The sequence below is a fragment of the Vibrio sp. HENC-03 genome (genome assembly GCF_000305755.2).
Lineage (GTDB): Bacteria > Pseudomonadota > Gammaproteobacteria > Enterobacterales > Vibrionaceae > Vibrio > Vibrio owensii.
The window spans coordinates 1-57671 of the sequence record NZ_JH976047.1; the positions used below are offsets into that span (position 1 = coordinate 1).

Sequence of the window (57671 nt, forward strand, 5' to 3'; positions counted from 1 at the left end):
GCCGTACTCTGGGTGACCAGGAGTCTTAGAGTGAAGCTGACGGAAGTTCTTAAGATCGTCGATAGATAGCTCGTAGCCTGCAAGGTGCAGTAGAGAGTAGATAAGCATAGAGCCGTGGCCGTTAGACAGAACGAAACGGTCGCGGTCAGCCCACTCTGGGTTTGATGGGTTGTGGTTTAGGTGAGAGCGCCAAAGAACTTCAGCGATATCAGCCATACCCATAGGTGCACCTGGGTGACCAGAGTTAGCTTGTTGAACACCGTCCATGCTTAGTGCACGGATTGCATTTGCAAGGTATTTACGATCCATAGTAGTTACTTCTCGATATTTGATTTAAATAGAGGGAACTTGTCGGAACAAGTTCAAATAGAATTTTTTGAATAAAGCGCTGATGCTAAAAGCGAGTAGGCTGGCTACTCGCTTTTGGTAAGCAATTAAAGCTTAGCTGCGATCATGTCTTCTAGTTTGCCTTGGTCAACCGCGAAGTTACGGATACCTTCAGCTACTTTCTCAACAGCCATTGCGTCTAGGTTGTGCTCCCATAGGAACTCAGCGTGAGACATTGGAGCTGGACGCTCTTTAGAACCTTTAGAATCAACCAGTTTCTCTACAACTTCGCCTTCAGCAGCTTCTAGCTCAGCAAGAAGAGTAGGAGCGATAGTTAGGCGGTCACAGCCAGCAAGCTCTAGGATCTCGCCGATGTTACGGAAGCTTGCGCCCATAACAACTGTGTTGTAACCGTAGTCTTTGTAGTAATTGTAGATGTCTGTTACTGAGATTACACCTGGATCTTCTGAAGCTTCAAAGTCACGACCTTCTTTCGCTTTGTACCAGTCCATGATGCGGCCAACGAATGGCGAGATTAGGAATACGCCAGCTTCAGCACATGCACGAGCTTGTGCGAAAGAGAATAGAAGCGTTAGGTTACAGTTGATGCCTTCTTTCTCTAGGATCTCTGCAGCGCGGATACCTTCCCAAGTAGAAGCCAGTTTGATTAGGATACGGTCGTTAGTGATGCCTGCGTCGTTGTACATTTTTACAAGTTGACGCGCTTTAGCAACGCTGCCTTCTGTATCGTAAGAAAGACGAGCATCTACTTCTGTAGAGATACGGCCAGGGATAGTTTTTAGGATCTCTTTACCGATGTTTACTGCAAGCATGTCACAAGTGTCTTGTACTTGTTGTGCTTTGTCGTTGCTTTGTGCTTTTGCGTATTCGATAGAAGCGTCGATTAGAGGTGCGTACTCTTCGATTTGAGCCGCTTTTAGGATAAGAGATGGGTTCGTTGTTGCATCTTCAGGTTGGTACTTTTTGATTGCGTCAATTTCACCAGTGTCCGCTACTACAGTTGTTAGTTTACGAAGTTGCTCTAACTTGTTGCTCATAATCGATCATCCTATATAAATGGGCTTAAGTGTGGTTTTCAATACCACAGCTTGTGCATTTGCAAGCGTGTCGGCTAATCGTCTCATCATATTTAACGAGACATCTGCTCAGCCAACTACGGAAAATTTCGGTACCGAACATTTGCTATGAACATTTGATCGGTAGCTGAGTAAATGATGAATCCATATTTATCCTATCCATGCTGAAAGTCAATCGCCGAAACCGACTTTAAGTGAAGTTCATCAACGTTTTTTTGCTGTGTGTTCAGAGCATGGCCGAAATAAACGTTTGCCCTTATTGTTCAAGGCTTGAGCAGTGCTGATATTAATAAAATTACGCAGTGAGAAAATGTCATTGCAGTGAGCAAATGTCGCAGTAAAATTGGAGGGTAACATATGCTAAGTCAATGAGCGGATGCTCACTAATGCATACAATGTCGATCCTCTAAAAGGGCGAGGAAAACCATGAGCAGTTCTAACCAAGATATTTCTATTGAAAGCACAGACTTACTAACGGAGATTTCCGTTGCTTATTATCAAGATGGTGCAACACAGGAAGAGATATCCAGAAAATTTTCCATTTCTCGTGCCAAAGTAGGGCGAATGCTCAAACAGGCACGTGATGAAGGGATTGTTGAAATCACCGTAAAGTACCATCCAGTGTTCAGCGCCAAGATCGAGCAGCGCTTGATTGATCGCTTTGGTGTGAAACGCGCGCTGGTGGCATTGGATCAGCCCAATGAAGAAGCGCAGCGCCTTCAAGTGTCAGGTTTGGTCTCTAACTATCTCACTAGCACGCTCAAGAACGGCATGGTAGTGACGGTAGGGCAAGGGCGTAACGTATCTTCCGTGGCTCATCACATTGGTGTTATTACGCCGCGTGATTGTAAGTTTGTGTGTGGTATCGGCGGGATCCACCCTCGTGGCGGTATGTTTAACGCCGACCACATTTGCCGACAGTTTGCTAAGAAATATGGCGGAACCTCCGAAACCCTTTATGCACCGGCTTACGCTGAAAACCGAGAGCAGAAAATTGCCTTCATGCAAAATGCTACGGTCAAACAAACGCTCGATCTTGCACGTAAAGCGGATGTAGCCCTTGTCGGTATCGGTGATATGAGTGAAAACAGCTACATGGTTGACCTTGGATGGTTCACTCCAGATGAAGTGGTGCAATCTCGTTTGATGCAAGGTGTCGTCGGGGATTTTGCTGGCTATGACTTCTTTGATATCCACGGCAACGTCGCAAACACAGTGATGAGTGACCGAGTAATCGGCTTGGGTATCGAAGAGTTTAGACCTATTGCAGAAGTGATTGCGATTGCGGCGGAAAACAGTAAGCCACTCGCACTGTTAGGCGCTTTAAGAACTGGCGCGATAGATGTTATTGCAACCAGCGTTAGTAACGCACTGACGGTTCTTAACTTGGATGAGCAGATGCACGGCAACAGTACATCAGAGGTTTAGCACAAATAATATGCAAACTATGTAATCAGGCTGCGAGGATTTATAAATGACTCGCAGCCTGATTTCGTTTCCAAGTTAAAAATAATCCTCAGGAGTAATTTGTAGTTGATTACTCTGGAGGAAATTATGAAAAAGACACTTCTCGCAGCTGCTTTATTTACGGGGTTAACAAGCATGGCGAACGCCGAGCAAAAAGTCGTGGCAGGCTATTTTGCTGACTGGCAATACGCTAACGCAGACAACCCATACACAGTAAAAGAGATCCCAGCTGATAACCTGACCCATATCATCTATGCGTTTTTGAGCATGTGTGGTCCTCATACTGGCGCATCTCAGACAGTGCAAAAGTTAGTCGCTAAGCAATGTGAAGGCAAAGAGCCATATACCGCTATTCTGGTTGATACCGAGGCGGCACTTGAAAAAGATTTTGGTCCGGTCTCTGTCGATGTTCCATATAAAGGGCACTTCGCTCAATTAGCCGAACTTAAGAAGCAACACCCTGATCTGAAAATTCTCCCTTCTTTTGGCGGTTGGACCATGTCTGAACCTTTCCATGCAATGGCTAAAAACCAGCAAGCGATGGATCAATTCTCTAAAACGGCTGTTGAGTTGATTGCTCAATACGATTTCTTCGATGGCATTGACTTGGATTGGGAATACCCAGGTGGCGGCGGTTTAACCACTTCTCCTTGGAACCCAGATACTAAGCTGACGGATGAGCAGAAAGCGCTTGAACGTGACGCCTTCACATATCTAGTTAAAACCATGCGTGGTGATTTAGATACACTAGCGAAAAAGACCAAGCGTGAGTACGAGCTTTCAACCGCGGTGGGTGTTGGTCCAAAAGCGGCGGGCATCGATTGGAAAGCGGCGCAGCCTTACCTAACCAACATGTTTGCGATGACTTACGACTTCCTTGGTGGTTGGGGGCAACAGACAGGGCATACGACGAACCTACATGCGACTGACCGTAGTTGGTGGGGAATGGGCGCAGACGTGTTCATTAATCAAATGATTGAGCTGGGCATTCCGAGTGAAAAGCTAGTGATTGGTGCGGCGTTCTACGGTCGTGGCTGGCAAGGTACCAAAGATTTTTCTGGAGGCTTACCAACTCAAGACCTAGTTTCTGAGCAAGGCGCACAGTTCGGTACTGGTGAGAATGGCTACTTCATGTTCTGGGATCTGATGAAGAACTACAGCACGAAACAGGGATATGAGTACAAATATGATGAGCAAGCTCAAGCGCCTTACCTTTGGAACCCAGATAAGAAGGTGTTCATCTCATTCGAAGATCAGCGTTCGATAAAAGCCAAAGCAGATTGGGCGAAACAATCAAACCTTGGTGGGATCTTTACATGGGAACTATCAGGAGATCCGAAAGGGGAGTTAGTCGAAGTGATGTATAAGGAAATGCAGAACTAGTCTCTGTCTCTTACGCAATAATCATGTAAATTAAGCCGTCGCTATTGTTCGACGGCTTTTTCGTTGTGGTTCTCTGCGGCAAAGCTAATCAATTGCTCAAAAGGCAAGGGTTTGGAATAGAAGTAGCCTTGAATCAAATCACAGCCACAAGCGGCAAGTTGGTCGCGTTGCTGACGTGTTTCAACCCCTTCAGCAAGCACTTTCATCCCAAAGTTTTTACCGATAGCAATGATGTTTTGCACCATGTTCAGTGCTTTTTCATCGTTCTCGATATTGTCGACGAAGCTCTTATCGATTTTGACTTCATCAATCGGTAACGCTTTGAGCATCGAAAGTGAAGAGTAGCCTGTCCCAAAATCATCCAAAGAAATCTTGAAGCCTAGAGTGTGTAAGCGTTCGCAAATCGGGGCAAACTTGTTGAGGTCTTCAATAAATAGGTTCTCGGTGATTTCGAGTGTGATGCGATGTTGGTCGACTCCATGTTTATCAATCAACGCCACTAAGTCGTCGATAAAGTTGACTTGAATGAACTGTTTGACCGAGATATTTATCGACATTTGAATTGGCTGACTGGCTAGTTTGGTTAGGCGAGCCATATCAATCAAACTTTTCTCGATGATCAACTCACCCAGTCTCACCATCAAGCCTGAGCTCTCCGCTACGGGGATAAATTCATTTGGTGGAACAAAGCCTAACTCTTCATCTTGCCAACGAATCAGGGCTTCAACACCATAGATTTCACCGTTCACGTTTAACTGCGGTTGATAAACTAGGAATAGATTTTGTCGTTCGATTGCTAACCTCAAACGTTGTTCAACCTTCATTTTATGCAGGTGTTTGGCTTGCATTTGTTGGTCGAACACACTGTATGCATTGCGCTCTTTTTTCGCCTGATACATCGCGATATCTGCCGAGCGAAGCAATGCGTCTAAATTTTTGCCGTGTGAAGGGTAGAGGGCAACACCGATGCTGCAACTCAATAGAAACTGGTTTTCGTTCACAAGGTAAGGCTCAGACAAGTACTGAATCAGATCACTTGCCAGCGTTCGCACGGCATTTTCATCGGTACGGTTGACGAGCAGTATGAACTCATCACTGGCTTCTCTGACAATCAATCGACCATCACTGTCGAAGCTTTTCAAGCGCTGTGCGATTTGCTTCAACACTTCGTCGCCGAACTCGTGCCCATGAGTGTCGTTGACCGATTTAAAGTTATCGATGTCGATGAACATCAGAGTAAATGGGGTTGAAGACCCGCTCAACCAACCTTTGATATGTGTTCTGAGATATTCGCGATTTGGCAGCAGCGTTAGGTGATCATGATGTGCTTGGTAAAGAAGCTTTTGGCGCGTCGCCAGTTCGTTATTGGCAATAGAGCGAACGAGTGCATAAAAACCCGCTTGGATAAAAAGAAAGACAATGGAATACAGTGCAAATTGGTCGAAAAATCCACTTTGGATGTAGCGTAGATCAGTGGAAGACGAGGCCCATAGTTTGTAATCAGGCAGGTACTTCAGCGTGACGAGTTGATTAATTCTCGGATCATCAGCAACAATGTTGACCGCACCAGATAACGCCTTGACGGTTTCTCGACTCCACCCGTACTTTTTCTCAACCTGTTCAAAAACAATGGATTTTTTGTGCCCATCAGCAGGCAGGGTATAACTGAATAGACTTGCTTGTTCTGCTGAGGTAAAGGTTAGGTAGCCGTCTTCTCGGACCAAAGAGACGCGATTGTGTTTGTTGGCGTGCACATCATTTCTGAACACCAAAGACGAGTTCATGTTGAACCCTGCTGTCATCACCGCCAGCACCTTACCACTTTTATCTCGAATCGCTTTTCGAATTGGAATCACTAACGAATCGAGTGCAGGCATGAAATAGGTTCGGCCCACGACCATATGGTCTGATTGTAGTGCGGCTTCGAAAGTCTGTTTAGTCTGAGGATCTTGTTTGAGGTTGTGGAGCTTTTGTAAATCCAGATTGGAACTAATGGCAAGATAATCCCCTTCAGGATTCGTCAGGCCAAAAGCGGCGATGGCGGGATGGATATCCATCAAGTCATCAAGCAATGGGCGCATTTGCAATGACGCGGTGCGAGTGAAATCGTTTTGGTCAATCAGTTGATGCCCAACGACCTCTAGCAGCGTTTCTTGCCCTTTGAATAGAGAATCGACAGAAGAAGCAAACAACTCCAATTGAAGGAGCTGCTTGTCCTTATATTTATCGAGAGTGGATTCGTAATGATAGTGACCAAACAGAGAGAACAATCCGACACTAATGGCAAACAGTGTCATATAGAGCGTCCAAATGTTCTTCTTTAAGCCGATCATATCGTTTTACTGCTCCTGATCTTAACGCTCGATAGGTAGAGAGTGGTCAGCGCCCCATTCGGTCCAAGAACCATCGTACACCGACAGATTGTCCAGACCGATTTGATACGCCGCGAGTAATAAAATGCATGCGGTCACACCGGAGCCGCAACTAAAAATGATTGAATTATCACTATCTATTGTTAGTGCGCTAAATATCTGTTGCAACTCTGAATTCGGTTTAATGTGACCGTTGGTTAAGAGTTCTTGAAACGGTAAGCAAACCGAATTTGGAATGTGCCCACTACGTAGACCTTCTCGTGGCTCAGGCACTTCACCAAGGAAGCGAGCTTTGGCTCTGGCATCGATGATATTGGCACTATTATTGGTTGAATGAGCAAGAACATCTTGTGCACTCAAAAAGGCATTTTGGCTGAGCTTGCCCGCAAAGTTACCTTTTTCGCTTGGTTCCGATAGGGCACCTTCGGCAGGGAATCCAGCTTCAATCCACGCTGGAAGCCCACCGTTTAAGACTCGAACATTATTATGTCCCATGGCCTTGAACATCCACCAAGCTCTTGGTGCCGCTAAAGTGCCTGAGTTGTCATAAACCACAATCAAGTCTTCGTTGTTCAAACCGAGTTGTTGCGCACTTTGGTTGAAGCCGTCTTCTGTTGGCATCATATGCGGTAGTGAGGAACCGGGTAAGCAAAAGTCATTGTCGTAATCAAAGCGTAAAGTATTTGGAATCCACTTATCTTGGATCTTTTTGCCTTCAGAAGGAATTTGAAACGCAATACTAGCGTCGAGGAGCTTGACGTTAGTTTGGCCGAGAAGGCTATTGAGTTCATCAGTACTGATCAGTGCTTGCATTGTTTTTCATTTCCTCAAAGTAGTATGACGTTTGACATGAATTCGAAGAGTAGGCTCATTCGCAGTTTAAAAACGTGAGCGGTTGCTCGAAGAGTGAATCCGTAGCTTGGTTGAATGTCACTAAGGCACCTTCAGGACAATGTACAGAGGTTGGAACCGCAACACGCTTTGTTCCGAGTGCCTCTGATTCGACGGTGAGATAGCGTCTTTGCCCATCGAGGGATTGTGTCAGGGTATTTGAAATCACTTTTGCGGTGATGGTTTGTGTTTCATCAGAAGATGTTAGCCACAGAGCCAAACATAATGCGACGATGGCAGCAACAAAGACCAAAATGAAGGTTTTCGGGTTGTCCAACGTGTTTTCCCGCTCGATGATTAATCCTACTGTTTTACAACAAAAAAATCGCATGTTCAAAAGAACGATGCGATTTTTAAGTTAAAGATTGAAGATTTGTTCTGAAAGGCTGCTTTCGCTATGCCTTCAATTTACCCAGTTACATGGCCCAAGTGTTGTCTCCAGAAGTAATCACTTTCTGAATTGGGTCACTACCGTCATAGAACCAAATCTCAACAAGCAGGCTACCTTGGCTATCAGAGACATTAAAGTCGACATTTGCTGTACCGTTGTTGAGTGGAACCGATGCGACTTTACTTGGGTATCTTGCATCGTAGTTACCTGAACTGTTCTCGACAAACTCTTTGTACACGCTTAGGTGTGCTCGTTGTGAAGAGAAACCACTGATGTCTACATTGAGCGTACCTTCCGTCACTGGGTTGTAGCTAAAGTCATCTGGTACTACTAGATCCTGCATGGTTACATCTTCTACTGTTACCGTTGTCTCTTCTTCGGTTGTTTCTTCCTGTTGGGTAGTATCTTCCTCTGGTACGGTGGTTTGGGTTGGTGGAGGTGGTGTACTGTTACCACCTCCGCCGCCACCGCCTCCGCCACAAGCTGTTAGTGCTAATCCCATGATGATTGTGATAAGTGCTTTCATAATGTTATCTCCCTATGGAATGTAGCATTTGTTAGGTGTTGGAGCGGTGTGCCAATCTGTGCTTAGTTCGCCACCAGACTCAGCCCAAGTTTGGAATTGAGGGTATGCATCGACCATGTCTACACGCTCTAGCGGCCAATCCCAATCTTCTACTATCAACAGTGCCCAAGGTAAGTTGTTGGCTGTTTTAAAGTACACACCTTGTGCTGGGTCACTTGCATCGACGCCGACACCGAAGAGGTTTTGGTCATCAAACTGTTCTGTTGGTGCTTGGTCTGCTAAGTGAACTTCCCACTTACGACCTGGTTGGAAGGTAATACCATCGCCATGGTAAGTGCCCGGTGTTGCAAAGATGAACGGGTCGTATGGCATGGCTTGAATGGCTGAACGGTCAGAGCCTTCAGTGAAGTAAACATTCAAGGTGAAGGTGAGTGAGACATCATCATCACAGCCAGACTCGGTACGGAAGTAGCTACAGCTGCTCGCCGCGTGTGTGCTTAAGTCTTCACTGATGATGAAAATGGCTTCATCAGAAATACTTTCCAAACCATTAGATGCTTGTTCTACACCATTGAAGGATAGCGTCGTTAATCCATTTTCAATCGAGCTTCTCAATACACCCGGTAGTCGGATTGCGAAGCCATTTTTGTAACTTGCGCCGTAAGCCGCTAGGTCACCTGTAATCTGGATATTCTCAACATGACCAGCAAGACTGGTTTCAGTGATGCGGAATTTCACGACCACATCGTTCATGTCGTAGTCTGCGGTGTATGGCCAATTATCTTCATAAGCCACGGTGGCGTAATCTTCTGCACTCGGGAAATATTCCACTGAGTAACCATTACCAGTGATGGTGATTGGGTAATCTTCCACCTCACCAGATGTCGAACCACCATCGTAGTTTAATCCGGTTTGTTGGCTAAAGCGGAATCGACTCCAGCTTGAACCTTCCGTTGCAGCGGTTGAAACGACAAACGGTAGGGGATTATTACCCGCAGACAGTAATTGGTCAGTAAAGACTTGTTCGCCTTCATCATCAAAGTCACCATCGCGGTTCCAGTCAAACCATGCTGATAAGTAGCCAGAAGTAGAAGCTGTCACATTCACAATTGAACTTAAACCTGGGTCAAGTGCGGATACAAAACCAACACCATCTTCATCAGCGGTGCCCACAGAGTTGTCGTTTGCCTGACCGTCGGCATCACCATCTGGAGCGACTGAACCAAGCCAAGTGACACCGTCCACCTCGTGGCGAGGACCGTTTGACGCAAGCGTGGTGTGGTAGCTGTCTGGAGCATCACCAAAATCAATTGGCTCGTCTTCGTTAATCACGGGAGCATTCGCACAACGTGCGCCATCATTTTGGCTTGAACTTGGACCGTTGGATACAAACTCGACCGCTGGAACGATACCTGCTGCGATATTGACTGCGTTATCTTCCGAAAGGTCAACGCGATAAATTTTGCCATCTTGGTTACGTGACACGTAATAGTTGCCGTTTACATCGAAGTAGCCAGCACCAAATGTGCCTAACTCGCCAGTGTCACCAATCGCATTTGCGCTACCATTTGATGGGTTGAACTGATACAGCACTCCAGAGTTATTGTCGATGCCGTAAAGGGAACCGTCGCCGGGATGGAATGCAAAGTCGGTTAGGTTCACAGTCGCTGTAGAGCTGATTTTCACGATGCTCAATGTTGCATTTGGATCAGAATCGAGCGGAGAAAGGTCAATGGAGAAAAGTCCTTTGCCTTTGCGATACAAGTAGTAGACGTGGTTGTAAACGTCACCTACGTAAAACGTGTGGTCGGTAGGAAGACCTGAAACATCAAGCGTCTCTGCTTGGAAGTCTTGACCAAGACGAACAATCTTTTTGTTTGTGGTGTCGTAGCCGTAAATATAACGGTCAGTGAAGTTAAAACCTACCCCGTTAATGCCCGAAGCCAAACCTGTGTCGTCCTCTAAAAGAGTCGTAGAACCTGTAACCAAATTGACGCCATAGATTTGAACCGGGGTTGATTGGAATAGGTACGCTTTGCTTGGGCATGTGTCAAATGGCGCCGCTTGTGCATAAGCGCTCGCTATTAGAGACCCAAGTAGTAGTGATGTCCTTTTCATAATTCGCCCTCTCATTGGTTCGTGATATATGCAATGAAAGGAATGTGCCAAATTTTAAGTTATTGAATTTTAAGAAATTAAAATTTGTAAGAAGAAGGGTTTTAAATCTGATTGTCAAAATGAGAAAAAAGCCCAACATCGAGTTGGGCTTTTTGGGAATGATTAGAGGTATAGAATTAACTACAAACCGGACAGGAGGGCATTTTCATCAGATTCATTTCTCGCCAAGACATGCTGAGCGCGTCCAAAATCAGAATTTTGCCTTTCTTTGGCTGGCCGTAATCAGCAATCACTTTAATCGCTTCCATCGCTTGTACTGCGCCAACAATACCCACAACAGGCGCCATGACTCCAGCTTCGACACAACTTAACGCACCGCTGCCGAAGAGGGCACTTAAGCACTGGTAACATGGTTGCGTTGGGTCATCGTAAGTAAACACACTCACTTGGCCTTCCATACGAATGGCCGCGCCTGAAATTAGCGGTGTTTTGGTCGCAAAACATAGGCGGTTAAGTTGATTGCGCGTATCGACGTTATCTGATGCATCGACAACAATAGTGTGCTGCGTAATCAGGCTCTCTAACGCGGTATCATCAAGACGTTTTGCGATGGTATCTACGATAATGTGCGGGTTAAGCTCGCGTAGCGCATCGGCCGCCGACTCTACCTTCTTACGACCAATATCCGCATCGTGGTGCAGCACTTGGCGCTGAAGGTTAGACAGCTCGACGATATCATCATCAATCAGCGTGATTTTACCGACACCAGCAGTCGCCAAATATTGGCTTGATGCACAGCCTAAACCGCCAGCACCAAGCATCAATACCGATGCTTTTTTGAGTGCTTCTTGTCCTTCAAAGTCAAACTGACGAAGAATGATTTGGCGGTTGTAACGCAACATTTCCTGATCGGAAAGAATATCCACAACGACTTCCTAGTAAAGGGTTGAGTTGAATAGTTGAATCTGAACCGTTTCGCCCACTTCAACTCGGCCGCGTTCACGTTCTAATACAACAAAACAGTTCGCTAGGCTCATTGAGCGGAATGCGCCAGAGCTCTGGTTACCGGTTGTTTCAACCACAAACTTACCATCTTCCAATTTGTAGATACCACGTTGGTAATCGGTACGACCTGGCGCTTTCTTAAAGGCGGTTTTGGTTGTTGCAGGAATAGACTCGGGTGCTTTCCATTCGGTGTGGCCTGCAAGTTTTGCCAGCATTGGTTGAACAAGCACGTACATAGTAAGAACTGCAGAAACAGGGTTACCCGGCAGACCACAGAACCAAGCTGTACTTAGCTTACCAAATGCGAAAGGTTTACCCGGCTTGATTGCTAGCTTCCAGAAACCGATTTCACCAAGCTCTTCAAGAATGTCTTTGGTGTAATCCGCTTCGCCTACACTGACACCGCCTGAGGTCACGACCACATCTGCCAAAGTTTGCGCTTGTTCAAAGGTTGCTTTTAGAGTCTCTGGGCAATCTGGAATGATGCCAAGATCAATGGCTTCACAACCGAAGTTCTCGATAAGCGGTTTAATACCGTAACGGTTGCTATCGTAAATCTGACCTTCGTCTAGCGGTTCGCCCAGTGGTTTAAGCTCATCACCTGTAGAGAAGAAAGCAACTTTGGGTTTACGCACTACTGTCACATGGCTTACACCAAGAGACGCAATCATCGGAATATCACGAGGTGTCAAACGTGCACCTTTTGCCAGTACGATATCGCCTTGCTTGATGTCGTCACCTGTTGGGCGGATGTTGTTTTGCGGCTTCACGTCAGTTTGGTTGAACTGAATGCCAGCATCCGTCACTTCTGTGTTTTCTTGCATAATAACGGTATCACAACCCTGTGGGATTTTTGCGCCAGTCATGATGCGAACACAGGTACCTTGAGGCCATTCACCTTCAAAAGGTTGTCCTGCAAATGATTTACCTACCAGAGGCAAAACAGAAGACGACTCAAGATCTTGAATGCGAATAGCGTAGCCATCCATTGCTGAGTTATCGAATGGCGGTACGTGAATAGGAGACAGGATGTCTTCTGCCAGTACAAAACCGAGTGCTTCAGCAAGTGGAAGAGAAAGCGTTGTTTGGATAGGTTTGATTCGCGATAGCATTTTGTCCATCGCTTCTTCAATTGGCATTAAGCCAGGTGCGTCGCAGCAGCCCATTGAGAAAATCCTGTGTTCTTTTGTTTTGTGGCAACTTTACCATAAAAAGGGGACCGAGTAAGAATGTCCACCTATAAAATATGGGTGTAATTATTCAAAAATCCGAGTATCCTTGTCAGCCATCCGAAAGGGGTAAAAAAGCCCGCGGAGCTCAATAAAATCAGCTCAGTACCTATATTTGATGTGACTTGGTGTAAAGACACGAAACTGAGCAACTCAAAGCGAAAAATATGAATGCAATTTTGATTGGGTTTGTATTAAAGCGGAAGTAACAAAAGAGGAAGTGGAATGTCAGGTCTTAGCGAGTCAGCGAAGTTAGTAAAAGAAGCGCTAGAGCAACGCGGTTTGGAAACGCCAATGCGTCCAAACAACGTAAGTCGTGAAGAGAAGAAAGAGAAGATCGAGCACCACATGCGTGAGATCTTAGGTCTGCTTCAACTTGACCTTACCGACGATAGCCTAGAAGAAACCCCTCACCGCATTGCTAAGATGTACGTTGACGAAATCTTCTCTGGTTTGGATTATTCCAATTTCCCGAAAATCACGGTGATTGAGAACAAGATGAACGTGAGCGAGATGGTTCGCGTGAAGGACATCACAGTGACCAGTACTTGTGAACACCACCTTGTGACCATCGATGGCAAGGCTGCTGTGGCTTACATCCCACGTGGCAAGATCATTGGCTTATCAAAGATCAACCGTATCGTTCGCTTCTTTGCCCAGCGTCCGCAAGTACAAGAGCGTATGACTCAGCAGATTCTTGTTGCTCTTCAAACGTTGCTTGAGTCTGATGATGTGGCAGTGACGATTGACGCAACACACTACTGTGTGAAATCTCGCGGTGTGATGGATGCAACCAGCGAAACGACGACAACAGCATTGGGTGGCATCTTCAAAAGCAACCCAGCAACGCGTGCCGAGTTTCTGCACGGTTTACGCTAAGTAACCAAGCACTATTCTAAGAGGATGGCAAACGCCATCCTTTTTTGTATCTGTCTGAAATGAATAATGATTTGAGAATGAACACGACAAAAATCATTTATCGATTTCTGTGTTGACAGTCACATGCGATAGACTTAATATCCGCGCCCAGCAAACGGTTGCGAAGGTTCACTTCTCTATTCGTTCTGCCCAATTTGATTCTTCAAGCTCAGCTGATCTCGGTCAGTTGTCTTTCTGTTTTCTAATAGTAGAAAGGCAACAAAATTGAGATTTGGCATGACCACACAAACCACCATCAACTCGACTGCTCCCGCTTCTGTTCAAGCATCGGAAAACAGTTGGCAAAAGAAAGCAATTCTTAGTGTCGCGTTCTTAATGGCGACCACGTCTGTTGGACCTGGCTTTTTAACCCAAACAGCGGTCTTCACCAATATCTACAAAATCGACATGGCATTCCCTGTGTTTGCATCCATGTTTATCACCTTTGGTATTGTGATGAACTTATGGCGCATCGTAGGTGTGTCTGGTATGCGCATTCAAGATATTGCCAACAAAGTCGCGCCGGGTATGGGCTATATTGTGGGCATTCTGTTGGCTCTTGGCGCTGTCGCTTTTAACTTTGGTAACGTAAGTGGTTCTGCACTCGGTATTAATGTATTAACAGGTGTGGATACGACTTGGGGGGCTCTTTTCACAGGCGTGGTAGGTTGTTTGCTGTTTGTGGTGCACAACGCTTCTAAACGTATGGACCAAATGGCGCGCTATCTTGGCTTGTTTATGATCATCTTAATTGCGTACGTTGCGATGACCAGTTTACCGCCAATGGGGGAGACCTTGAGCGCAGCAGTAATGCCTACTGATGTTGGCAGCCTGCTATTACCGACGCTGACTATCGTTGGTGGCGCAGTCGGTGGCTATTACACGGGCGCACAGCGTTTGGTTGATATTGGCTTACAAGGTAAAGAGAACGTACCCGCTATCAAGACGGCAGCTTGGGCTGGTATTTCAATTGCCGTGGTGATTCGCATCCTGTTGTTTATGGCAGTGTTCGGTGTGATTGCCACAGGCGCGACTTTGGACTCTGCAAACCCAGCCGCAGACGCGTTCCGTCAAGGTGCGGGTGAGGTAGGCTACTTTATCTTTGGTTTGGTGTTGTTTGTTGCTTCGATTACCTCGGTTGTGGGTAACTCGTACATGGCGATCTCCCTTATCAAAACACTTTTCCCAGTTGTGGCTCGCAACGAGAAAGCATGGTGTGTTGGTTTTATTATTATCACATCGCTTGGCACTGTGACGATGAACATGCCTATTCTGCTGCTAATGCTGGCTGGCCTTGTTAACAGTATTATCCTGCCAATCGTTTTAGGTATGGTGCTGGTGGCGACACGCAGAAAAGACATCGTAGGTGACTACAAACACCCTGTCTATTTAACGCTGACGGGCGTAACAATTGTCGTAGTGATGGCGGCATCAAGCATGACCAATATCAGCAACTTTATGGCCAAGTTTATCGGCTAACTCAATGCATCGGCTAATGTGTATCGAGTAATGTTTGTCGGGATATGAGCTCGCTAAGAACAAAAGAAAACGACCTCGTAATGAGGTCGTTTTTTTATGTCTGTTTTGAAGGCGTTCTTACCAGTTCTGGCCAGTACATTTTCACATAACCAGCAGAAACCCAAACGACAAGTACCGTGGCAATGCTTAACTCTAGGAATCCAAAATCGTGCAACCAATGCCAGTGGGGATGAGACTCAGCAAAAAAAGTGGTGAGGCGATGCATCGCAATAGCACTAATAACGGAAGGGAAGGTCACGGCCGCAATAGATGGCTGGAACTTCAAACGCATTAAGCGGAAGTAACACAGATAAATCAGCAACGTCATGGTGATTGCGATGCCTGCCAATGCGCCTGTCAGAATCGGGTCTGGCTCGCCAAAATTGACCAAATATGCCGCTAAAGACAAGTTCACCGGAGCTGCCATGATCGCCAAGGTTGGGCGTGCACGGCGTGGCAGGGAACCAAAGAACACCAATCGATATAGCACTAATGGCAACATAAAGAAGTAAATGCCAATACACATCATCGCCAAGGTTTCAGAAAACACATTATGGCCGAATTGAGAACCTGCAAGGGAAGAACTGATCAAGCCAACAGGATATAAGAACCAACTTGGCACGATGTTCGACATCTTGAAGTTCATGATCTGGAAGCCAAAGAACAACACCATCATCGTAAAGTGAAGTAAGACCGCCACAAACCACAATGGATACGCAATAATTGGTGCTACTGCCGCAAGGTAGTCACACAGCACGAGTAAGGCCATGCTCATTGGAGCCATTAAACTACCACTCAGCGGGTGTTTGATATCCGCCATAAACAGGCGAGGGCTGGTGGCGTATTTTAGGAGAACTGGAGTGAGGAGCAATGCACCAAGTGCAGCAAGAAATGGTCTTATCGGTTCGCCAATGTCAGGAATGTATAAAGCCCAAGCTTGTCCAAGCCCTATCATACCCAGTGCCAAAGCCGCTTGCGAAGGCGGGACACTGTAAAACTGTACAAGTCTTCTCCAGTTCAAAACTACTCCGAGATTGGATGAATCACTCTAATTTGAGGCGAGAATACTAACAATATTCATGAGTCGTTACCCTTAAATATTATAAGTAAATATCAGAGAATGGGAATTTTGTGAGTTTGGTAGGGAAATTTTGTAGAGAGATGCAAAAACGCAGAATTACTGGCTCCAAACTAACATCTTATGTGGAAGATAATTTGGAGCCGATATTAAGTTAGGCTTGGTTTTCCGGTAGGTCTTGCTGACGTAGCTTGTCATTTTTAAGCGTACGATGTAGCAACTGGCTGTAAATCGGTTGCCCGCCAAGTAACTGCGCTACGATTACTGCACCTAAGCTAGTAATGATGAGAGGCAGAATTAAGTAGTAGTTATTTGTCATCTCGATTACCAGCAAGATGCCAGTGATTGGAGCACGCACTGTCGCTGCGAATAACGCTCCCATACCTGCAATGGCAAACACGCCAGGTTCAATCGTGAGAGAAGGTAATAACATGTCTGCGCTGGCGCCAAACGCGTAGCCAAATAGCGTACCCAGCGCCAACATTGGTGCGAAGATACCGCCCGGAGCACCTGAACCAAAACAGAGTAAGGTTGTGATAACACGACCAACAAACAGCATAACTAAGATCGAGATTGAGTAGTTACCATTGGTAATGTCCGGAATCAAACCAATGCCACCGCCAGTAAGTTGAGGAACATAAAGCAGTAGCAAGCCAAACACACCACCCAAGACAGTGCCAGTGATTAGGTAGCGTTTACGGTCGTTCTTGTGCAGAGCAACAAAGCTGTCTTGTGCGATAGTCACCAGTTTGTTGAAGATGACACCAAATACACCGAATAGAGAACCAAGCAGTAGGAATAGCCATAGTGATTGTAACTCTGGCGATTGATACTGTGGCATGGTGATAACCGCGGCTTGGCCATTAATGGCGCGAAATACAATGTTTGCCATGATCGCTGAAATGATCACCGCTCGGATAGAAATCAACGAGTAGCGAAATTGAGGGCGCATTTCCTCAACCACAAACATAATGCCTGCTAATGGCGCGTTAAAGGCAGCGGCCAAGCCACCTGCAGCACCAGAGGCTAACAATGAGTGGCGTGTATCATCGTCTTTAATACGGAAGATGTCAGTGACCATGCGACCAACGGCACCGCCCATTTGTACGGTAGGACCTTCGCGACCCAAAACCATACCTGAACCAAGCGCACCCATACCGCCAAAGAACTTCACTGGAATAACACGCCACCAACGTACAGGGCGGATGTTATCCATTGCGCCTTCTATCTCAGGAATACCTGAGCCAGATGCTTCAGGCGCAAAACGGTGAACAAGGTAGTAACCGATAAATGCCAAGGTTGCACTGATTAGAATCGCAGCAAGCCATAAAGGCAGTACGCTACCGATTTCGCTTTTTAACCACTCGGTACGAGTTTCTGAAACAAAGTGAACGGCAATTTCGAAGTAGGTGCCGACAAGACCTGCTAACGTACCAACGATTGCGGCCATAAATAGGACGGAAAATGATGTTGGCGTTGACCCTCGAGAGACAAACTGGTTAATCGCATCTTTAGGTACGTGCGCTAACACAGATTTCACAATTCTCTCGCGTTTGGTCATTAACAGATTCTCCTAGACTACTAATTGGAAGGGACGAAAGAAATTATACGCTCACGAGAGTCTAGACCTAATCAATAAAGATGCAATTTAGCTTTCCACTATTGAGCAGTTCAAGCGTCTATTGTGCAAATATTGATAAATATTGTGCTATTGATCCCATATCTCACGCTATTTTTTTATCGAGTAACCTTGTTTTCTGAGCAAAATGAACCATGCTTTAAGTGTAAAGCAACATGACTGCTTCAGAAGGAGGGATGTGAGGTTTTACACACAATTTGGATGGATTCAAACCCTACAGAAATTCCTCGTTATTTGTTCGGGATGCATCAATAGACTTCCCGATTCGCATACTCACGATTGAGTCACGAGGCAGAGGCGCACGCAAGAGTGCGCCTTTTTAATGCCTGTCTAAACCGCACGCCTATTCACTACTCCGCCTATATAAGTGTCTGCACAGTTGTCTAATAATAACCGTATGAAGTATTGATAAATATAAATGGTATGCTATTCTGCTGTCTCGTAATGGTTCTCAGCGTGATGGACTACGCGGTTTATGCTTTATACAAAGATTGATGCGGGCTAGAAGGTCCGCTTTTTTTGTACCCGAAATCCGACATAGTCACTTGCTTCTCGCGCTACTTACAGCAAAGATAAAGCTCTTTCATTCATCTTCTCGAGTCAAATCGATAGTACCCCTATGTTGCGTTTCTCATTCTTCCTGTTTCTTTCTTTAAGTTTGTTTTCTCAAACCGCAAATGCACGAGATGCATGGTGGCAAATCATATTATCTGAAGCGCCTTTTGTTGAGGTTCAACAAACCTTGCAAGAGGGTGGTGACTGGTACGGATGTGAGACGCAGGAAAGCGAAGGTGCATTCTGCTTGGATGATTTTCATTATTACCACCAGCACCTTTACGGAGAAGCAACGATAGAAGAAAAAGTGATTCGTCTAAACTTTCTCACGGACTATCAACCTCAAAACTTGAGTGATGTGATACTGAATCTGAGAAAAGATGGGTTGGTGATGAAGCGAATTGACATTCAGGGCGAGCAGTACGATATAGCTGCGGCTTTAAAACAAAACTCACCAGAAGCTGTCGACAAAGCTCTAATTCTGTTTATCAACCGCTACTCTCAGCATGCGCCGCGAAGTATTGATTGGGTGTTAGCTGAAGAGTTTGAATCGCCAACACCGAGAGTACGTGTCACGTTAAACAGTGATGGCGAAATGATTGAGCTTAAGGTTGAGCGCTTTTAAAGGGGAAGTTAAAGCGTCGTGATACAAACATCGTTTAAAGGTTTAGTTTTGCGCGGTCTTGTTTTCATCATGCAACGAAAGAAAGGTCGCCATCGCTGATTCATCCAAAAAACCATCTGACTTTTTGTGTGCGCGCAGGTACTGATACCCTGCCACCAACTTGCGGTGCTTGGCTTCTTCCTCTTCTGATATCGTTCCATTCATCACGTGTTGGAAGGCCAGTTTATAGGCCTCCATGTCCACGACTTCCGCTTGACGGTATAAATAGCCGCAACCTGTGGCTAACCATTCCAATGAACAGTTGGCTCGCATGGCGATTTGATTCGCTTTAGCTAAGCTTGGTTCGCTGCCTTTGAGGTATTTGCGAATCAAAGCTTCAGAAACGTCCACGCGTCGCGCAAAACCACTGATGCTTTCTTCGCCAATTAATGTCGCGAGTCGTTTGGCAAAAGACATATTTCGTACTCCAGTTCGAATTGCGAAAGTTTACCCGTTGAGCGAGCGGTAAAACAAGACTAGGATGAAAGCAGATCAAGAAAAGGAGATAAACCCATGGTTGCAAAAGTAGTGACTGCACCAAACGGTCCAGAGTTTTCTGAACTGGTACAAGGTTATTGGCGTGCGGTAGATTGGGGTATGAGGGCGCAAGAGCGTTTGTCGTTCCTAAAGCAACACATTGAGTTAGGCATTACCACCGTCGATCACGCTGACATCTACGGTAACTACGAATGTGAAGCGCTGTTTGGTGAAGCACTCGCACTGGACAAAAGCGTTCGTGAGCAAATTCAGATCGTGACAAAGTGCGACATCAACTTGTGTGGTGACAAAACGCCAGAACGTAAGATCAACCACTACGACACCAGCGCTGCGCACATCTATCAATCCGTTAACAACTCGCTTGAGCGACTAAAAGTCGACGAGATTGATGTTCTTCTTATCCATCGTCCAGACGTGTTGATGGATGCTGACGAGGTTGCAGAAGCGTTCTCTGAGCTACATAAAGTGGGTAAAGTTAAGCACTTTGGTGTTTCTAACTTCACGCCTCGCCAATTCGAGCTTCTTCAATCTCGTTTAAGCAAACCTCTTGTGACTAACCAAGTGGAAATCAACCCACTGAACTTTGAAGTGGCACACGATGGTACGCTAGATCTACTTCAAACGCATCGTGTTCGTCCAATGGCATGGTCATGTTTGGGTGGTGGTTCAATCTTTACTGGTGATACGGAGCAAGCGGTTCGTGTTCGTAACGAGCTAGAAGCTATCCGAGAAGAAGTGGGTGCAAACAGCATCGACGAAGTGATTTACGCTTGGGTACGTCGCTTGCCTTCAAAGCCGATGCCAATTATTGGTTCTGGTAAAATCGAGCGTGTGCATAGTGCCGTTAACGCGCTAAGCATTGAGCTAACTCGTGAGCAATGGTACCGAGTTTGGGTTGCATCAAAAGGTCACGGTGTGCCATAGAAAGCGACCAGTGAACAAAAGACTGAGGCACTCCAAAGAGGGTGCCTTTTTTATTTCTGTTTATCTTAAATGGCAGCAACTTTATAAACGCAACCCCTTGCGTATCAAGCCTTGTAGAACTTTTAATCATTCCTGACTGATGTCACTAAATGTATAGGGAATCGAATTTTTTCTTAGTTCATTGGTTCACTCAACTATTCATATTGCGTATGCTTACCCAGTAAACAAAAAACGAAGACTCTTAGTCTGTGTAGCAGTAACAATCTGGTAGAATTCCGCACAGATTGTTGAATATTTAAAGGTGGTAGCATGTCTTTTCCTGTACTCATCTGTGATGATTCTGCGTTAGCACGCAAACAGATGGCAAGATCACTGCCAGCAACATTGAATGCAGACGTGACATTTGCCATCCATGGTAAAAATGCGCTCGAAGAGTTAGCGCAAAAAGAATTTAAACTGATGTTTCTTGACCTCACCATGCCAGAGATGGACGGTTTTGAAACATTAGAAAACATGAAGCGCTTGGGCATTCAAACGCCTGTCGTGGTTGTGTCTGGTGATATTCAACCAAAAGCAAAAGAGCGCGTGTTTGCTCTCGGTGCGAAAGCATTTATTCAAAAGCCGATTGGTAAAGATGAGCTTAAAGCGACGTTAAAAGAGCTGATCGAGCCGAATGATCGACCGCAAGTCATCACACCGACAACCATAGAGTTGCCGATTCTCCGCCGTCGCGACATCTATATGGAAGTGGCGAACGTTTCTATTGGTCGTGCTGCAGATGCGCTCGCTCGACACTTTGATGTATTTGTTCAGCTTCCATTGCCAAATGTGAATATCTTTGAAGTCAGCGAACTGCACATGGCTTTGCGTGATCTCGCATCTCACGACAATGTCTCTGGTGTTTGCCAAGGCTTTTGTGGTGAGGGCATCGCCGGCGAAGCGTTAGTGATCTTAAGCGACTCCAGTGTTTCTGATCTTAAGAAGCTGATGAAGGTGCCAGCAGACAGCGAAGAGTTGGAAGAACTAGAGCTGTTGATGGACATTTCCAATATCTTGGTTGGATCATTCTTGAATGGTTTGGGCGAACAGTCTGAAGTCCGCTTTTTCCAGAGTTCACCAGTGCTGCTTGGTCAGCATATTTCCATCGATTCTATTATCGAGTCGACAACAGGTGCATTTAGTCGAACCATGACATTCGAGGTCAGCTACAACATTGAAGGCACTTCCATCCGTTGTGACCTACTGTTCATGTTTGTTGATGAGTCACTGCCGTTACTGGATAACAAACTGTCGTACCTAATGGAGGATTTCTAATGCTGAACTTACCTGCAGAATTTGAACAATTCCATTGGATGGTCGACATGGTTCAAAATGTCGACATGGGCTTAGTTGTTATCGATAAAGATTACAATGTTCAAGTCTGGAATGGCTTTATGACTCACCACAGCGGTTTGCAATCTCACGAGGCAATTGGTCGTTCGATCTTTGATATCTTCCCTGAGATCCCGCAAGAGTGGTTCAAATTGAAAACTAAACCTGTTTACGATTTGGGGTGTCGAAGCTTCATCACGTGGCGTCAGCGTCCATATCTGTTCCGTTGCCGCAATGTTCGACCAGTGACGCAACAAGCCGAGTTCATGTACCAAAACGTGACGCTAAACCCAATGCGAACCCCAACAGGGAAAATCAACTCGTTGTTCTTATCGATTCAAGATGCAACTGCCGAAGCCTTGATGTCGCAGCAGCAAACTTGACGTCGCAACAGCAAAAATAAAGCTTGAGAAAATAAACACGCAAAAGCCGAGGTTCGCCTCGGCTTTTTCGTATACTTAAATCGTGTCTTCTAAAACGCAGAATATCAATATGGACTTTAATCTCGCCCTTAAGCTCTACACCGCAGAGCAAGTCAGAAACGGAGAAATACTCGCCGCTCAAATGGCAGGCGTCTCAATGTACAGCCTAATGCAGCGTGCAGGAATGGCGGTATACGAACGATTTCTTCATCTTTACCCAAGGGCACGAACCGTGCTGGTGGTCTGCGGTAAAGGCAACAATGGTGGCGACGGGTACGTGTTTGCCACGCTCGCCAAACAGGCGCAGTTGAATGTTCGTGTCTTCCAGCTAGGCGACACCACATCATTGAGAGGGGATGCGTTGCGAGCGTTTGAAGATTGGCAATCTGTGGATGGCGAGAATAGCTCTTGGGATGATTGGCACACAGCACTTTTAGAGGCGGATGTAATCATCGATGCCATGCTTGGGACAGGGCTCTTAGGTGAAGTAAGGCATGAGTATCGCCGCTACATTGATCAAGTTAATCAAATTCATTGTCCGGTCATCTCAATCGATATTCCTTCGGGGTTAAGTGCAGACACCGGTTCCGTGCTCGGAGATGCCATACAAGCGGATCATACGGTGACCTTTATTGGTGTGAAGCAAGGCTTATGCACAGGGCAGGCGAGAGACTACGTTGGTGAGCTGCATTTTTCAGGCTTGGGGGTAAACGTTGAGTTCGAGTCGATTGAAGAAGAAAGTGCGTTGGGCATCGACCATCAAATCATCAAAAGGCTACTACCAAAAAGAAAAGCCACAGCCCACAAAGGGAATAATGGCAAGCTCTTATGTATAGGCGGTAATCAAGGCATGTCTGGCGCCATTCGTTTGTGCGCCTCAGCCGCAGTAAGAACAGGGGCAGGGTTAACCGCCGCTCTCACACACCCAAGCTCATTGTTGCCACTGCAAGTTGGTGCGCCAGAAGTCATGAGTCAGGCTATTACGTTTGATGAGTTAAAAGAGGCAGATAACGAACTGATTAAACGGACACGTTGGGCGGACGTTTTGGCTTTCGGTCCCGGTTTGGGTGAGGATGAATGGGCGCATCAAGCCTATCAATACTTATCTCAGCAGCACAAACTGAAAGTCGTTGATGCCGACGGGTTGAATATTCTTGCGATGCTGAATCAGCGTAATGATGTCGTGGTTTTACGAGATGAGCTACGCGTTATGACGCCACATCCAGGAGAGGCAGCACGTTTACTTAATGTCTCTACAAAGGACATAGAGCAAGATCGCTTTGCCGCAGCAAGACAACTTCATGAACGTTATGGAGGTGTCGTTGTACTTAAAGGGGCGGGTACGCTTATCTATGATGGCGTGAGAATGTACGTTTGTCTCGCCGGAAATCCGGGAATGGCCAGTGGCGGTATGGGAGATGTGTTATCCGGTGTCATTGCCGCACTGCTTGCCAAAGGCTTACCTATTGCTGTTGCTGCACGTTTGGGAGTCATGCTCCATAGTCACGCTGCGGACATTAATGTTCAACAAAAAGGCGAAATTGGCTTATTAGCAAGTGATGTTATTGAATCACTTCGATGCGCTATAAACGTCACAGAGAGCTAGTGCGTGCTTGATACACTCAAAAAAGTGGCAGAAAAGTGATGTGGAGCGTGAAAAAAATTAGAAAATTATTCTTGTACAAACCGACTAATAAGTATCGTTCGGTGTGATTTTGACCGTTTATGAGAGGTTGAACGGTAAAAATCCCGTTGTTTAACGCAAAGGTTTGCGCAAAGGATAAAATAAAGGGTGGTTTTAACTATTTGATATTGTTAATAAAGCTATGATTTTGGAGAGTAGTGAGGTGTTTTTGATATGCGATTTCCAAGATGGTATCACAAAAAAAAATCAAATATCAGACTTGTAGGAAATAAATCACGACCTATAATGCTGAAAACCGGAGCGTCTGCCAACGCTCCGGTTTTTTTGTGTCCGAAGAACAGTGAACTCGTCTGCCAACGACTTCACTACGCACTCTGAGATGACACATATACTTATGAATCAAGGAATTACACAATGCGTATCGAACAAGAACTTAAGTTAGGTTTCAAAGATGTACTGTTTCGCCCGAAACGTTCAACCCTTAAGAGCCGTTCTCAAGTAAATTTAACCCGCGATTTTACATTCAAGCACAGTGGCCGTCAATGGTCTGGTGTACCTGTAATTGCGGCGAACATGGATTCGGTTGGTAGCTTCGCAATGGCGAAGGCACTAGCAGAGCATGGTGTAATGACCGCTGTTCACAAACACTACACAGTAGAAGACTGGGCAGAGTTTGCGAAAACAGCTGACAAAACAACACTAAACAACGTTATGGTGTCTACTGGTACGTCTGATGCAGACTTCCAAAAAACCAAAGACATCATGGCGATCTCTGATGAGTTTATCTTCATCTGTATCGATATCGCGAACGGTTACTCAGAGCACCTAGTCGAGTACGTACAACGTGTACGTGCTGCATTCCCAGACAAAGTTATCTCTGCAGGTAACGTAGTAACTGGCGACATGTGTGAAGAGCTAATCCTAGCGGGCGCAGACATCGTTAAAGTGGGTATCGGCCCAGGTTCAGTATGTACTACACGTGTTAAAACAGGTGTTGGTTATCCTCAACTTTCTGCAATCATCGAGTGTGGTGACGCTGCACACGGCCTTGGCGGCATGATCATCGGTGACGGTGGCTGTTCATGTGCGGGTGACGTTGCAAAAGCATTCGGCGGCGGCGCTGACTTCGTAATGCTAGGCGGTATGCTAGCAGGTCACGAAGAGTCAGGCGGTGAAGTGATCGAACAAGACGGCAAGAAGTTCATGAAATTCTATGGCATGTCTTCTAAGAGCGCGATGGACAAGCACTCTGGTGGTGTTGCTGGCTACCGCGCAGCTGAGGGTAAAACCGTACTTCTACCATTCCGTGGCAGCGTTCACGGTACTATCCAAGACATCCTTGGTGGTGTTCGCTCAACATGTACTTACGTAGGTGCAGCAAAGCTTAAAGAGCTAACCAAGCGTACTACCTTCATTCGCGTACAAGAGCAAGAAAACAACGTATTCGGTAAAGAATAAGTTTTTGCTTAAATAGAAATAGATAGATTAAGAGCCGCAGTTTGCGGCTCTTTTTGTATCTATGTTTTCTGTTATACATCATTCAGTTGCAGTGCTTTAAAATGGTCGATGTAATCATCTACTGCTTTAAGTACCGACTTTTTGATTTCAAGAATTTGTTTAGAGTGCGGATTCCACAAAGCAAAAGAGAATTTTAGTCCGTGTTTGAGTTCTCGAGGTTTAAGTGGCTGCAAGTTTTCTGTGACGTATTGAGACTCTGAAAGCACCTTTGGTAACCATGCCCAGCCTAAGCCACATTGAATGAGTTTGATCGTGAGTGCGAGTTGATCAACTTCCTCATTGTCTGCCGATACAATGAGCTTTTCTTTTAACCCTTCATGCACAAATGCTCTAAGAACAAATTGTCTGGTAGTTCTGAGCGCATTTAATACTTCATCATCTGGCAATTGGGAGAGGGGACTGCCTTTTTTAACGAACGGCAAAAATTCCATATGACCGATAAAGGTAGCGTCTTTACCATACATTCCTTTGCCTTGATCAATGTGTACTAAACCAAAATGAATATCGCCATTATTAATACCCTCCTCAACTTCCGCTTTTGTTTTTACTAGAAAATTCACCTTCATATTCGGGAAGTCGTTAGCAAGCTGCATTCGAATGGTCGCGAGCATCCCGTGGGGCACAACGCTTGAGTGGGCAAAGGTGATTCCCTCCAGTCCTCCATAGGCCAGGCTAAGGGCGATTTTGTCAAAGGTGTCAGATTGCGCAATCGTTGCTTTGGCGTAATGGTAGAGCAAGTGTCCTTCTTCGGTTGGTTCGACATTACGACCAATTCTCTCAAACAGTTCTACCGCGAGAATATCTTCCATGTTGGCGATAACTTGGCCTGTTGTCGTGCGATGTTTACCAAGTTTGGCTGCTGCTCTGCTAAAGGAGCGCTCTTCATACACCGTTACAAATGCCAGTAATTGTTCAATGCTGGTGCTCATATCGGATACTTCCTTTTCCTCGATGTCGTCTATCTAAAACTTACCACTACGCTTATAAACTGCCATTCATGAAGCTTATTGCTGTGACGTAGTCGAGTTAGTTTGGACGGATAGCATCCGTCATAACGCATTTATTGCGTTTTAAATTCATCGCTAATATGAACTGCATCAACACGCAGGACATGGCGATGAACCAATGGTGCTGCGAATTATTTCCATATCAAATCACCAATAAGGTAAACACAATGACTGATTACACCAATATTGACCGCGAAGTAGAGCAACTATCAGAGGTTATTTGGGGAATGGCATCTCAGGTCTGGGATTATGCAGAGCTCAGCTACGAAGAGTTTGAAAGTTCGGCGTTAGAAAGCTCTGTTCTTGAAGCGCATGGTTTCACTATTGAACAGCGCAATATTGCTGACCTAGCAACATCTTGGGTGGCGACGTGGGGGCAGGGCAAGCCTGTGGTTGGCTACCTTGTCGAATTTGACGCTTTGCCAGATTTGGGCAATGACACGGTTCCTCACAAAACACCGGCTAAAAGCGGCAACACAAATGGGCATGGTTGCGGTCATAACCTAATTGGTTCTTCTTCAATTGGCGCTGCAATTGCACTCAAGCAACATATGAGTAAAGAGGGCATTCAGGGCACAATCAAGGTTTACGGCTGTCCTGCGGAAGAGTCACTTAATGGTAAGAACTACATGGCAGCGACCGGTGTGTTTGATGAGCTTGACGTATGTCTGCATAACCACCCAGCTATGGTTAACGCGGCAGTAAACTTCCATTCTACCGCTTCTATCGATCTTATTGTCGAGTGGCACGGTGTCACGGCGCATGCTGGTGCTGCTCCTTGGGACGGCCGAAGCGCGCTTCATGCTGCTGAAGTATTTATTGTTGCGGCCAACATGATGCGAGAGCAATTGGAGCCAACAGGCCGTCTCCATTATCAGATCCTTAATGGCGGTTCGGCTGTGAACGTGGTGCCTGACTATGCAAAAGTGTTAGTGCGTTACCGAGGAAAAAGCGCGGAGAATGTTCGTCAACACAAAGCGTGGTTAGAGGACATTGCAAAAGGTGCGGCATTGGCGACTCAAACCACAACGGAGGTGACAAACCTAGGCGGTATCTACGACTGTTTGCCAAATGATGTATTAGCAAGCTCTATCACCGAGCATCTGAATCGTTATTTTCCATTGAGTTGGACGCAAGAGGAGCAAGAATTCGCTAAGAGCATTCAACGAGAAATGGGTAAGCCTGAAGACGGTTTAGCGACCGATGTGATGGATGTACCACAAGGTATTGAAGTCGGTGGCTCAACGGACGTTGGGGATATTAGCTGGAATGTTCCAACAATGGGAATTGTTTACGCGGCTTGGCCTTTGCATATTCCACCACATCAATGGGGTTGTACGGCTTGTAACGGTATGAGTATTGGTCAGAAAGCAGGGCTGAATGCGGCACACGTCCTTGCAGCACAAGGGTTAGAGTTGATGACAAATACTGATTTATTAAAACAAGTTAAAGCAGAATTTGAGAACAAAAAAGCGGGTCGTGAGTATGTTTCATTGAACGACACTGTGACGAACCCACGCGGCATACTTAATGATGAGCAAGTTCATCACTATGAGTGTTGCCTACACACTGCGCTAGAACATTTAGGCGTGTGTCACCACTAATGACAATGGCGGGTGAGGTCAATCTTCACCCGGAATCCTTCCTATGTTTTGCTGGCGAGAGAGTGTGGACATGTTTATTACGACAGTTTTTTTGATTGAGACCATTACGGTTCTCGGTACGGCTGCTTTTGCTTTGTCAGCAGTTTTTGCTGCAAGTGAAAAGAAAACCGATGTTTTTACCGTGCTGGTTTTAGCCGTCACCACCGCTGTTGGAGGCGGCACCATACGAGACTGTATGCTAGATGTTCCAGTATTTTGGTCTCAAGATATTTATCTCGTCTGGATTGCCATAGCGAGTGGTTTGATTGGATTTATTTGCTTTTCTCTCATAAAGAAAAATTGGATGAATAAAGTCAATCTGTATGTCGATTCTGTAGCGCTAGCAATGTTCTCAATTCAAGGAACAGAAAAAGCGTGGAGCTTAGGTTTTGGTCTACCCGTTGCTCCTATTCTCTTGGGAGTAATTACTGCGGTAGGTGGTGGGATAGTCAGAGACGTTTTGATTCAGCGTCCAACCTTGTTTTTATCTAAAGAGCTTTACGCTATTCCTGTGGCGATAGGTTGTACACTGCATGCGGTTGTCTTGTCTTTCGCGCCACAACTTGCTGACTTCAGTGCGGTGGGAGCAATCGTCTTGGTGATATACATGCGTCACCTTACTATCAATAAACATGTTCAGGTTCCAAGTTGGGCGATCATGAGATAACCACGTTCGAATTGAGCTTGCCATTCGATCAAAAAACGCGAAAGTTGCATTATTAAAACTAAATCGTTCTTGAATGCTATTTATGGTCTTTATCCATTCCTTAAGATGACTTTTTGTTACTGGCTCACGGAGGAAAATGTGCCTAATAAAGATTATCTTGAGTTGGCGAAACAAGCTGCTGCAAATGAAAGGGAATATGAGTGGGGATTAGCGTGTGAGTTTTGGCTCGCAGCTGCAACCAAAGCACCAGAAAATAGTAGCAATAAGCATTGGGCATTGTTGCGGTCGGACTTCTGCCGAGGGCGTACTCGAGAAAATGGCTTTTACTTTCCATCGGAACCTTCTACTCAAATCAGGGAGAGTAAAATTGCAATGAGTAGTCTTTCCTCTTTCAGAGGAACGGTGTTTAGCTAAATACCCTTTTAAAATAATCAAAAAAATGACACGGAACGAGTCTCTCATGTTTTCTGTGGTTCTTTATATTCTGTCAGAAAATTCTGAGAGTGGTGCGCACATATATCTAAAAAAGATAAAATTAAATAATCTCCTTTAATAGTTAGCCGCATTATTTAATAAAGAGCATCAATAGAAATGCTCTGCAGGAATAATGTGATATCTGTTCTAAATACTCATGTCAGCAATGGATATTTTGATTGAAAGGGGGAGTCATATGGCGTATTGCTTTAAAGACGAGTTAAGTCGTTGGGTTGAAACGAGAGGCATTTCTCGAAAAGATGTTATTGCATTACTGCAAAACAACTATTACGAAGAGTTCAAAGGACTAGACTCTATTACCTTGAGTAGGTGGTTTACTGGAAAAAGCGTCCCACCAATCTACAAACAGTTCTATATCGCTAAGTGTTTGGAAATGGATTTGGTGGAAGTTCTATTAAGAATGGATCTTTCTAAAGCTCGTTACTCGAACAAACATGATGTGGTGATCAGCACACTCGTAAAAGCGCTCGATTTTTCAATATCTAACCTCTCGTACCGTAAGGTATCTGGGCCACCAAAGAGTGAAATTAAATCGCTGTCTTTGAATGAATACGCGGATATGTTTAAAGAGTTTAATCACAATATCTCTCCTTTGGCGCGTTTTTATCAGGATCTGCAAGACAAAGGCAATGATGTTAAATATCAATGTGTTTTGATTAAAAACGAGCAAGAGGCCATTGTTGGTCATTGGTATGGCCTTGTGAATATCGATAGCATTAATGGCCTCCCTTCCTTTATTAGTATGTCTCAAGAAGAGGCGGAAAAAAGCTGTCTGATTGGTGTGGGGTACTTTACAAGTTCAGACCACTATTTTGAGTTGATTGTGCAGGCTCTTTGTTATTACTTAATTCGTTATTCAAGTAAGAAAGATTATGCGTATTTCTTTATTGTCGATTTTCAACCCTTAATTGCCTTTAGCAAATTGGTTTTTAATGCGGAAGAAGTAAAGTACTACCCACCAAAAGAGAAGGGCAGCATGGGCGTATATCTGTTTAAACACAATATTGTTAAGTCTATATCCAATCCTGTCTTGTTAAAGAAAGTGAAAGACAAACTAGAGTGCCTAGCGAATTGTGATCCTGATTGTAATTTGTGTAATCTACGGGATTTTAAGAAGGTTAACTCTCCCGACATCGCTAGAATACCTATCGTAGACATGGTTGAAACAAGAGATCATGTATAGATGACATCGAATTAAGAGCCGACAACAGCGGCTCTTAATTTATTAATCAATGCGGGAAAATAACTCTTCATCGGTTAGATAACGATGACCTTGACCAAGCCCCGATATCTTTTTAAACATCAGCGCTCCGTGCAATTCAACGCAAAGATCTTTTTCGCTAACGCATGTACCACCAACGAACACATAACGGCCTTCGCAACCTGTGTCGTGATTCGGATTGGATGTTGGTGTTGACACCTCGGCGCTGACGCCGTCTACGATACAAGCGATTTTACCTTTCACGACACCGATTACACGTTTTACCCGATGCGCTTTTTCCCCGCACTTCCATGCTTGGCGTGTTCCCCATTCATAACCATATTTTTCTTTGCCTTTCTGGATATGAACAATGAGATTCAATTTTTTGTCGGCTGAATCAATAGGATCTTGTACGACTTTCTGCGGCGGCATCGCTTGAACAACAGATAAAGGTGCATCACAGTTTAGGTATTTAATTGGGTTTGCTGCGCCTTGTGGGAAGTACGAAGAAATGGCTTTGTAGCGAAGCTGTTCTCGAACGGCGTCACTCGCTAACTCACCAATAAAACCCCAACGTTCTTTTCCTTCAATATCGACAGGATACCAAGACTGGATCTTGTAAACTTCGCGAGTTAACCCACGATAGGTTGCGACTGCATAGGTAGCGGTATCTCGTTTGCTGCCAATGACCCAAGCTTCTCGGGTTGCGTCATAGAGTTCTTCTTGTGTAATTTCACGATAGTACTTTCTATTGATGTTTATCAGTACGATAGGCAACGAAGTGTCTAGTGGCGCAGCACTATACATAGCGATAATCTCATCAGTCGTTTTAATGCCAAAATCGCTAGAGTAATGACCTCCCTGTAAGTTAGACAGGTTGGTTAAGCCTATAAAATCGATTAAAGCGGCTTCGACTTCAAATGCTGCAGCTTCTACCAATCCATGCCTTAATACATAGTGCTCTACTTTGTAGCCTGCACTTAAAATGCTTCGTATAGTGTCAAGTTTGTCGCTAGAGCTTTCACTTTCTAATGCACATTCTGCATGGTTAAAGATTCGATTACCTTTGCCTTTACCAACGTAGAACACCTTGCCGTCACGCGGGTCTCGTAAGAAGTAGACATAATATTTCAGTTGTTCAATGACAGATTGAGAAAACATAACGGGGATTATCCGCACAATAGGTTAATAAGAGTGGTCATGCATATTTAAATGGCGACGGAATCTATCACGAAAACTTACTTAAGTCTTGAATGATTTGACTGTCGCGAAATGGCAATTCTATTTCCGAGTCACTCGATATGATGCACCTGTATTGAGACAACTGACTCGGAGATAGAAACCATGAGTATCGTAATTAAAAATGCAAACGTGTTTAACGGTGTGGATGAGCAACTTCTGAAGAACGTGGACCTTCTGATTGAAAACAACTTGATCACACAAATCGGGAAAGTGGATGACTCGAATGCTGAGCAAATCATCGATGCAGAAGGCAAAACGGTGATGCCTGGCCTGATTGATGCGCACGTACACATCACGCTGTCAGCACCATTTAATGTGATTGATACTATGACACGTGAAGAAGTCGCGATTCGATCCGCGAAAATCTCAGAAGAGATGTTGATGCGCGGTTTCACGACCATTCGTGACGTGGCAGGTAATACATTAGGTTTGAAAAACAGCATCGATAACGGTTATGCAAAAGGTCCGCGAATTTTGCCTTCAATGGCAGCCATCTCGCAAACGAGTGGTCATGCAGACTATCGCCAAAACCAAGCTCAAGAGCGTTTAGCGAATGGCCACGAAGATTCGCCAATGATGAAGCTAGGCGCGATGAAAGTAGCAGATGGTCGTGCAGAAGTATTAAGAGCTGTTCGTGAACAGCTATTTAAGGGCGCGTCACAAATCAAAATCATGGCTGGTGGTGGTGCGTCTTCTACCTTTGATCCACTTGATACGCTGCAATACACGCTTGATGAGATGAAAGCAGCGGTAGAAGCAGCGAGCGACTACGGTACTTATGTCGCGGCGCACATTCATACGCCAGATGCGATGCGCAGAGCTGCTGAGGCAGGCGTGATGTCATTCGAACACGCAACGATTATGGATGACGACATCGCTCAGACGATTAAAGAAAAAGGTATTTGGGTGATCCCTTCATACTTTACATCCTCATTAATCGCTGAGCGCAAAATCCCACTACCGAATGAGGAGACTTACCGCAAAACCGAACGTGTTGGTAAAGCGATGTTTAAGTCTGCCGAGCTAATTAAGAAGTACGATATTCAAAACCTCGCGTTTGGTACAGACTGCGTTGGCGAGACAAATGTTCACGCAACACAGCTAAATGAGCTGGGAGCGATTGAGAAAACGTTCGATACCATCACGGCACTTCGTATGGCGACGTCAAACTGTGGTCGTTTGTTCGAGATGTCGACTTACCAACACCCATACCAAGAAGGTAAGTTAGGTCAAATCGTGGAAGGTGCTTACGCAGACTTGTTGATCGTCGATGGCAACCCTCTAGAAGGTGTGGAATGTGTGGCAAACACAGAGACACAGAAGTTGATCATGAAAGACGGTGTTGTGTACAAGAACACGCTATAAATCTTACAACCTCCTAGGCAAAGGCGCTCACTGAGCGCCTTTTTTGCGTATTAAGAAAAGTGAAGCTCAACTTGTGAACGGTTTTTAGACGCAACCTTAACCTAGCTATAAAGCCGTTAAACCTTCCTGCCAATATCGTCACAAGATCACCTCACGTTGATTCTTAAAGCTCCTTGTTAGTCATTTTAAATTGCCTATCCAGAGTGCCTCAGAACGTTTCTAGCATTGAACTTTTCATTGACCTAGCTCCCTAAGAGCTTAAGTAAAGCGCCTTGAATGATTCAGCATAGGAGCAAATAAGAGGTACCGTTTCTCTTCTTAGTTTTTTCATAACCTGCATTGGTTGACTGTGTTCTGAGCGCCAAGTGCAAAGAAGGAGCGATGGGAGAAAAGGGCGTGATAGGGAATTGAACTTGGGGATAGGACATACAAAAAACCGCACCTTGAAAGGCGCGGTCCTAGTTAAAAGTAATGTGATAGAGTGAGTTCGAATCAGCTTACTTCATCACATAGCGGTAAGTTTTGATTGCCAACCAAGCAAAGGCTTTGAATAAAATTTTTATGGTCTTGAAGGCAACTTTACCAATGGTCAGCATCAGCTCACCAGCAACGGTTAGGCAAGTGTGTAGATCAGTTTGTTTGAACTCTGCGTAAGTCATGTTGGTCTCTCATTTTTTAAGTGGGGACTCCTGTCGCTCAATGCATACCCTGTAGCGGTATAGTAGAAATAAGCGTGAATGGGGACTTACCATTTGGCGCCACTTTGCACGTAAAGATAAAAAAGTAATATCGATCGGGGTGGTTATAAATAGCTGGGGTGAATTTGTAATGAGTGGATTACAGATACAAAAAAGCCACCACTAAACAGTGATGGCTTTAAGGATTTTGGTTCGATTAGTATTTTACAAACAACATCTTTCTTAAGCTATTGCATCGTGATTTATCCAGTGGGTCGCCAAGATATTCTCCATCTTCAGCGGCTTTCTTCATTACTAGGGCTCTCGCTCGATCACCGCTGTCTAGGTCTTGATACTCTTCCAGTGTTTTGAGCTTCAATAAACGGTATTTCGATTTGTCTTTGCCAGAGGCGACGCGATCGTAGCAGTAACTCATCGCTCCTGCATTTGCGCCAATCTTGCTGGCGTCGGTAATCGCATAAGCGTTAAAACCAATAGTGCTTGTAAGTAAAATCAAAAGGGCATTACGTGCTTTCATTTCTCTTTCCTAATTCAATCAAGTTGCTGAATAAGATAAAGGGCAACGACGTCTAAAAATTGCCATTAAGCGACATTAACGAAGAAACGAATAGCGATGATGGTTTGTCAGCGGCATGTCAGTGATTAAGGTGTGGCGCAAAGTGGTAAATCTTAACAACCTGAATTCAATAACCTTTGCTCATCGAATTATTCGGAGCACGCATTATGAATGCGAGAAAATTTACTGACGATACCAAGCGCAAGTTACTTCCGTTTGTTTATCTATTGACGCTGACTGGCTGGGGGATTTACACGCTCACACATGATTACAGTTGGCAGGCATTATTGCTGTTCGTTATCGGTTTATTGATGGTATTACGCAACTACCACTTAGAAAGTGAACGCATTGACGAAAAGATCGCGAGTATTGCTGCGCACTCGGTGATTGGTGTCGTCATTCTCGACCAAGATTTACGAGTCGATTTTGCGAACAAGAGTTTTTCTAAGCTGACAGGTTATACACGCGAACAACTGAATGGTGAAAACCTGCAACAGTATGGCTTCAGTTGTTTGAACAAAGCAATGACGAAGTTAGGCGCGAAAGCCAACTGGAAAGGTGAAATCAAAGTGACCAATCGTTTTGGTGACCATCTGACGCTAGATACGCACATTACTCATTATAAAATGGGGATGGGAATGAGCGACCGTTATGTGCTTAGTTTCCGAGACATCAGCCATCGAGTGCGGTTGGAGAACAAACTGAAGAACCTTGCCGAAAAAGACCCACTAACGGGGTGTTGGAATCGCCGTCGTTTCGACAAGGAGTTGGCGCGTCATGCGAGTATTGCTGATCGTTACGCGGTGTCTAATACCGCATTGGCCATTATCGATATAGACCACTTCAAGCAGATTAATGATAAACACGGTCATGATGTGGGGGATGAGGTGATCAAAGACCTCGGGAACTTGATGAAAGCACAGTGTCGAGAGACAGACATTGTTGCACGTGTTGGCGGTGAGGAGTTTGCCATCATCATGCCAGAGACTAATACTCGCAATGCATTTGAAGCGATTTATCGTCTTAAAGAAATTATTCAATCGAAAAGTGTATTGGGTATTACGATCAGTGGCGGAATTACGACGATCAACCGTTCTGTAGAGCAAAGCTATCGCCGAGCAGACAAAGCGCTGTATCGTGCGAAAACATTGGGTCGAAATCGAGTGTGTAGCTCGGAAGATGAATCGATACAACAAGCAAGTGCCAAGGCTGAACTGGGCAAGAAACATAGCTCACATCAATGCAATGTGCTTTGACTATCTTCTCAGCATTGACGCTCTATACTTCTATCAGTACTCTCGCTTAAAAGGAAATACCTGAATCAGGAAGTTATGGTTTATGCATAAGTGCATGATTGCATTAAAATTCAAACTCGTAAGCCTTGTTCACCTACAGAGACGCTTATGAGATCGATAACCAGCGTACGATTGATTTGTGATGCCGCACAGAAGCGAGGTATTCCTTTAGAGGAATGCTTAGCGGGCACAGGGCTGACAGAGCAAGACCTTGTCAAAGACGATCTTAAACTCACCATGCCGCAAGAAGTCGCGGTGATCGAAAACTACGTCAAACTGGTGCCAAGTGAAGTGGGGCTCGGTGTTGAAATAGGTCAGCAAATGCATGTGAATGTGTTCGGCATTTGGGGATTTGCGATACTAACCAGTCCGACGATGCGTGCGGCGTTCAACACAGCAATCGACTATGTCGCGCTCTCTTTGGTGATAGCCAAACTGACTTTCAAAGAGACGCAAGAAGGTGGTGAGCTGAGTTTTGGTATGTCTGGTTTGTCTGAACGAGTAACGCCTTTCATCTTAGAGAGGCATACCGCCGTTACGCTTAACTTTATGCGTGAAGCATTACCTTTGCCCGCACTGGATGACCTTTATCTGAAAACCACGCTAGATAACCCGGACCACATCGACAAACTTAGTCAGGTTCTTGGTATTCATGTTAAAGGCGGGCAATCACACCATGCGTTGGTGATTCCTCATTCTATGCTCAATCAACCGCTACCAAAAAGCGATCCGGTTACCTTGAAGTTCTGTTTGGAACAGTGTGATGCCATTGTGGCTCAGGGAGAAGACGAAGAGAAACAGTGGACCGAGCGCGTAAAAGAAGTCGTTCTCGAAGATATTGCAGAAGAGAAGACGCTCAGTGCGGTCGCCGACAAACTCTCAATGACAGAGCGAACCTTAAGGAGACGTTTGAGTGACGAAGGGACAACTTATCGAGAACTGTATGCCAACACGCGTTTGACCATTGCTCGACAGTTACTTGAGGCTTCTTGTTTGAACGTAGAAACCGTCGCATGGCGAGTAGGGTATGCCGAGCCAGCCAGCTTTATTCGGGCCTTCGTAAAGCAGTTCGGTTTCTCACCTGGTAGTATTAAGAGAACGTGTTGATCACAAATAGCCCTAATGACTCTTAGCGTCATTAGGGCTATTTGGTTTTAGAATTTCTTCAGACGATTCAACTGAAAGTTGGTGAAGAAGTTGAATATCTTATTTCCCCAAGGTGCAGAGATGTACTGGCTCGCATCGAAGCGACCTTTGAGCACAATCGATTTGGCTTTCGAGAAGTTCAAGAATCCTTCTTTGCCGTGGTAGTGCCCCATGCCTGAAGGCCCTACACCGCCAAAAGGCATATCATCGACCATGGTATGGGTCATCACTTCATTGATACACACGCCGCCGGAATGAGTGTTTTCTACCACTTTCTCAATGCGGCTCTGATCCCAGTCGAAGTAGTACAGGGCAAGCGGTCTATCCTTGCTTTGGACGTATTGAATGGCGTCATCAAGCGTTTCGTAAGGTACTAGCGGCAAAATTGGACCAAAGATCTCTTCACGCATCACTCGCATGTCGTGAGTGATATTCTTAACCACATGCATAGGCAGTTTTCGAGTCCCAGAGAAGTTTTCGTTTGCTGGGTTTATCACCATCACTTCTGCGCCTTTTTGTTTCGCGTCAGCAATGTTGTCAGTCAATCTATCGCGCTGCCTCTCTGTAATAATGGAGGTGTAATCCGGGTTGTCACGCATGGTTGGATAATGCTTGGAGATGGCGTTTTTGAATGCTTCTGCAAACTCATCCACCTTGCCATTTGGCACTAAAATGTAGTCGGGTGAAACGCAAACTTGCCCAGCGTTGAGACCTTTACCAAAAGCGATACGTTTAGCTGCTTCTTCGATAGGGAAGTCTTCGTGGATGATGGCAGGAGATTTGCCGCCCAATTCTAGGGTCACAGGAGTCAGGTTCTGTGCTGCCGCTTGCATTACAATGCTACCAACCTGAGTTGAGCCAGTGAAAACAATATGGTCAAACGGTAATTTGGTGAATTCGGTCGCGACTTCAACACCACCATTGACCACGACAACCTCGTCAGATGTGAAATATTCGGAGATCATTTGCTTCATCACTTCACCCGTCTTTGGGGCAAATTCAGAAGTTTTGATCATTGCCAAATTACCCGCCGCCAGCGCACCAGCCAAAGGTGATAAACCTAAGAAAATAGGGAAGTTCCAAGGCACAACAATCCCAACAACACCGAGTGGTTGGTAATGCACTTTAGTTTTCGCGCCAAATAACATCAAAGGTGTTTTGCGACGAGATGGTTTCATCCACTTACGCAGGCTTTTCTTGTTGTAATGAATTCCTTCAAGAATAGGCAGAAGCTCGATCATCAAGGTTTCAGCACTTGAGCGCCCATTGAAATCTTGATCTACCGCGTCTATGAGACGGTCTTGATAGGCTAACAAAGCCGAGTGCAGTCTTTGAAGACGTTCAATACGCATGCCAGCGCTTGGATTTGGAATGGTTAAGAAAGCACTTTTCAATGTTTCTAACGTTGGACGAAGCGCCGCTTCTGGTTGGTCAATGTCGTAAAGTGGTTGAGCTGACATATCTGACTCCTCATTAGTATCTGCGTTTATGGAATTCAGTATGTCTTTAGCAAAGTGAACTTCACATGTTGATAGCGGACATTTTATTGTCCAAACCGGACAACAAAAACAAAGAATGTCATCAAACTGAACGATCTTGACTGCCACAAGGTGTTTACATCCTGGTGCAATGAACTTGATGTGATGAAGCGGCATGTCATTCCTTGGTCAATTAATAAACTTAAAAATAAAATGTGTAGAAAATATTTGAGTTCATTGCATTTATCTTTGTTTGTACTTTTGATAAGCACGGGGTTTTCATGAGTCTTTGCGTCTATAACTTGCGCTATAAATACTCTAATTGTTGATTTTAATGGTTTTTGTGTTTCTGTTTTTACGTGTTAAATCTTCATAAACTCTCTCTTTTCTCAAGTTTTAATAATGATTGTTGTCGAAATGATTCGGCTGTTTCTGTTGTTTTTTGTAGATAATTAGTTTGAGTTCGAACTAAATTTGAGGCATTTTATATTTAACTAACCGTTCAATTAAAAATAACAAGGATGCAAAATGCCCAAGGTTGGGATGCCTGAAATCAGAAAACCGCAGCTAGTCAAAGCGACGATGTCGGTCATCGACAGAGTAGGTTTGCACGCCGCGAGTATCTCGTTGATCAGCAAAGAAGCAGGGGTATCAACAGGGATCATTAATCACTATTTCGGTGGAAAGCACGGCTTGTTAGAAGAGACCATGCGTGAAATCCTGCGCCAGCTTTCTGCCACCATCAAAGAGAACTTAAGCCAGCTGCCAGCTGATGCGCATCATCAACGTATTAATGCCATCATCGACGGCAACTTTGTGGGCTTCCAAGCCGAGAACCAAGTGGCAAAAACTTGGTTGGCATTCTGGTCGTACTCCATGCATGACGCACAGCTCAAACGTCTGCAACGAGTGAATGAACGACGCCTCCTTTCTCACCTAAAAAAAGAATTAAAAGCTTTGCTGGATCAAGACCAAGCAGAGCTAGTAGCGCATGGTATTGCGTCACTGATTGATGGCATTTGGCTGCGCGGAACGCTCAACCCGCAAGGCATCGATGCCGAGAAAGCTCGCGTCATCATTAACGACTATCTCGATAAACAGCTCACGTTCTACTCAAAACTAAAATAAAGAGTCAAACCTTCAAATGGATATGAAAGCACACTACATCGATGGTGCCATGCACCTAGGATGCTCAGAAGAACACTTCACCACATACAATCCAGCCAATGGTGAACCGCTTGCAAATGTGAAGCAGGCTAACCAGCAAGACATGCAAGCAGCAATTGAATCTGCCAAACGTGGTTTTGCGATTTGGTCTGCAATGACGGCGACAGAGCGCAGTCGTATTTTGCTTAAAGCGGTGGCGCTACTTCGTGAAAGAAACGACGAACTGGCAGCATTAGAAGTCGCGGATACGGGCAAACCGATTCAAGAAGCGAATTGCGTAGACATTGCAACGGGCGCAGATGTGATCGAGTACTACGCAGGTCTTGCGCCTAGCATGCATGGTGAACAGCAACCACTGAATGAATCACAGTTTTTCTACACTCGCCGCGAGCCCCTGGGCATTTGTGCAGGCATTGGTGCGTGGAACTACCCAATTCAAATCGCGATGTGGAAGTCTGCACCTGCACTTGCTGCGGGTAATGCGATGATCTTTAAACCATCAGAAGAAACCCCGTTAACCGCACTCAAACTAGCAGAAATCTACAGCGAAGCGGGATTGCCAGATGGCGTGTTCAACGTTATTCAAGGTGATTACCGAGTAGGGCAGATGCTCACCGCACATCCAGACATCGCTAAAGTCTCTTTCACGGGTGAATCGGGTACGGGCAAAGTCGTGATGGGTGATAGCGCCGCGACGCTGAAGCAAGTCACAATGGAGCTTGGCGGTAAGTCTCCAATGATCATTTTTGACGATGCCAAGCTAGACGACGCGGTTTCTGCTGCAATGGTCGCGAACTTCTACACCCAAGGTGAGGTTTGTACACACGGTACTCGCGTGTTCGTGCATGAAGGCATTTATGATGAGTTTGTCGCTCAACTTAAGAAACGTACCGAACTGCTGGTGGTTGGCGATCCGCTTGATGAGCAAACCCAAATTGGCGCGCTAATTTCCAAAGAGCACGAATCAAAAGTCCTTTCTGCAATTGAACAAGCGAAAGCAAGCAAAGCAACACTACTAACCGGCGGCTACAAAGTCACAGAAAACGGCTTGGCGAGCGGCAATTTTGTTGTGCCAACGGTTTTCATTGATTGCGAAGACGACATGCCGCACGTGCAGCAAGAGATCTTTGGTCCCGTAATGTCAGTGCTTAAGTTCAGTGACGAAGACGAAGTGATTGCACGCGCTAACAACACCGATTACGGACTTGCGGCTGGCGTGTTCACGCAAAACCTCTCTCGTGCACACCGCGTCATTCATCAAATTCAAGCTGGCATTTGTTGGATTAATACGTGGGGCGACTCCCCAGCTGAAATGCCAGTTGGCGGTTACAAACTGTCTGGCATTGGACGTGAAAATGGTGTCGAAACCCTCAAGCATTACACCCAAACCAAGAGCGTGTTAGTGCATTTGGGTGATTTCGACAGCCCTTACGCCTAATCAGTCAGGAGGATTTGTAATGCAACAACACTACGATTACATCATCGTCGGTGCTGGCTCGGCAGGCTGTGTTTTGGCGGATCGTTTGAGTGAAAGCGGCCAACACCAAGTCTTACTGCTGGAAGCGGGTGGCTCAGACAAAAGTATCTTCATTCAAATGCCAACGGCGTTGTCATACCCAATGAACACTGAAAAGTACGCATGGCAGTTTGAAACTGTTGCGGAAGAGGGGTTAGACGGACGCCAACTGCATTGTCCACGCGGCAAAGTGTTAGGCGGCAGTTCTTCGATTAACGGCATGGTTTATGTTCGTGGTCATGCTTGTGACTTTGACGAATGGGAAGCAGAAGGCGCAAAAGGCTGGAACTACCAAGCGTGTCTTCCGTACTTCCGAAAAGCGGAAACGTGGACAGGCGGCGCAGACGAATACCGTGGCGACAGCGGTCCAGTAGGGACGTGCAACGGTAACGACATGAAGTTGAACCCACTTTACCAAGCGTTTATTGAAGCGGGCAAAGATGCAGGTTACCCAGAAACGCAAGACTATAACGGTTATCAGCAAGAGGGCTTCGGTCCGATGCACATGACAGTAGATAAAGGCGTGCGCGCTTCTACCTCTAACGCTTACTTAAGCCGTGCAAAAAAGCGCAGCAACTTCACCTTGATGAAAGGCGTAACTGCTCACCGTATTTTGCTTGAAGGCAAGAAAGCGGTCGGCATTGAGTTTGAGCAATCTGGCAAAATCAAACAGTGCTTTGCTAACAAAGAGGTTGTGTCGAGTGCGGGTTCCATCGGCTCGGTACAACTGCTGCAACTTTCGGGTATCGGTCCTAAGACTGTGCTTGAGAAAGCGGGCATTGAAGTGAAACACGCACTAGAAGGCGTGGGTAAGAACTTACAAGACCACCTTGAAGTGTACTTCCAGTACCACTGTAAACAGCCGATCACGCTAAACAGCAAGTTAGGTTTGATCAGCAAAGGTTTGATTGGTACGGAGTGGATTCTGACGCGCAAAGGTCTGGGCGCAACCAACCACTTTGAATCGTGTGCGTTCATCCGCTCTCGTGAAGGGTTGAAATCACCAAATATTCAATATCACTTCCTACCAGCAGCAATGCGTTATGACGGACGCGCTGCGTTTGATGGTCACGGTTTCCAAGTGCATGTTGGTCCAAACAAGCCTGAGAGTCGCGGCAGTGTCGAAGTGGTTTCTGCTAACCCAAATGACAAACCAAAAATCGAGTTCAATTACATCTCGACGGAACAAGATAAGCAGGATTGGCGAGACTGTATTCGCCTAACGCGTGAAATCCTCAATCAACCTGCAATGGATGCGTTCCGCGGTGAAGAAATTCAACCTGGTCTTAGCATCACCAGCGATGAAGCGATTGATGAGTGGGTGAAGCAAAACGTGGAAAGTGCTTACCACCCATCGTGCAGCTGCAAAATGGGCTCAGAAGATGATCCAATGGCAGTTCTGAATGAAGCCTGCCAAGTGCGCGGCATTGAAGGCTTGCGTGTGGTGGATTCATCCATCTTCCCAACGATTCCGAATGGCAACTTAAACGCACCAACCATCATGGTCGCAGAGCGTGCTGCGGACATGATCTTGGGGAACGTACTCGAAGAATCGAATAACACACCGGTTTGGATTGCTCCGAACTGGCAAGAGACGCAACGAATGCGTCCGCCGAAAAGAGACTTAAGCTCAATCTCATAAAGTCAGTAATCATTACAAGGAATTTAAACATGTCTACGATGACAAAAATCTTTTCATCTATCGCACTGAGTGCAGTAGCAACAGGTGCTTACGCCAACCAATGTGAAACTGTTCGATTTGCCGATGTAGGCTGGACAGACATTACTGCAACCACAGCGGTTACCTCTGAACTGCTTAAAGGCTTGGGCTACAAAACTAAGACCGATCTTCTGTCTGTACCTGTTACGTACTCTTCAATGGCAAACGGCGACATTGACGTATTCCTAGGTAACTGGATGCCAACCATGGAAGGCGATATCGCCAAATACCGTGAAGCTGGCACAGTGGAAACCGTTCGCGCAAACCTAGAGGGCGCGAAATACACACTAGCCGTACCAAAGTATGTGCACGACGCAGGCGTGAAAAGCTTTGCTGACTTGGTAAAACATGCCGACAAATTTAAAGACCGCATCTATGGCATTGAGCCGGGTAACGATGGCAACCGTTTGATCCAAGATATGATCGACAGCGATGCATTCGGCTTGAAAGACTTCAGCCTAGTGGAATCAAGCGAAGCAGGCATGGTGTCTCAGGTGTCTCGTGCTGTGCGTCGTAACCAATGGATCGTTTACCTAGGTTGGGCACCACACCCAATGAACAGCAATGTAGAGATGGAATACCTATCTGGCGGTGATGACTTCTTTGGCCCTAACTACGGCGGTGCAAATGTTTACACCAACGTGCGTCAAGACTACCTATCTGAGTGTCAAAACGTGGGTCAACTGCTTAAGAATCTAGAGTTCAGCCTAGAGATGGAAAACCAGTTGATGGAAGCGATTCTAAACCAAAAGCAGAAGCCAGCGAAAGCAGCACAAGAATGGTTGAATGCCAACCCACAACAATTTGAAGCATGGCTAGAAGGCGTGAAGACGCTAGACGGCAAAGATGCAAAACAAGCGATTACTTCTTACCTAAAAACAAACGCTTAATCATTCCTCTCTTTAGGAAAAGGTGGGCAGTGATGCCCGCCTATTAACACAAAGGTTTTATTGTGAATTTTATTACGGACAACAAACTTCCGTTGGGCGAATGGATGGAAACAGGCGTAGATTGGTTAACCATGAATGCGTCGGGTTTCTTTGATGCTATCTCTATTTTTCTCGAAACCATCATTCTGTTCGTGGTGGATATTTTCAAATGGATGCCACCGGCAGCACCAATCATCATGACCGCAGCGATTGCGTGGTTCCTACACCGCAGCATTCCTTTAGTTGTGTTTATCGTGCTGGCGCTACTGACTATTCTTAACCTCGGCTACTGGCAAGAAATGCTGGAAACCTTTGTTCTCGTCTTCGCTGCGACAACGATTTCCGTATTAATTGGCGTGCCGCTTGGCATCATGGCGGCGCATCGCCCTTGGTTGTATACCTTATTGCGCCCGATACTCGATTTAATGCAGACCGTACCAACGTTTGTGTACCTGATCCCAACATTAGTTCTGTTTGGTTTAGGCATCGTTCCGGGTCTGATTTCCACCATTATCTTTGCTATTGCCGCGCCAATTCGTCTGACTTACCTTGGCATCACCAAAGTGCCAGAAGAGCTGATTGAAGCGGGTAAAGCCTTTGGTGCCAGTCGCATGAAGTTACTATTCAAAGTCGAACTCCCAGCCGCATTGCCAAGCATTATGGCGGGTGTGACCCAATGCATCATGTTGTCACTTTCTATGGTGGTGATAGCCGCACTAGTAGGTGCCGATGGTCTGGGTAAACCAGTCGTACGAGCACTGAACACCGTGAACATTTCCCAAGGCTTTGAAGCCGGTTTAGCGATTGTTTTGGTCGCGATTATTCTCGATCGCCTATGCAAAGCACCAAACCAGAAGGAGGCATAACATGGATGCAATTACGATTGAAAACCTCGACGTTGTGTTTGGTCAGCAGCAAGAGCAAGCATTGGCGCTTTTAGACCAAGGCAAGTCTCGCCAAGAGATCATTGATGAAACCGGACAAGTAGTTGGTGTTGATAAGGTCTCAATGAGCGTCAAACAAGGTGAGATCTGTGTATTGATGGGGCTTTCCGGTTCGGGTAAATCCAGCTTGCTTCGTGCCGTTAATGGTTTGAATGAGATCTCTCGTGGCTCACTCAAAATCAAAGATGGCGAAGACATGGTGGAGCTTGCCAATTGTGACGAGCAGACTCTGCGTAACTTGCGTACTCATCGCGTTTCTATGGTGTTCCAAAAATTTGCGCTGATGCCGTGGTTGACTGTATTGGATAACGTGGCGTTTGGTCTTGAGATGCAGGGTATTGGCAAAGCGGAACGTCGAAAAAAAGCGCGTGAACAACTAGAAATGGTTGGGCTAAGCGAGTGGGAGAGCAAGTTCCCACATGAGCTTTCAGGCGGTATGCAGCAGCGTGTTGGTTTGGCTCGCGCTTTTGCTATGGATACCGACATCCTACTAATGGATGAACCGTTCTCTGCGCTCGATCCTTTGATTCGCGCTCAGCTTCAAGATGAATTGATTCAACTGCAAGAGAAGCTCAACAAGACGATTTTGTTTGTGAGCCATGACTTAGATGAAGCGCTGAAAATCGGTAACAACATTGCCATTATGGAATCGGGCAAACTGATTCAACACGGCAAGCCTGAGCAAATCATCCTTGCTCCAGAAAATGAGTATGTGGCGGACTTTGTGGCTCACACTAATCCGCTCAACGTATTGAAAGGTCGTTCACTGATGCAAGCGAGCACCGAGCTTAAGCAGCAGAATGACCGCGTATTGGTGTGTGCAGATAAGCAGATTTGGGTCGAGCAAGAGCCGAAAGGCTTAACGCTAGTGGATTCCGATAAGTCGTTGGTGAATTGGGAAAGTGGTTCAACCACACTCGACGACATTGGCGAAAGCACGGTTGTTCAAGCCAATCCAGATATCAGCATGCGTGAGGCGATTGAACTAAAGCAACGCAGCAACCAGCCGATATTGCTAGTAGAAGAGAACAAGCTAGTGGGCGTATTGAGTGATAACGAGTTGTACGATGCGCTGCTTGGTAACTTTAAGTCCAAGCAAGTGGCGTAGGCCGATTACACTTTGGAACAATAAAGAGCCGCTATCATGGCTCTTTTTTGTTTGTGAAGCCTAAATACTTTAGTAAAACCACCTCGAGCCCAAATATTACAACAAGAGCGATACAAAACCATGTAAATGCCATTGAGGAGTCGACGCCAGGCATGCCTCCAATATTGATTCCTAGTAGGCCAGTTAAAAAGCTAGTAGGTAGGAAGATGGTAGCGACCAAGGTGAAGAGATAACTATTTTTGTTTGTCTTTTGATCCCGTAGGTGCCTAATTTCTTCTTGAAACAGCTCGACCTCTCCAAGAAAGAAATCGATGGTTTCATTAATTCGAATGATGTTGTTATGAGCAAACCGATACTGGTGTGGCCTTGTGGTCACTAATGGGACTTCAGACTCAATCAAATCTCGAATCGCGTATTGCTGTGGCCGTATGAATCGCTTTATTGAAATCAGTGCTTTTTGCGCTGAAATATGGTTATGAGTTGACTCATCACTTACGTCGAATTCGTTCAATGTATTCTCGATAAAATCCAAGTACGTATCAATCTTGCCGTTTAACCCATCAATAATATAGTTCAACAGGCTAGCAAGGCTTTGCGGTCCCTTCCTTTCCGCTAGAGCCTCTCTAATATCCATGATCGCTCGGGATGGTGTTTTACGTGTTGAGATGAGTGCGCCGTTGTAATAGAGAATTCGGATACTAAGCATGTCTTCTGGTGATGCGTTAGCGTTCATATTGACACCGCGCAAAATGAGCAAAAAGTTTTCTCCATCCAGTTGATGGAAAGAAGGGCGGCTCTCGTCTGCAAGCAAGTTATCTATCGTCGATCTTGGTATTGCGTTGAACTCTAGCCAGCCTCGGATAGCGAGGTGACCTCTTTCACAGTGATACCAATGATCAGCTTCTATGACTTCAGTTGAGTTCTCCTTTTTTATCGGTTTTTCACTCGAAAAGTCCCAATGTTCGATCATGAAACTCATAATTGCGTCCTTGTAATAGGAGGGAGAGGTAGTTTTTAATGCTCAGCTACGAGCAGCATATCACATGGAGGAGATTGTAATAGGCTATCTACGGTACTTCCCATCCAGTAACGAGATGCGCTGCTTCTTCGGCATGCACCAAGCACTAGCAGCGTTCCTTTGTGTATTTTCACTGCTTCAACAAGGGCGAAGTCAGGGTTTCCTCTGATGAAGGTTAAGGGAACCGAGTTGAGGTTTTTATCTTTGAGGAAGTCCAATACCCCTTCTTTCTGGCTTTGTAATATTTCTCGACTGAATTCTGTCAAATATTCCGCGACGTATTGGCAATAAACAAGCTTGAAACTTTGTGCCAGTGTGTCAGAAAGACGCAACCCTGCTTTGATGATTGCCCGATCTATAGTGCCGCTTTCGTCGTCCCTGTGTAATGGATCTATCGCTCCGAGCACTAGGGTTGATGTTGACCACGGCTTGTCAGTGAGTAAGAACAAGTTTTTGTTCTCGGTTATCAAAGCTGACATCAGCTCGTGCGATATATTGATACTCTTTGCGTCAACAAAGAGCGTGTTGTTATTATCTGACTCTCTGATCAGCTGTGAGATCCATTTCCGTCCGTCCAAATGTATAAAATCTAGCTCGTATTTTAAGTCTTCTTCTTTCGCTATAAGAGCAACTTTTTCAAGTACTTGTATAGTCCAATTTAAGTATCTATCGTTTGTACGCTTGGCATCTCGCGCTTTATCACTAATGAAATCAAAAAAGGTGTGATCTTCGCTTCTACGATAATCCTCTCCATAAATCTTGATAGGCGAATTTGTCTTAGAGGCGTAAACAAGAGTCTTTATCAGCACCTTTCTTGATGGAATAATTGAAGTTTTCAGAAGCAAGTCCACAGTCGGCATGAGCATCTCCTATTTATGTCTATGACTTTTACCGTTTCTACTGTATTCACAAATCAAACGTTTGAAGCGTGTATCGCGTGACTTGTTTTAGTTTAGGAGAGAAAGAGTAAGAGTGGTGCGGAAGGTGCATGAGGTTATCTTCTCGTAAGCGTTTGTAGGTAATCATCCTACATACACGATTAACGTGTTTTCTGCAGTGCCTTTAGCCTAGTTGAGTGTCAAACTCACTTAGGCAGATCTGTGGCTTCTCTTGTCCAAAAACTTGTTGGAATTTCTGTATTCGCTTCTCTTCCTTTTGGTGACGCTTTGGCCGCAGAATTTGTTATACAAGGTTTATCAAAACCACTGGAGAAGAACCTAGAATATTACCTCTTGCCATTAGCTGAAGTGCCGGCTGAAAACCTTTCTATTAGTCAACTCAACAAGCTGGTTAGGTCAGCGTTAAATCCTTATGGTTACTATCATTCCGAGCTCAATGTTAAGAGATCGGAAAATGATATCATCACGCTTGAGGTTGACGCAGGGGAGGTGATGTTGGTCAAAAAATCTAATATTGCTGTGTCGGGAGAAGCCAGTAACGATCAGGATTTCATCGAACTGATGAATCAAGCTCAACTTAAACAAGGGCAGCCGTTGCTTCATTCTGAGTACGATACGCTAAAGCGAAACTTGATTTCATTGGCTCAGCAAAAAGGTTACTTGGATGGACGTTTTATCGAATCGTCTTTGGAAGTCATTCCAAGTGTGAATCAAGCCCATGTAAATCTGCATTTCTCTAGTGGTTCTCGTTACCAATTTGGAGAGCTGTCTGTCCTTACGTCGGGTATCGAAACGGCACGAATAGAAGCGATGAGAACATTTGAAAGGGGCGACGATTTTGACACTTTGAAATTGAGTCAATATCAGGCCGACCTCTCCAATACTGATTGGTTTCGCAGTGTGATTGTGAAAGCGGATTTCGAGGAGATATCCGATGGTCATAAGGTGCCGATAGAAGTGCTCGCAGAGCCGAATTCACGCAATATTGTGCAAGTCGGTGGAGGATATTCGACAGACTTGGGATTACGCGCTTCGCTGAACTGGACCAAGCCTTGGTACAACGCACGTGGACACGGTTTTGAGGCACAAGCGTACGTTTCCAAACCGGAACAATCGCTATTACTTGGTTATAAAATTCCCACACAAAATGTTCTAACGGATTACTACGGGATTCAGTTTGAATCTAAGCATGTCGATTATCGAGATACATCGAGTTTTTCTAATGATTTATCGTTTGAAAAGCACTGGCAGTTAGACAGTGATTGGCAAAGCACCATGCACGTTCGTTATTTGCAAGAAAGTTATCGACAAGCGTCGGAGAATAACGAATCACAGTTGTTATTACCGGGGGTGACATTTTCACTGCTTGATCGTAAGAACGATCAATTAGAAGTAAAGCACCGTCACGTCTACTCATTGGAATACTCAGACCCTAATTTTTTCTCCGATTCTCGTTTGCTGCGTATTGAGGGCAATAGTGTTCTGTCTTGGGACATTAGTGAAAAACACAAGTTTCACTTTCGTTCTAATGTTGGCATTAATGTCGCTGACACTTTGAGCGATATTCCATCCTCGTTACGCTTCTTTGCGGGAGGTGATGGCAATCTTCGTGGTTATGGTTATGAGTCTATCTCTCCGAGAGATGAAAATGGCGATTTAACGGGTGCTCGTTACATGTTTACTGCTGGGCTGGAATATCAATATCAGGTCTACCGCCAACTGTGGCTTGGGGCATTTTATGATGTTGGTGATGCCTTCAACGATAGGGTGGATTGGAAAAGCGGTACAGGGCTGAGTTTGATATGGAATTCAAAATACGTGCCTGTCAAAGTGGACTTTGCTTATGGTTTAGATGCTCCGCAAGGAGACCAATTCCGCGTTCACTTCTCACTAGGCACGCAGTTTTAGCGGGCATTAAAAAGGCTCTCATCCTTGCAGATAGAGAGCCTTTTTAAGTCTTGATTGTTTAGAGCTCGAACTCACCATTCAGTTTCTTGAATATCCAGTTAGGCGCCTTATGCCATCCACCATAGTTTGGATTCTTAGTATGGATCTCATTCATTGATTGCCATTGAGTTTGGCCTTGTCCATCTCGAGATACTCGCCAAAACAGTTCATCTTGTTGTCGATTTAAGTAGTGCATGACATGTTCTGCAAAGGCTTCGCTTTGGACCAACACACCAAATTCCACATTGAGGAAGTCCGATCTTGGGTCGAAGTTTGATGAGCCGATATAAGTCAGCCGACCATCGAGTATCACCGTCTTGTTGTGATAATAAGTATCCGCATGGAAGTAATGGTCATCATTTTTCGCTTGGTTTTTGTACTCAAGTATATGAACGCCCTTATCCAACAGGGTTTGGCGATGCTCCTCGTAATAAGCCGGAATAAAGCCAGAATCATTAGAAGCAGACGAGTTCGTCATTAACGTGATGTCCGCTTTTTGCTCCATCAAGGTATCAATAAAGGCAAATTCACCATCACTTGGTACCACGTAAGGCGTTGATATCACGGCTTTAGACGCAGTGGCTATTTGTTGCCAAACTTGGTGTTCTGCACGTTTTCTAAAGTAGGGTTTGTTGTTTTCTAACTTGTTTAATGAGTCGAAAACGGGGGTGACTTGCGCAGTGATGAAGTCGGGACTGGTCAGGTGTTTAACCTGTTTTTCAACTTCCGCCAGAATGATGCTTTTGTCTTTCTCACCTTTATTAAGCGCTTGAGTAAACGCGGAATAGTTTGGGGTAACTTTAACGATGTTTTCTATTGGCGTGACATGCTCGCTGTCCCAAAGTTGTTGGTAGTTCTGGTCGAACGTTCGAATAATGCTGCCTTTGAACAAGACATCCATATCAAAGAAGTTGGCTTTGCGGCTGTAACCAAAATAGTCGTCGCCAATGTTACGTCCACCTAGAATCATCCATTGATGGTCAACGTTGAAGTACTTCTCGTGCAGACGATTGTCCAAACGTTGTTGATGAGTAGAGAAGTTGACGGCGCGACCAATCCAACCTGACTTACGTGAATCAAACGGATTGAATAAACGAATTTGAATGTTGTCGTGAGCGCTGAGATCAGCAAGCCATTTCTCGTTAAAAACCAATAGATCATCGAGAGTGAGTCGAACTTGCACGCCTCGATCTGCTGCTTGTTTGAGTTCATTGAGTAGCATCAAACCAAGCGTGTCACTCTCCCAAGAAAAGTAAGTCATATCGATGCTTTGCTGAGCATTTCTAACCAGTTCAACGCGACGCGCAAAGGCTTCCGGAGCGTTAGGAATTAAGTAAACTTCGGCTTGATGCTGAGTAGTTTGCCAATTGGCTTCAAAATCCGGTTCAACTTGCGGGTAGGGCTGGGCACAGCCAACCAATAGTGCGCTGAAGATAAAGAGTAGCAGGGCACGAAGGGCGTTAGGAAACATGAGTAAACCTTCCTAATGATGTTCAAGGAATAAGGATGAAAAAAGCCAGTGAACTGGCTTTTAGGTATTTGGTAACGAGCTATTAGTGACTGAAGATAACGTTACATGTGACTCAGAATCAGCCCAAGTTCCTCGAGACCGTTGAGGCGACCTTGGCGCAGTTTTGGATCGATGCCTGAGTGATGAGCATTGTCCCAATCTTGTGTGGATTGAATACCGCCATCGTTATCGATCAGCAATACTCGGTCAGTCGCGCTGTTGTATTGGAAGTCTTCAAATAAACGTTCGCTAAACCACATACGAGAGAGTTCGTTCATCATTGCTTTGTCTTTGCTACCTGGGCGAACACTTGAACCATCAAGCTTTAATGTCTTGTTAAACACAAATGGTAATTCCGATGCATTACAAGCGCCGACAATACAACTGATGCTTTTGAGTAAATCGCCAACGTCGAGATCGCCATTTTCACCTTTGGTATTGTAAGTCCATACGTTGAATCCAGGTTTGTAGTCAAAGTAGTAGAAGCTTGGCGTTGCTCCTGTTGCTTCTTCAGTTGAAACTTTATGACGGTTTGGACCCGTGAAGAGCAAATCATGCAACGTGGTTTTGAATTGCTGCATGTTTTTCGCCGCGCCATTCAGTTCACTTTCATCGTTAGGGAAAAAGTCAGCCAGAGCAAGTAACTCCGTGGTTGAATCGGAGTTCCCCAAACCGAAAAACAACTTAGTCATCGCCTCATAAGCGGTGCTAGGCAGTAGTTCCAATAAGTCAGAAAGATCGAGTTCAATCGAAGCTGAATCGCTGAGTAATGAACGATATTCAGCGCGTAAACGGTTCAAGTTCGCATCCGATTCTAGCCACTCCACCATGTATTCGACGATTAAGGTTTCGTCACCACTTTCGATGATTTCTGGCGCTTCTTGGCTCAAAATATCAAAGATAGTTGGGATCAAAAATGTCAGGCTCGGCAGCATGCCCAGAGTATTGCTTTCTGCACTGTTTGAGCCAATTACCGTCGGTACGATCCATTCACTCTCAATCGCTTGTTCAGTAAAGTGATAGCCTGGTACTTCTTTCACTAGAAACGCTGGTGGGCGATGCTCGATGTAAGGCGCAAATGGCATCAACGTAGCTAATGGGCTTTTGTCTCGTGTGGGACTGATAACCGGAATATTCGCAGCGGTCAGTACCCAGCTCTTAAGACGTTGAATAGGATCAAGCATCTCGCTCTGTACCTTCATGACCTCGTCAAGTGGTAGCAACGCAAGATCTTCAACGCTTTGCTCTGGTCTTTGGCTCTTGGCTACATCGTAACTTTTATATTCAAAGCCGTAAGCGTTGCTTTGCATGATGGCACGTTGAAAGTGCTCACCTGCAATTGCAGCATCGCCTTTTGATTGCTGTAAAATTCCCACCGACATGGCACCCGCACCTTGACCCATGAGTGTCACGTTTTGCGGATTGCCGCCGAATGCCTCTATGTTTTGTTGAACCCATTCAAGCGCGTGTTTTTGATCGCCTAGGCCAAAGTTACCGCCCTCTGGGTTGTCCAAACCATCGACCCAAACACTGCCCAACAAGCCCAAGCGATAGTTAAAAGTAACAGCAATAAACGGGTTACCATCGTCAGCACCTTGTGCAACCACCATATCACCATGAATCAACGGTTCTGAGCCCGCGCCGTATTCAAAGTCACCGCCGTGAACAAAGACATAAACTGGCAAATCTGCGTACGCTTCTGTCCCTGTTGGTCGCCAAATGTTTAGGTTCAAACAATCTTCTGACTGCGTTTGTGTCGTGGTTTTTAATTGCGGACACGCATCACCGAACTGAGTCGCATCAATATCGCCTTCAAGTGGGGCCACAATGCTGTGCTGAAAGCGGTCTGCTTGCGCAAATTGGATACCTTTGAACGCCTCTACCGCTGCCAGTTTTTCATCCGCATCAAGAGGGGTGATGACAAGGGACTCTTTAGTGGCTTGAATGGTCGCATCACCAATTTCCAAAGAGATTTGCTCTGGCGGTAAGGGTTGTAATGGCTCCGGATCGTACGGAACGCTAGGTTTGCTTGAATCATCACTACAGGCAGCTAAGGCAAGAGCGATGGTAATGGCTAAAGTTGAGCGATTGAGTAAAGTCATTGTTATGTCCAAAAGTCATTTGGTGCGTACACCGAAAATGTTAAACGGCATCTAACAAGCGACGTCCTGACGCTTTGGTATTAATCCGTGAATGGTTGGATGGCTTGTTGTATTGATGGCTCAAATGGTAGGGCATCGGTGACTGTTTCAATAATCGCCTTTGTAGGATGCAGTCCTACCATCCAATGGCCTACCAATGTGTTGTTTCTAAGTGTGCTATTTCTTTGTGCGATTAGAAGCGATAACCCAAGTTCAAGGTTAGTGAGTCACGTGTTTCGCCTTTGTTGTAAAGCATGGTCAGGTTGTAGTTCTTACCGATTTGCTTATTGAAACCTGTCAGGAATGCCCATTCGTTAAGCTCGACACCGATGTCGTAATCGAACTCGATATCACCGGTTTTTACTCGGCCATCCATACGAGAGTCCAAGCCTTGATATTCAGCACCGACAAAGAACTGGGTACGGTAGTCGACCAACTGATAACCAAGCATCGGTTGAACGGTAACAATGCCGTCACCCCAATCATCCAAGCCTTTTAAACGTGTCTGAGAGTACGTGCCAGTCACAGAAGCAAAGAACTCTTTGTAACCAACCGAGAGTGTTGTACCGACACCGCGCAAATCGTATTCAAGGTGAATTGGCACGTTCAGTCGCCCGCGATTACATAGCGCAGACAAACCATCACAAAACTTGTCGCCTAAGCCCGGTAGACGATCATTCAGCTTGTCTTTTATATACTGGCCACCTTCACCTGTGTATCCCGCATCCACGTTAGCATCGACATTGATTTTGCCGACGTAACCAAACACGTTCCAAAAAGGAAGGATATTGACGTCACCACGAATGCTGAAACTCTCTGCGTTCACAATCCCGACGGTGTCTTCTGGGTCGAATAGGTCGTTTAGACGCACGCCATCAATAGTGAAGTCATTGAATGGGATGTTCATATCTTGGTTACGGTAAGCCATTGACACACCAAATGGCAGCGGTAAATCGATGCCTTGTCGACGCACCATATCGCCCATTAATGGGAAGATACGATCAAGTTTTACACTGGCTTCTTGCATGCGTGGGTCAGAAACTTCGTTCAAGCGTTTCTCATCCAACACTTGCACACCAATGTCATCCTCATAGATGGCAACAGGTTTAAGAGTGCTGACCATTTTCAGTGGTTTGTTTTTGCTTGAGCCAACAATTTCAGTGTGTTTGCTCGCAATCACAAGTTTGCCAGAATCCAGCTTTTGAAAGCGGATCTCTTGATGGTACGTATCCACCTTGTATTTGTGGTGTGTGAACGGCTTTTCGTTAGTGATGACCATGCGTTTTGGTTCACCGTTAACGAGCTCGATATCGACGCTTAAGAAACGGAAATAGGCGATGTCTTGTGGAAGCCCGTATTTTGAGTAATTGAAGCTGACAATGACATTACCGTTTTGATCTTCTTTTGCTCGTACCGATGAGGAGTCAAAGCTCTCTGCGTAATTACGCAGACGATATTCTGTGCGTGTGAAGGCTTCGATTTCATCGAGTACTTTTTCGTTCTTATCCAGCTCTTCAGGGTTGTACTTGATGCGTAGATCAATATTGCCCTTGCTGTCGGTGTTCTTTACAAGGAACACCGAAGAATCACGGACCTCGTTGCCGATTTGAACGGTTCGGTGAGCATGCTCTACCAAGTGCTCGCCTTGTACTAGAGAACTGATGGCCAGTTTTGGTAGATCATGGCTGATACCGTATTTGTCGAAGAGCTGGCGACCTTGTTCCATGACTTCGTTGTAAGTTGTCTCTTCTGCGGCGAAGCTAAAAGTGGGGGTAGTAAGCATTAGTGCGCTCGCTAGCACAGTAAGAGAAGATGTCTTGCTAGCGCGTATTTCAAAAAAACTCATGACGATTTCCACTCTGAATAGCCTCAAACCTTCGAGACTCAGACAGTTAATGTGTCACTGAACTTCTTGTTCAGTTAGATAGATGTGTTTGCTGTGATTGATGTTGTGAATGCCGTGTTTTTAATTGCATTTCGTAAATCAATGAGAGGATTTTATGGTGGGTAGAGAAATCCCGTTAATCGCTTTTGATGGATACTATCCTCGCTTTCAGGGTGAGGCAGGAATAGGGCAGTGAACAAAGCAAAAAGCCCCGCAGAGCAAAAGCAATGCGGGGCTTTAGTTTCAAGAACGGAGGTGACGCTTAGGGTGTAACGCGAACACGGAACAGATCGGTAAACAACTTGGCAATCATCAAAATGATCATAATGTTTACCAGCATCAGCAATGGCGTTTCAATTCGATACGCTGGGGTTAAGTTGAGCGCACCCGATGTCAAAACAACCAATAAGTTAATACCTAGAATTCTATGTACCATCAGTTTTGGTGTGGAAAAGACCTTCCAAATCACGATGATGTTAATGAAGTAGAACAAGGCAAGTTGCCGTAGCTCGGTCATCATTGGCATTAAGAAAATGTATTGCAGAAGGATTACCGTCCCCGTGCCTATTACTCCAAAAAAAGCATCCTTAATAATACTCGGAGGCATGGTAGGAACGAGTGATGAGAATACACCGGCCAGCATAGGGAAAATAAACCCTCCGGGCACAGGAAGGTAAATCCAGATCAGCAGCGACGTCACGAACATGGAGACACCTTGCAGTACCTTTCTGCTGTCTTCATTCAAATGCTGGATGAAGGTCCGATGCTCATGATGCCAGACAGTATTGTTATCTCCTTGAATGACAAAAGGGACGTCGCCAACAAACGATGTACTCGGCTTTTTAATATCAAAGCTTTGAAGTTGCTGTGCTAACGTCGGCCAATCGATCTCGTTACGTTGCGGCTTATCGGCTTGTTCTAGCAATCGGTCTTGGAGCTGTGCCATCTCATTTAAACGCGCGCGCCATAGCTGACGATGCTCTTTTAAACGGTAGCTACCAGTAAGCGGTAAACCGAGCAATTGGAACATTTTTTCTATGTTGGCAGTATTGGTTTCCACTGCTTCGATATCAATGTGGTGAGGGTTATTCATGGCACTAAGCATCACCTCACGGCTTATCTCAAAACGCTGAATGAAGTTTTGTTCCGTGTTTACTGGCCACACTAAGCGATACACCACCGAGAAGGTGATCACGCCAAGAATCGTCTCCTGCATACGAAGGACGGCGAAGTGGAACGTTGCTTGATTGTCAAAGCCACCCATGCAGGCGACGATCGAACACACAGCAAAACCGATGGTAAACACATAACCATACTTTTCGTCGCTCGACATGAAAATGCACACACCCAAAAACAAGGTGAAGAAGGTGAGGAACAAAAAGCGGTCTTGAGAAAACATCGCAATAAGAAAAAAGGCATAACCGATGCCCAATAAGGTTCCCAGCAATCGGTTATTACCTTTGTTTATCGAGTGTGCGAAGCTTTCGTTCAATGCCATCACCGCGACCGCAATTGCCGCCCAATAAGGTTTCTCCCATTGAAACCATAGGGCAAGGCAGATCGCGATAACGATAGAGAGTGCAGCTTTGATGGCTTCTTTGGTAGAGGCGCTGAACATAACAATCACCGAATTATTTAATGATTTTGATAGAAGCCGTCATACCCACGCGAAGTTGTAGATCGTCTGGCAGTTCATCCAGTTTTACTTTGATGGGAATACGTTGAGCCAAACGAATCCACTGGAAGTTCGGATTGACATTTGGCAGGAGGTCGTTGCCTGTGCTGCCATCTTGCTTTGCAATACCGTAGCCGATGCTTTTGATTTCACCTTTTAGTTGCACATCGTTGTGCATCATCAAGGTTACGTAAGCGGTATCTTCAGGATTGACGCCTACCAGATCTGTCTCTTTGAAGTAACCCTCTATCCAGAAGCTGTCTTCATCAATTAAGGCAACGACCGGAGAGTTGGCGACCACTTGAGAACCGACACGTAAGTTCAAATTAGTGATGTAACCATTCGTTGGAGCATAAACTTTGGTGTAATCAAGGTTCAGTTTTGCTTCCTCTACATTGGCTTTCGCAAGTTCCACGTTGGCAACCGCCGTTTCTACCGCATTGTTTAGATTGTTCAATGTCAGTACAGGTACAGCTCCAGGTGTGCGCTTTTCTAACTTAAGTGCGCGTTGCTCTTCGTTTTTTGCTTTTGCTAACAGAGCGACCGCTTGCTTTTGAGTCGCCAACGCTTTGTGGTATGCCGCTTTATAGATGCTAGGGTCGATCTCAAACAGTAAATCGCCTTGTTTCACTTGCGAGTTGTCTTCGACATACACGTTAATAACTTGTCCTGTCACACGCGGTGTGATTGAGACAATGTATGCACTGACTTGACCGTCTCGTGTCCAAGGGCTGCTTGAGTACGACTGGTAATAGCTGAAAATCACACTGCCAGCGGCACAAAGCAGTAGCAATGTGATGAGATAACGTTTAATCACGGGGTTTGCCTCAAAAGATGGTAATGAATCGACCAATAACGCCAGT

Annotated in this window: 48 protein-coding genes and 2 pseudogenes (1 of these 50 running past the window's edge); 24 read left to right on the forward strand and 26 right to left on the reverse strand. The window is 45.4% G+C overall.

The window, feature by feature from the left end:
• A pseudogene (locus VCHENC03_RS25140) lies at positions 1–309 on the reverse strand (transketolase); the annotation flags it as partial.
• 125 nt (positions 310–434) lie between these two features.
• Entirely contained in the window at positions 435–1385 is a 951-nt protein-coding gene (gene tal / locus VCHENC03_RS25135; RefSeq protein WP_009704058.1) for a transaldolase, read from the reverse strand.
• A gap of 465 nt (positions 1386–1850) precedes the next feature.
• Between tal and VCHENC03_RS25130 the strand changes: the two genes are divergently transcribed.
• Positions 1851–2852, forward strand: a complete 1002-nt coding sequence (locus VCHENC03_RS25130) for a sugar-binding transcriptional regulator (RefSeq protein WP_005435602.1) — start codon at positions 1851–1853, stop codon at positions 2850–2852.
• Between the two features lie 126 nt (positions 2853–2978).
• Positions 2979–4274, forward strand: coding sequence for a glycoside hydrolase family 18 protein (locus tag VCHENC03_RS25125; RefSeq protein ID WP_009704059.1), 1296 nt, complete (start codon positions 2979–2981; stop codon positions 4272–4274).
• A 41-nt stretch (positions 4275–4315) separates the two neighbouring features.
• Here VCHENC03_RS25125 and VCHENC03_RS25120 read toward each other — a convergent pair whose 3' ends face one another.
• The 7 genes from VCHENC03_RS25120 to moeA form a co-directional block, all read right to left on the reverse strand.
• Positions 4316–6607 carry a bifunctional diguanylate cyclase/phosphodiesterase gene (locus VCHENC03_RS25120; RefSeq protein WP_009704060.1) on the reverse strand — a complete coding sequence of 764 codons (2292 nt, stop codon included), beginning with the start codon at positions 6605–6607 and terminating at the stop codon, positions 4316–4318.
• A 21-nt stretch (positions 6608–6628) separates the two neighbouring features.
• Positions 6629–7459 (reverse strand): sulfurtransferase, encoded by an 831-nt coding sequence (locus VCHENC03_RS25115; RefSeq protein ID WP_009704061.1) that lies wholly within the window; start codon positions 7457–7459, stop codon positions 6629–6631.
• Positions 7460–7514: 55 nt separating this feature from the next.
• Positions 7515–7814, reverse strand: a complete 300-nt coding sequence (locus VCHENC03_RS25110) for a hypothetical protein (protein WP_009704062.1) — start codon at positions 7812–7814, stop codon at positions 7515–7517.
• A gap of 139 nt (positions 7815–7953) precedes the next feature.
• Positions 7954–8454 carry a hypothetical protein gene (locus VCHENC03_RS25105; protein WP_009704063.1) on the reverse strand — a complete coding sequence of 167 codons (501 nt, stop codon included), beginning with the start codon at positions 8452–8454 and terminating at the stop codon, positions 7954–7956.
• Between the two features lie 12 nt (positions 8455–8466).
• Positions 8467–10572, reverse strand: a complete 2106-nt coding sequence (locus VCHENC03_RS25100) for an LruC domain-containing protein (protein WP_009704064.1) — start codon at positions 10570–10572, stop codon at positions 8467–8469.
• A 176-nt stretch (positions 10573–10748) separates the two neighbouring features.
• On the reverse strand, positions 10749–11498 hold the full coding sequence (gene moeB, locus VCHENC03_RS25095; protein ID WP_009704065.1) for a molybdopterin-synthase adenylyltransferase MoeB: 750 nt from the start codon (positions 11496–11498) through the stop codon (positions 10749–10751).
• A 9-nt stretch (positions 11499–11507) separates the two neighbouring features.
• Positions 11508–12743, reverse strand: coding sequence for a molybdopterin molybdotransferase MoeA (gene moeA / locus VCHENC03_RS25090; protein WP_009704066.1), 1236 nt, complete (start codon positions 12741–12743; stop codon positions 11508–11510).
• 288 nt (positions 12744–13031) lie between these two features.
• Between moeA and folE the strand changes: the two genes are divergently transcribed.
• Together folE and VCHENC03_RS25080 are read left to right on the forward strand one after the other, a co-directional pair.
• Positions 13032–13685 (forward strand): GTP cyclohydrolase I FolE, encoded by a 654-nt coding sequence (gene folE / locus VCHENC03_RS25085; RefSeq protein ID WP_005373478.1) that lies wholly within the window; start codon positions 13032–13034, stop codon positions 13683–13685.
• 276 nt (positions 13686–13961) lie between these two features.
• Complete coding sequence (locus VCHENC03_RS25080) at positions 13962–15203, forward strand: NRAMP family divalent metal transporter (protein WP_009704067.1); 1242 nt, start codon at positions 13962–13964, stop codon at positions 15201–15203.
• A gap of 94 nt (positions 15204–15297) precedes the next feature.
• Here the strand turns inward: VCHENC03_RS25080 and VCHENC03_RS25075 are convergent, their stop codons facing one another.
• Positions 15298–16263, reverse strand: a complete 966-nt coding sequence (locus VCHENC03_RS25075; RefSeq protein ID WP_005435620.1) for a TDT family transporter — start codon at positions 16261–16263, stop codon at positions 15298–15300.
• Positions 16264–16474: 211 nt separating this feature from the next.
• The gene (gene clcA, locus VCHENC03_RS25070; RefSeq protein ID WP_005435622.1) at positions 16475–17881 is read right to left on the reverse strand and encodes a H(+)/Cl(-) exchange transporter ClcA; all 1407 of its coding nucleotides are present in this window, start codon (positions 17879–17881) and stop codon (positions 16475–16477) included.
• 697 nt (positions 17882–18578) lie between these two features.
• Between clcA and VCHENC03_RS25065 the strand changes: the two genes are divergently transcribed.
• Entirely contained in the window at positions 18579–19139 is a 561-nt protein-coding gene (locus VCHENC03_RS25065) for a hypothetical protein (RefSeq protein WP_009704069.1), read from the forward strand.
• A 42-nt stretch (positions 19140–19181) separates the two neighbouring features.
• Here the strand turns inward: VCHENC03_RS25065 and VCHENC03_RS25060 are convergent, their stop codons facing one another.
• Positions 19182–19595 carry a helix-turn-helix domain-containing protein gene (locus VCHENC03_RS25060; RefSeq protein ID WP_009704070.1) on the reverse strand — a complete coding sequence of 138 codons (414 nt, stop codon included), beginning with the start codon at positions 19593–19595 and terminating at the stop codon, positions 19182–19184.
• A 96-nt stretch (positions 19596–19691) separates the two neighbouring features.
• Here VCHENC03_RS25060 and VCHENC03_RS25055 point away from each other — a divergent pair, with 96 nt between their 5' ends.
• The 5 genes from VCHENC03_RS25055 (at position 19692) to VCHENC03_RS25035 (ending at position 25496) form a co-directional block, all read left to right on the forward strand.
• Positions 19692–20600, forward strand: a complete 909-nt coding sequence (locus VCHENC03_RS25055) for an aldo/keto reductase (RefSeq protein WP_009704071.1) — start codon at positions 19692–19694, stop codon at positions 20598–20600.
• A gap of 309 nt (positions 20601–20909) precedes the next feature.
• Positions 20910–21914 (forward strand): response regulator, encoded by a 1005-nt coding sequence (locus tag VCHENC03_RS25050; protein WP_005425987.1) that lies wholly within the window; start codon positions 20910–20912, stop codon positions 21912–21914.
• Positions 21914–22354 (forward strand): PAS domain-containing protein, encoded by a 441-nt coding sequence (locus VCHENC03_RS25045; RefSeq protein ID WP_005425904.1) that lies wholly within the window; start codon positions 21914–21916, stop codon positions 22352–22354. The genes VCHENC03_RS25050 and VCHENC03_RS25045 overlap by 1 nt, the downstream gene beginning before the upstream one ends.
• A 109-nt stretch (positions 22355–22463) precedes the next feature.
• Positions 22464–23999 (forward strand): bifunctional ADP-dependent NAD(P)H-hydrate dehydratase/NAD(P)H-hydrate epimerase, encoded by a 1536-nt coding sequence (locus tag VCHENC03_RS25040; RefSeq protein WP_009704072.1) that lies wholly within the window; start codon positions 22464–22466, stop codon positions 23997–23999.
• A 453-nt stretch (positions 24000–24452) separates the two neighbouring features.
• Positions 24453–25496, forward strand: coding sequence for a GMP reductase (locus VCHENC03_RS25035; RefSeq protein ID WP_009704073.1), 1044 nt, complete (start codon positions 24453–24455; stop codon positions 25494–25496).
• 71 nt (positions 25497–25567) lie between these two features.
• Here the strand turns inward: VCHENC03_RS25035 and VCHENC03_RS25030 are convergent, their stop codons facing one another.
• A complete protein-coding gene (locus VCHENC03_RS25030; RefSeq protein WP_009704074.1) occupies positions 25568–26485 on the reverse strand; it encodes a LysR family transcriptional regulator in 918 nt (305 codons plus the stop codon).
• A 245-nt stretch (positions 26486–26730) separates the two neighbouring features.
• Here VCHENC03_RS25030 and VCHENC03_RS25025 point away from each other — a divergent pair, with 245 nt between their 5' ends.
• The 4 genes from VCHENC03_RS25025 to VCHENC03_RS25020 all read left to right on the forward strand — a co-directional run bounded on the left by VCHENC03_RS25025 (position 26731) and on the right by VCHENC03_RS25020 (position 30551).
• Positions 26731–28167: an amidohydrolase gene (locus tag VCHENC03_RS25025; RefSeq protein ID WP_009704075.1), complete on the forward strand. Its 1437-nt coding sequence runs from the start codon at positions 26731–26733 to the stop codon at positions 28165–28167.
• Positions 28168–28237: 70 nt separating this feature from the next.
• A complete protein-coding gene (locus tag VCHENC03_RS0125145) occupies positions 28238–28873 on the forward strand; it encodes a trimeric intracellular cation channel family protein (RefSeq protein WP_050554353.1) in 636 nt (211 codons plus the stop codon).
• A 138-nt stretch (positions 28874–29011) separates the two neighbouring features.
• Positions 29012–29287: an ANR family transcriptional regulator gene (locus VCHENC03_RS0125150; RefSeq protein ID WP_020195985.1), complete on the forward strand. Its 276-nt coding sequence runs from the start codon at positions 29012–29014 to the stop codon at positions 29285–29287.
• A gap of 217 nt (positions 29288–29504) precedes the next feature.
• Entirely contained in the window at positions 29505–30551 is a 1047-nt protein-coding gene (locus VCHENC03_RS25020) for an XRE family transcriptional regulator (protein ID WP_157620986.1), read from the forward strand.
• A gap of 42 nt (positions 30552–30593) precedes the next feature.
• Here VCHENC03_RS25020 and VCHENC03_RS28145 read toward each other — a convergent pair whose 3' ends face one another.
• Positions 30594–30950, reverse strand: coding sequence for an acyl-CoA synthetase (locus VCHENC03_RS28145; RefSeq protein ID WP_331405941.1), 357 nt, complete (start codon positions 30948–30950; stop codon positions 30594–30596).
• Between the two features lie 471 nt (positions 30951–31421).
• Positions 31422–31730: pseudogene (locus tag VCHENC03_RS28190) on the reverse strand (LEM-3-like GIY-YIG domain-containing protein); the annotation flags it as partial.
• A 183-nt stretch (positions 31731–31913) separates the two neighbouring features.
• Here VCHENC03_RS28190 and VCHENC03_RS25010 point away from each other — a divergent pair.
• Entirely contained in the window at positions 31914–33176 is a 1263-nt protein-coding gene (locus VCHENC03_RS25010) for a metal-dependent hydrolase family protein (protein ID WP_009704080.1), read from the forward strand.
• 497 nt (positions 33177–33673) lie between these two features.
• Here VCHENC03_RS25010 and VCHENC03_RS27655 read toward each other — a convergent pair whose 3' ends face one another.
• Positions 33674–33835 carry a hypothetical protein gene (locus tag VCHENC03_RS27655; RefSeq protein WP_009704081.1) on the reverse strand — a complete coding sequence of 54 codons (162 nt, stop codon included), beginning with the start codon at positions 33833–33835 and terminating at the stop codon, positions 33674–33676.
• A gap of 235 nt (positions 33836–34070) precedes the next feature.
• On the reverse strand, positions 34071–34391 hold the full coding sequence (locus VCHENC03_RS25005) for a hypothetical protein (protein ID WP_009704082.1): 321 nt from the start codon (positions 34389–34391) through the stop codon (positions 34071–34073).
• Between the two features lie 206 nt (positions 34392–34597).
• Between VCHENC03_RS25005 and VCHENC03_RS25000 the strand changes: the two genes are divergently transcribed.
• Both VCHENC03_RS25000 and VCHENC03_RS24995 read left to right on the forward strand, forming a co-directional pair.
• Positions 34598–35686 (forward strand): sensor domain-containing diguanylate cyclase, encoded by a 1089-nt coding sequence (locus VCHENC03_RS25000; RefSeq protein ID WP_009704083.1) that lies wholly within the window; start codon positions 34598–34600, stop codon positions 35684–35686.
• Positions 35687–35833: 147 nt separating this feature from the next.
• Positions 35834–36832, forward strand: coding sequence for an AraC family transcriptional regulator (locus VCHENC03_RS24995; protein WP_032801929.1), 999 nt, complete (start codon positions 35834–35836; stop codon positions 36830–36832).
• 47 nt (positions 36833–36879) lie between these two features.
• On the opposite strand, the gene VCHENC03_RS24990 is transcribed toward VCHENC03_RS24995, so the two are convergent.
• Positions 36880–38331 (reverse strand): coniferyl aldehyde dehydrogenase, encoded by a 1452-nt coding sequence (locus tag VCHENC03_RS24990; protein ID WP_009704085.1) that lies wholly within the window; start codon positions 38329–38331, stop codon positions 36880–36882.
• Positions 38332–38877: 546 nt separating this feature from the next.
• Here VCHENC03_RS24990 and betI point away from each other — a divergent pair.
• The 6 genes from betI to choV all read left to right on the forward strand — a co-directional run bounded on the left by betI (position 38878) and on the right by choV (position 45733).
• Entirely contained in the window at positions 38878–39477 is a 600-nt protein-coding gene (betI, locus tag VCHENC03_RS24985) for a transcriptional regulator BetI (RefSeq protein WP_009700210.1), read from the forward strand.
• Positions 39478–39493: 16 nt separating this feature from the next.
• Positions 39494–40954 (forward strand): betaine-aldehyde dehydrogenase, encoded by a 1461-nt coding sequence (gene betB, locus VCHENC03_RS24980; RefSeq protein ID WP_009704086.1) that lies wholly within the window; start codon positions 39494–39496, stop codon positions 40952–40954.
• A gap of 19 nt (positions 40955–40973) precedes the next feature.
• A complete protein-coding gene (gene betA, locus VCHENC03_RS24975; RefSeq protein WP_009704087.1) occupies positions 40974–42674 on the forward strand; it encodes a choline dehydrogenase in 1701 nt (566 codons plus the stop codon).
• A gap of 29 nt (positions 42675–42703) precedes the next feature.
• Positions 42704–43642 (forward strand): choline ABC transporter substrate-binding protein, encoded by a 939-nt coding sequence (locus tag VCHENC03_RS24970; RefSeq protein WP_009704088.1) that lies wholly within the window; start codon positions 42704–42706, stop codon positions 43640–43642.
• Between the two features lie 62 nt (positions 43643–43704).
• Positions 43705–44547, forward strand: a complete 843-nt coding sequence (gene choW / locus VCHENC03_RS24965; protein WP_005425967.1) for a choline ABC transporter permease subunit — start codon at positions 43705–43707, stop codon at positions 44545–44547.
• Between the two features lies 1 nt (position 44548).
• On the forward strand, positions 44549–45733 hold the full coding sequence (gene choV, locus VCHENC03_RS24960; RefSeq protein WP_009704089.1) for a choline ABC transporter ATP-binding protein: 1185 nt from the start codon (positions 44549–44551) through the stop codon (positions 45731–45733).
• Positions 45734–45767: 34 nt separating this feature from the next.
• Here choV and VCHENC03_RS24955 read toward each other — a convergent pair whose 3' ends face one another.
• Both VCHENC03_RS24955 and VCHENC03_RS24950 read right to left on the reverse strand, forming a co-directional pair.
• A complete protein-coding gene (locus VCHENC03_RS24955; RefSeq protein ID WP_009704090.1) occupies positions 45768–46712 on the reverse strand; it encodes a CorA family divalent cation transporter in 945 nt (314 codons plus the stop codon).
• 35 nt (positions 46713–46747) lie between these two features.
• Positions 46748–47611 carry a universal stress protein gene (locus tag VCHENC03_RS24950; protein WP_009704091.1) on the reverse strand — a complete coding sequence of 288 codons (864 nt, stop codon included), beginning with the start codon at positions 47609–47611 and terminating at the stop codon, positions 46748–46750.
• Positions 47612–47851: 240 nt separating this feature from the next.
• Here VCHENC03_RS24950 and VCHENC03_RS24945 point away from each other — a divergent pair, with 240 nt between their 5' ends.
• Positions 47852–49558, forward strand: a complete 1707-nt coding sequence (locus VCHENC03_RS24945; protein ID WP_009704093.1) for an autotransporter assembly complex protein TamA — start codon at positions 47852–47854, stop codon at positions 49556–49558.
• 58 nt (positions 49559–49616) lie between these two features.
• Here VCHENC03_RS24945 and VCHENC03_RS24940 read toward each other — a convergent pair whose 3' ends face one another.
• The 6 genes from VCHENC03_RS24940 to VCHENC03_RS24915 form a co-directional block, all read right to left on the reverse strand.
• On the reverse strand, positions 49617–51068 hold the full coding sequence (locus tag VCHENC03_RS24940) for a phospholipase D family protein (protein WP_009704094.1): 1452 nt from the start codon (positions 51066–51068) through the stop codon (positions 49617–49619).
• Positions 51069–51169: 101 nt separating this feature from the next.
• Positions 51170–53209, reverse strand: a complete 2040-nt coding sequence (locus VCHENC03_RS24935; protein WP_009704095.1) for a carboxylesterase family protein — start codon at positions 53207–53209, stop codon at positions 51170–51172.
• A gap of 232 nt (positions 53210–53441) precedes the next feature.
• Positions 53442–55094 carry a hypothetical protein gene (locus VCHENC03_RS24930; protein ID WP_032801930.1) on the reverse strand — a complete coding sequence of 551 codons (1653 nt, stop codon included), beginning with the start codon at positions 55092–55094 and terminating at the stop codon, positions 53442–53444.
• Positions 55095–55395: 301 nt separating this feature from the next.
• On the reverse strand, positions 55396–56751 hold the full coding sequence (locus VCHENC03_RS24925; protein WP_009704097.1) for an FUSC family protein: 1356 nt from the start codon (positions 56749–56751) through the stop codon (positions 55396–55398).
• Positions 56752–56764: 13 nt separating this feature from the next.
• On the reverse strand, positions 56765–57625 hold the full coding sequence (locus VCHENC03_RS24920) for an HlyD family secretion protein (protein WP_005435679.1): 861 nt from the start codon (positions 57623–57625) through the stop codon (positions 56765–56767).
• Between the two features lie 10 nt (positions 57626–57635).
• A protein-coding gene (locus VCHENC03_RS24915; RefSeq protein ID WP_009704098.1) for a DUF1656 domain-containing protein crosses the window boundary here: on the reverse strand, positions 57636–57671 show its 3' portion. 177 nt of this gene lie beyond the right edge of the window; only the last 36 of its 213 coding nucleotides appear in the window; the start codon falls outside the window, past its right edge; it ends in the stop codon at positions 57636–57638.

Coding starts and splice junctions, on each gene's coding strand:
- tal (WP_009704058.1), bottom strand. CDS start 1,385: ATGAGCAACAAGTTAGAGCAACTTCGTAAACTAACAACTGTAGTAGCG.
- VCHENC03_RS25130 (WP_005435602.1), top strand. CDS start 1,851: ATGAGCAGTTCTAACCAAGATATTTCTATTGAAAGCACAGACTTACTA.
- VCHENC03_RS25125 (WP_009704059.1), top strand. CDS start 2,979: ATGAAAAAGACACTTCTCGCAGCTGCTTTATTTACGGGGTTAACAAGC.
- VCHENC03_RS25120 (WP_009704060.1), bottom strand. CDS start 6,607: ATGATCGGCTTAAAGAAGAACATTTGGACGCTCTATATGACACTGTTT.
- VCHENC03_RS25115 (WP_009704061.1), bottom strand. CDS start 7,459: ATGCAAGCACTGATCAGTACTGATGAACTCAATAGCCTTCTCGGCCAA.
- VCHENC03_RS25105 (WP_009704063.1), bottom strand. CDS start 8,454: ATGAAAGCACTTATCACAATCATCATGGGATTAGCACTAACAGCTTGT.
- VCHENC03_RS25100 (WP_009704064.1), bottom strand. CDS start 10,572: ATGAAAAGGACATCACTACTACTTGGGTCTCTAATAGCGAGCGCTTAT.
- moeA (WP_009704066.1), bottom strand. CDS start 12,743: ATGGGCTGCTGCGACGCACCTGGCTTAATGCCAATTGAAGAAGCGATG.
- folE (WP_005373478.1), top strand. CDS start 13,032: ATGTCAGGTCTTAGCGAGTCAGCGAAGTTAGTAAAAGAAGCGCTAGAG.
- VCHENC03_RS25080 (WP_009704067.1), top strand. CDS start 13,962: ATGACCACACAAACCACCATCAACTCGACTGCTCCCGCTTCTGTTCAA.
- clcA (WP_005435622.1), bottom strand. CDS start 17,881: ATGACCAAACGCGAGAGAATTGTGAAATCTGTGTTAGCGCACGTACCT.
- VCHENC03_RS25065 (WP_009704069.1), top strand. CDS start 18,579: ATGTTGCGTTTCTCATTCTTCCTGTTTCTTTCTTTAAGTTTGTTTTCT.
- VCHENC03_RS25060 (WP_009704070.1), bottom strand. CDS start 19,595: ATGTCTTTTGCCAAACGACTCGCGACATTAATTGGCGAAGAAAGCATC.
- VCHENC03_RS25055 (WP_009704071.1), top strand. CDS start 19,692: ATGGTTGCAAAAGTAGTGACTGCACCAAACGGTCCAGAGTTTTCTGAA.
- VCHENC03_RS25050 (WP_005425987.1), top strand. CDS start 20,910: ATGTCTTTTCCTGTACTCATCTGTGATGATTCTGCGTTAGCACGCAAA.
- VCHENC03_RS25045 (WP_005425904.1), top strand. CDS start 21,914: ATGCTGAACTTACCTGCAGAATTTGAACAATTCCATTGGATGGTCGAC.
- VCHENC03_RS25040 (WP_009704072.1), top strand. CDS start 22,464: ATGGACTTTAATCTCGCCCTTAAGCTCTACACCGCAGAGCAAGTCAGA.
- VCHENC03_RS25035 (WP_009704073.1), top strand. CDS start 24,453: ATGCGTATCGAACAAGAACTTAAGTTAGGTTTCAAAGATGTACTGTTT.
- VCHENC03_RS25030 (WP_009704074.1), bottom strand. CDS start 26,485: ATGAGCACCAGCATTGAACAATTACTGGCATTTGTAACGGTGTATGAA.
- VCHENC03_RS25025 (WP_009704075.1), top strand. CDS start 26,731: ATGACTGATTACACCAATATTGACCGCGAAGTAGAGCAACTATCAGAG.
- VCHENC03_RS0125145 (WP_050554353.1), top strand. CDS start 28,238: ATGTTTATTACGACAGTTTTTTTGATTGAGACCATTACGGTTCTCGGT.
- VCHENC03_RS25020 (WP_157620986.1), top strand. CDS start 29,505: ATGTCAGCAATGGATATTTTGATTGAAAGGGGGAGTCATATGGCGTAT.
- VCHENC03_RS25010 (WP_009704080.1), top strand. CDS start 31,914: ATGAGTATCGTAATTAAAAATGCAAACGTGTTTAACGGTGTGGATGAG.
- VCHENC03_RS27655 (WP_009704081.1), bottom strand. CDS start 33,835: ATGACTTACGCAGAGTTCAAACAAACTGATCTACACACTTGCCTAACC.
- VCHENC03_RS25005 (WP_009704082.1), bottom strand. CDS start 34,391: ATGAAAGCACGTAATGCCCTTTTGATTTTACTTACAAGCACTATTGGT.
- VCHENC03_RS25000 (WP_009704083.1), top strand. CDS start 34,598: ATGAATGCGAGAAAATTTACTGACGATACCAAGCGCAAGTTACTTCCG.
- VCHENC03_RS24995 (WP_032801929.1), top strand. CDS start 35,834: ATGAGATCGATAACCAGCGTACGATTGATTTGTGATGCCGCACAGAAG.
- VCHENC03_RS24990 (WP_009704085.1), bottom strand. CDS start 38,331: ATGTCAGCTCAACCACTTTACGACATTGACCAACCAGAAGCGGCGCTT.
- betI (WP_009700210.1), top strand. CDS start 38,878: ATGCCCAAGGTTGGGATGCCTGAAATCAGAAAACCGCAGCTAGTCAAA.
- betB (WP_009704086.1), top strand. CDS start 39,494: ATGGATATGAAAGCACACTACATCGATGGTGCCATGCACCTAGGATGC.
- betA (WP_009704087.1), top strand. CDS start 40,974: ATGCAACAACACTACGATTACATCATCGTCGGTGCTGGCTCGGCAGGC.
- VCHENC03_RS24970 (WP_009704088.1), top strand. CDS start 42,704: ATGTCTACGATGACAAAAATCTTTTCATCTATCGCACTGAGTGCAGTA.
- choV (WP_009704089.1), top strand. CDS start 44,549: ATGGATGCAATTACGATTGAAAACCTCGACGTTGTGTTTGGTCAGCAG.
- VCHENC03_RS24955 (WP_009704090.1), bottom strand. CDS start 46,712: ATGAGTTTCATGATCGAACATTGGGACTTTTCGAGTGAAAAACCGATA.
- VCHENC03_RS24950 (WP_009704091.1), bottom strand. CDS start 47,611: ATGCCGACTGTGGACTTGCTTCTGAAAACTTCAATTATTCCATCAAGA.
- VCHENC03_RS24940 (WP_009704094.1), bottom strand. CDS start 51,068: ATGTTTCCTAACGCCCTTCGTGCCCTGCTACTCTTTATCTTCAGCGCA.
- VCHENC03_RS24935 (WP_009704095.1), bottom strand. CDS start 53,209: ATGACTTTACTCAATCGCTCAACTTTAGCCATTACCATCGCTCTTGCC.
- VCHENC03_RS24930 (WP_032801930.1), bottom strand. CDS start 55,094: ATGAGTTTTTTTGAAATACGCGCTAGCAAGACATCTTCTCTTACTGTG.
- VCHENC03_RS24925 (WP_009704097.1), bottom strand. CDS start 56,751: ATGTTCAGCGCCTCTACCAAAGAAGCCATCAAAGCTGCACTCTCTATC.